This window comes from Nonomuraea sp. NPDC050404, from assembly GCF_040655495.1.
Classification (GTDB): domain Bacteria; phylum Actinomycetota; class Actinomycetes; order Streptosporangiales; family Streptosporangiaceae; genus Nonomuraea.
The window spans coordinates 115,343-171,666 of sequence record NZ_JBFAKB010000015.1 but is presented as its reverse complement, the minus strand read 5'-3'; the positions used below and the strand labels follow the sequence as shown (position 1 = coordinate 171,666).

52 protein-coding genes (2 of these 52 running past the window's edge) are annotated in these 56,324 nt (G+C 71.2%); 31 read left to right on the top strand and 21 right to left on the bottom strand.

Annotated elements, in window-relative coordinates:
- Positions 1-1,115, bottom strand: partial view of a histidine kinase gene (locus tag AB0I81_RS36520; RefSeq protein ID WP_360666484.1) — the 5' portion only. 232 nt of this gene lie to the left of the window's left edge; 1,115 of the gene's 1,347 nt are visible here — the first part of the coding sequence; the start codon lies at positions 1,113-1,115; the stop codon falls past the left edge of the window.
- Between the two features lie 43 nt (positions 1,116-1,158).
- On the bottom strand, positions 1,159-1,575 hold the full coding sequence (locus AB0I81_RS36515) for an SDR family oxidoreductase (RefSeq protein ID WP_360666481.1): 417 nt from the start codon (positions 1,573-1,575) through the stop codon (positions 1,159-1,161).
- 93 nt (positions 1,576-1,668) lie between these two features.
- On the opposite strand from AB0I81_RS36515, the gene AB0I81_RS36510 reads away from it, so the two are divergent.
- Positions 1,669-2,397, top strand: coding sequence for a 3-keto-5-aminohexanoate cleavage protein (locus AB0I81_RS36510; protein WP_360666478.1), 729 nt, complete (start codon positions 1,669-1,671; stop codon positions 2,395-2,397).
- Positions 2,398-2,501: 104 nt separating this feature from the next.
- Here AB0I81_RS36510 and AB0I81_RS36505 read toward each other — a convergent pair whose 3' ends face one another.
- A complete protein-coding gene (locus AB0I81_RS36505) occupies positions 2,502-3,137 on the bottom strand; it encodes a TetR/AcrR family transcriptional regulator (RefSeq protein ID WP_360666475.1) in 636 nt (211 codons plus the stop codon).
- A gap of 115 nt (positions 3,138-3,252) precedes the next feature.
- On the opposite strand from AB0I81_RS36505, the gene AB0I81_RS36500 reads away from it, so the two are divergent.
- The 8 genes from AB0I81_RS36500 to AB0I81_RS36465 all read left to right on the top strand — a co-directional run bounded on the left by AB0I81_RS36500 (position 3,253) and on the right by AB0I81_RS36465 (position 12,158).
- Positions 3,253-3,783 carry a cysteine hydrolase gene (locus AB0I81_RS36500; RefSeq protein ID WP_360666473.1) on the top strand — a complete coding sequence of 177 codons (531 nt, stop codon included), beginning with the start codon at positions 3,253-3,255 and terminating at the stop codon, positions 3,781-3,783.
- A 99-nt stretch (positions 3,784-3,882) separates the two neighbouring features.
- Complete coding sequence (locus AB0I81_RS36495) at positions 3,883-4,959, top strand: LacI family DNA-binding transcriptional regulator (RefSeq protein WP_360666470.1); 1,077 nt, start codon at positions 3,883-3,885, stop codon at positions 4,957-4,959.
- The gene (locus AB0I81_RS36490) at positions 4,956-5,939 is read left to right on the top strand and encodes a LacI family DNA-binding transcriptional regulator (protein ID WP_360666467.1); all 984 of its coding nucleotides are present in this window, start codon (positions 4,956-4,958) and stop codon (positions 5,937-5,939) included. Before AB0I81_RS36495 ends, AB0I81_RS36490 begins: the two co-directional genes overlap by 4 nt.
- Positions 5,940-6,214: 275 nt before the next feature.
- Positions 6,215-7,816, top strand: coding sequence for a hypothetical protein (locus tag AB0I81_RS36485; protein ID WP_360666464.1), 1,602 nt, complete (start codon positions 6,215-6,217; stop codon positions 7,814-7,816).
- 2 nt (positions 7,817-7,818) lie between these two features.
- Positions 7,819-8,706 carry an ABC transporter permease subunit gene (locus AB0I81_RS36480; RefSeq protein ID WP_360666461.1) on the top strand — a complete coding sequence of 296 codons (888 nt, stop codon included), beginning with the start codon at positions 7,819-7,821 and terminating at the stop codon, positions 8,704-8,706.
- On the top strand, positions 8,700-9,602 hold the full coding sequence (locus AB0I81_RS36475; RefSeq protein WP_360666458.1) for a carbohydrate ABC transporter permease: 903 nt from the start codon (positions 8,700-8,702) through the stop codon (positions 9,600-9,602). The genes AB0I81_RS36480 and AB0I81_RS36475 overlap by 7 nt, the downstream gene beginning before the upstream one ends.
- The gene (locus AB0I81_RS36470; protein WP_360666456.1) at positions 9,599-10,237 is read left to right on the top strand and encodes a DUF624 domain-containing protein; all 639 of its coding nucleotides are present in this window, start codon (positions 9,599-9,601) and stop codon (positions 10,235-10,237) included. The genes AB0I81_RS36475 and AB0I81_RS36470 overlap by 4 nt, the downstream gene beginning before the upstream one ends.
- Positions 10,212-12,158 carry a TIM-barrel domain-containing protein gene (locus AB0I81_RS36465; RefSeq protein ID WP_360666453.1) on the top strand — a complete coding sequence of 649 codons (1,947 nt, stop codon included), beginning with the start codon at positions 10,212-10,214 and terminating at the stop codon, positions 12,156-12,158. Before AB0I81_RS36470 ends, AB0I81_RS36465 begins: the two co-directional genes overlap by 26 nt.
- Here AB0I81_RS36465 and AB0I81_RS36460 read toward each other — a convergent pair.
- The 3 genes from AB0I81_RS36460 to AB0I81_RS36450 form a co-directional block, all read right to left on the bottom strand.
- Positions 12,155-14,128, bottom strand: a complete 1,974-nt coding sequence (locus tag AB0I81_RS36460; RefSeq protein WP_360666451.1) for an FHA domain-containing protein — start codon at positions 14,126-14,128, stop codon at positions 12,155-12,157. The genes AB0I81_RS36465 and AB0I81_RS36460 overlap by 4 nt on opposite strands.
- Positions 14,129-14,291: 163 nt before the next feature.
- On the bottom strand, positions 14,292-15,272 hold the full coding sequence (locus tag AB0I81_RS36455; protein ID WP_360666448.1) for a WYL domain-containing protein: 981 nt from the start codon (positions 15,270-15,272) through the stop codon (positions 14,292-14,294).
- 83 nt (positions 15,273-15,355) lie between these two features.
- Positions 15,356-16,492 carry an agmatinase family protein gene (locus AB0I81_RS36450; protein ID WP_360666445.1) on the bottom strand — a complete coding sequence of 379 codons (1,137 nt, stop codon included), beginning with the start codon at positions 16,490-16,492 and terminating at the stop codon, positions 15,356-15,358.
- A 39-nt stretch (positions 16,493-16,531) separates the two neighbouring features.
- Here AB0I81_RS36450 and AB0I81_RS36445 point away from each other — a divergent pair, with 39 nt between their 5' ends.
- From AB0I81_RS36445 to AB0I81_RS36425, 5 genes are all read left to right on the top strand, one after another.
- A complete protein-coding gene (locus AB0I81_RS36445) occupies positions 16,532-17,974 on the top strand; it encodes a hypothetical protein (protein ID WP_360666442.1) in 1,443 nt (480 codons plus the stop codon).
- Between the two features lie 152 nt (positions 17,975-18,126).
- A complete protein-coding gene (locus AB0I81_RS36440; RefSeq protein ID WP_360666439.1) occupies positions 18,127-19,170 on the top strand; it encodes an iron-siderophore ABC transporter substrate-binding protein in 1,044 nt (347 codons plus the stop codon).
- A 4-nt stretch (positions 19,171-19,174) separates the two neighbouring features.
- Positions 19,175-20,215 carry an iron ABC transporter permease gene (locus tag AB0I81_RS36435; protein ID WP_360666436.1) on the top strand — a complete coding sequence of 347 codons (1,041 nt, stop codon included), beginning with the start codon at positions 19,175-19,177 and terminating at the stop codon, positions 20,213-20,215.
- The gene (locus AB0I81_RS36430; protein WP_360666433.1) at positions 20,212-21,249 is read left to right on the top strand and encodes an iron chelate uptake ABC transporter family permease subunit; all 1,038 of its coding nucleotides are present in this window, start codon (positions 20,212-20,214) and stop codon (positions 21,247-21,249) included. The genes AB0I81_RS36435 and AB0I81_RS36430 overlap by 4 nt, the downstream gene beginning before the upstream one ends.
- Positions 21,228-22,040 carry an ABC transporter ATP-binding protein gene (locus AB0I81_RS36425; RefSeq protein ID WP_360666430.1) on the top strand — a complete coding sequence of 271 codons (813 nt, stop codon included), beginning with the start codon at positions 21,228-21,230 and terminating at the stop codon, positions 22,038-22,040. The genes AB0I81_RS36430 and AB0I81_RS36425 overlap by 22 nt, the downstream gene beginning before the upstream one ends.
- Here AB0I81_RS36425 and AB0I81_RS36420 read toward each other — a convergent pair.
- Genes AB0I81_RS36420 through AB0I81_RS36405 form a run of 4 tightly spaced genes read right to left on the bottom strand, consistent with a single transcriptional unit; the run spans position 22,021 to position 27,110 of the window.
- Positions 22,021-23,109: a DUF917 domain-containing protein gene (locus AB0I81_RS36420; protein WP_360666427.1), complete on the bottom strand. Its 1,089-nt coding sequence runs from the start codon at positions 23,107-23,109 to the stop codon at positions 22,021-22,023. The two genes, AB0I81_RS36425 and AB0I81_RS36420, sit on opposite strands and share 20 nt — an antisense overlap.
- A gap of 19 nt (positions 23,110-23,128) precedes the next feature.
- Entirely contained in the window at positions 23,129-24,199 is a 1,071-nt protein-coding gene (locus AB0I81_RS36415) for a DUF917 domain-containing protein (RefSeq protein WP_360666424.1), read from the bottom strand.
- A gap of 4 nt (positions 24,200-24,203) precedes the next feature.
- The gene (locus AB0I81_RS36410; RefSeq protein WP_360666421.1) at positions 24,204-25,754 is read right to left on the bottom strand and encodes a hydantoinase/oxoprolinase family protein; all 1,551 of its coding nucleotides are present in this window, start codon (positions 25,752-25,754) and stop codon (positions 24,204-24,206) included.
- A 30-nt stretch (positions 25,755-25,784) separates the two neighbouring features.
- On the bottom strand, positions 25,785-27,110 hold the full coding sequence (locus AB0I81_RS36405; RefSeq protein ID WP_360666419.1) for a cytosine permease: 1,326 nt from the start codon (positions 27,108-27,110) through the stop codon (positions 25,785-25,787).
- Between the two features lie 195 nt (positions 27,111-27,305).
- Here AB0I81_RS36405 and AB0I81_RS36400 point away from each other — a divergent pair, with 195 nt between their 5' ends.
- Positions 27,306-28,961 carry an acetolactate synthase large subunit gene (locus AB0I81_RS36400; protein ID WP_360666416.1) on the top strand — a complete coding sequence of 552 codons (1,656 nt, stop codon included), beginning with the start codon at positions 27,306-27,308 and terminating at the stop codon, positions 28,959-28,961.
- Positions 28,962-29,053: 92 nt separating this feature from the next.
- Here the strand turns inward: AB0I81_RS36400 and AB0I81_RS36395 are convergent, their stop codons facing one another.
- Together AB0I81_RS36395 and AB0I81_RS36390 are read right to left on the bottom strand one after the other, a co-directional pair.
- Positions 29,054-30,676: a SulP family inorganic anion transporter gene (locus tag AB0I81_RS36395; RefSeq protein ID WP_360666853.1), complete on the bottom strand. Its 1,623-nt coding sequence runs from the start codon at positions 30,674-30,676 to the stop codon at positions 29,054-29,056.
- Between the two features lie 326 nt (positions 30,677-31,002).
- Entirely contained in the window at positions 31,003-31,605 is a 603-nt protein-coding gene (locus AB0I81_RS36390; protein WP_360666414.1) for a TetR family transcriptional regulator, read from the bottom strand.
- A gap of 65 nt (positions 31,606-31,670) precedes the next feature.
- On the opposite strand from AB0I81_RS36390, the gene AB0I81_RS36385 reads away from it, so the two are divergent.
- From AB0I81_RS36385 to AB0I81_RS36365, 5 genes are all read left to right on the top strand, one after another.
- The gene (locus AB0I81_RS36385; protein ID WP_360666411.1) at positions 31,671-33,740 is read left to right on the top strand and encodes an ATP-binding domain-containing protein; all 2,070 of its coding nucleotides are present in this window, start codon (positions 31,671-31,673) and stop codon (positions 33,738-33,740) included.
- Positions 33,741-33,830: 90 nt separating this feature from the next.
- Positions 33,831-34,130 carry a hypothetical protein gene (locus AB0I81_RS36380; RefSeq protein ID WP_360666408.1) on the top strand — a complete coding sequence of 100 codons (300 nt, stop codon included), beginning with the start codon at positions 33,831-33,833 and terminating at the stop codon, positions 34,128-34,130.
- Between the two features lie 67 nt (positions 34,131-34,197).
- Positions 34,198-34,794: a CoA pyrophosphatase gene (locus tag AB0I81_RS36375; protein WP_360666405.1), complete on the top strand. Its 597-nt coding sequence runs from the start codon at positions 34,198-34,200 to the stop codon at positions 34,792-34,794.
- Between the two features lie 313 nt (positions 34,795-35,107).
- On the top strand, positions 35,108-35,767 hold the full coding sequence (locus AB0I81_RS36370) for a lysophospholipid acyltransferase family protein (RefSeq protein ID WP_360666402.1): 660 nt from the start codon (positions 35,108-35,110) through the stop codon (positions 35,765-35,767).
- 95 nt (positions 35,768-35,862) lie between these two features.
- Positions 35,863-37,422, top strand: a complete 1,560-nt coding sequence (locus AB0I81_RS36365) for a penicillin-binding transpeptidase domain-containing protein (RefSeq protein WP_360666400.1) — start codon at positions 35,863-35,865, stop codon at positions 37,420-37,422.
- Between the two features lie 48 nt (positions 37,423-37,470).
- Here the strand turns inward: AB0I81_RS36365 and AB0I81_RS36360 are convergent, their stop codons facing one another.
- Positions 37,471-38,262 (bottom strand): NAD(P)H-binding protein, encoded by a 792-nt coding sequence (locus AB0I81_RS36360; RefSeq protein WP_360666397.1) that lies wholly within the window; start codon positions 38,260-38,262, stop codon positions 37,471-37,473.
- Positions 38,255-38,701 carry a nuclear transport factor 2 family protein gene (locus AB0I81_RS36355; protein WP_360666394.1) on the bottom strand — a complete coding sequence of 149 codons (447 nt, stop codon included), beginning with the start codon at positions 38,699-38,701 and terminating at the stop codon, positions 38,255-38,257. Before AB0I81_RS36355 ends, AB0I81_RS36360 begins: the two co-directional genes overlap by 8 nt.
- 94 nt (positions 38,702-38,795) lie before the next feature.
- Here AB0I81_RS36355 and AB0I81_RS36350 point away from each other — a divergent pair, with 94 nt between their 5' ends.
- Positions 38,796-39,392, top strand: coding sequence for a TetR/AcrR family transcriptional regulator (locus AB0I81_RS36350; RefSeq protein WP_360666392.1), 597 nt, complete (start codon positions 38,796-38,798; stop codon positions 39,390-39,392).
- A 171-nt stretch (positions 39,393-39,563) separates the two neighbouring features.
- On the top strand, positions 39,564-40,034 hold the full coding sequence (locus AB0I81_RS36345) for an OsmC family protein (protein ID WP_360666389.1): 471 nt from the start codon (positions 39,564-39,566) through the stop codon (positions 40,032-40,034).
- Between the two features lie 145 nt (positions 40,035-40,179).
- On the opposite strand, the gene AB0I81_RS36340 is transcribed toward AB0I81_RS36345, so the two are convergent.
- Positions 40,180-40,917 carry a TetR/AcrR family transcriptional regulator gene (locus AB0I81_RS36340; RefSeq protein ID WP_360666386.1) on the bottom strand — a complete coding sequence of 246 codons (738 nt, stop codon included), beginning with the start codon at positions 40,915-40,917 and terminating at the stop codon, positions 40,180-40,182.
- 94 nt (positions 40,918-41,011) lie between these two features.
- Here AB0I81_RS36340 and AB0I81_RS36335 point away from each other — a divergent pair, with 94 nt between their 5' ends.
- Positions 41,012-41,758 (top strand): siderophore-interacting protein, encoded by a 747-nt coding sequence (locus AB0I81_RS36335; protein ID WP_360666383.1) that lies wholly within the window; start codon positions 41,012-41,014, stop codon positions 41,756-41,758.
- A gap of 238 nt (positions 41,759-41,996) precedes the next feature.
- Here AB0I81_RS36335 and AB0I81_RS36330 read toward each other — a convergent pair whose 3' ends face one another.
- Entirely contained in the window at positions 41,997-42,278 is a 282-nt protein-coding gene (locus tag AB0I81_RS36330) for a DUF3040 domain-containing protein (protein ID WP_360666381.1), read from the bottom strand.
- A 134-nt stretch (positions 42,279-42,412) separates the two neighbouring features.
- Here AB0I81_RS36330 and AB0I81_RS36325 point away from each other — a divergent pair, with 134 nt between their 5' ends.
- The 5 genes from AB0I81_RS36325 (at position 42,413) to AB0I81_RS36305 (ending at position 50,749) form a co-directional block, all read left to right on the top strand.
- Positions 42,413-43,456, top strand: a complete 1,044-nt coding sequence (locus AB0I81_RS36325; RefSeq protein WP_360666378.1) for an Rv2578c family radical SAM protein — start codon at positions 42,413-42,415, stop codon at positions 43,454-43,456.
- A gap of 309 nt (positions 43,457-43,765) precedes the next feature.
- Positions 43,766-45,673 (top strand): translation factor GTPase family protein, encoded by a 1,908-nt coding sequence (locus tag AB0I81_RS36320; RefSeq protein WP_360666375.1) that lies wholly within the window; start codon positions 43,766-43,768, stop codon positions 45,671-45,673.
- A gap of 201 nt (positions 45,674-45,874) precedes the next feature.
- A complete protein-coding gene (locus AB0I81_RS36315; protein ID WP_360666373.1) occupies positions 45,875-45,997 on the top strand; it encodes a hypothetical protein in 123 nt (40 codons plus the stop codon).
- Between the two features lie 177 nt (positions 45,998-46,174).
- Positions 46,175-49,297 carry a S41 family peptidase gene (locus AB0I81_RS36310; RefSeq protein ID WP_360666370.1) on the top strand — a complete coding sequence of 1,041 codons (3,123 nt, stop codon included), beginning with the start codon at positions 46,175-46,177 and terminating at the stop codon, positions 49,295-49,297.
- Positions 49,298-49,456: 159 nt separating this feature from the next.
- A complete protein-coding gene (locus tag AB0I81_RS36305; protein WP_360666368.1) occupies positions 49,457-50,749 on the top strand; it encodes a glycosyltransferase family 4 protein in 1,293 nt (430 codons plus the stop codon).
- A 10-nt stretch (positions 50,750-50,759) separates the two neighbouring features.
- On the opposite strand, the gene AB0I81_RS36300 is transcribed toward AB0I81_RS36305, so the two are convergent.
- Entirely contained in the window at positions 50,760-51,680 is a 921-nt protein-coding gene (locus tag AB0I81_RS36300; protein WP_360666365.1) for a trypsin-like peptidase domain-containing protein, read from the bottom strand.
- A gap of 151 nt (positions 51,681-51,831) precedes the next feature.
- Here AB0I81_RS36300 and AB0I81_RS36295 point away from each other — a divergent pair, with 151 nt between their 5' ends.
- Entirely contained in the window at positions 51,832-51,972 is a 141-nt protein-coding gene (locus AB0I81_RS36295) for a hypothetical protein (protein WP_360666362.1), read from the top strand.
- 87 nt (positions 51,973-52,059) lie between these two features.
- On the opposite strand, the gene crcB is transcribed toward AB0I81_RS36295, so the two are convergent.
- Both crcB and AB0I81_RS36285 read right to left on the bottom strand, forming a co-directional pair.
- Positions 52,060-52,419 (bottom strand): fluoride efflux transporter CrcB, encoded by a 360-nt coding sequence (crcB, locus tag AB0I81_RS36290; protein ID WP_360666359.1) that lies wholly within the window; start codon positions 52,417-52,419, stop codon positions 52,060-52,062.
- Positions 52,416-52,853 (bottom strand): CrcB family protein, encoded by a 438-nt coding sequence (locus tag AB0I81_RS36285; RefSeq protein WP_360666355.1) that lies wholly within the window; start codon positions 52,851-52,853, stop codon positions 52,416-52,418. Before AB0I81_RS36285 ends, crcB begins: the two co-directional genes overlap by 4 nt.
- Positions 52,854-52,927: 74 nt before the next feature.
- Here AB0I81_RS36285 and AB0I81_RS36280 point away from each other — a divergent pair, with 74 nt between their 5' ends.
- Positions 52,928-53,641, top strand: coding sequence for an HNH endonuclease family protein (locus AB0I81_RS36280; protein WP_360666352.1), 714 nt, complete (start codon positions 52,928-52,930; stop codon positions 53,639-53,641).
- A 6-nt stretch (positions 53,642-53,647) separates the two neighbouring features.
- Here the strand turns inward: AB0I81_RS36280 and AB0I81_RS36275 are convergent, their stop codons facing one another.
- Positions 53,648-54,478 (bottom strand): GDSL-type esterase/lipase family protein, encoded by an 831-nt coding sequence (locus AB0I81_RS36275; RefSeq protein WP_360666349.1) that lies wholly within the window; start codon positions 54,476-54,478, stop codon positions 53,648-53,650.
- A gap of 218 nt (positions 54,479-54,696) precedes the next feature.
- On the opposite strand from AB0I81_RS36275, the gene AB0I81_RS36270 reads away from it, so the two are divergent.
- The gene (locus AB0I81_RS36270) at positions 54,697-55,926 is read left to right on the top strand and encodes an isochorismate synthase (RefSeq protein ID WP_360666346.1); all 1,230 of its coding nucleotides are present in this window, start codon (positions 54,697-54,699) and stop codon (positions 55,924-55,926) included.
- A gap of 104 nt (positions 55,927-56,030) precedes the next feature.
- Here AB0I81_RS36270 and AB0I81_RS36265 read toward each other — a convergent pair whose 3' ends face one another.
- Positions 56,031-56,324 carry the 3' portion of a YigZ family protein gene (locus tag AB0I81_RS36265; RefSeq protein ID WP_360666343.1) on the bottom strand. Its footprint extends 327 nt past the window's final position, so 294 of the gene's 621 nt are visible here — the last part of the coding sequence; its start codon lies beyond the right edge, outside the window; its stop codon occupies positions 56,031-56,033.

Genomic DNA, 56,324 nt, shown 5'->3' with positions numbered 1-56,324 from the left:
ATCCCCACGGTCGCCGGGCGGGCGTGCCTGCTCGCGTTGGCAAGCGCCTCGGCGGCCACGAAGTACGCGGTCCGCTCGACCTGCCGCCCCGGCCGTACGGGCAGATCCGTCCTCACCCGGACGGGCAGGGCGGCCCGCTCGGCCAGCGAGCCGAGCGCGGCGCCCAGCCCTGCCTCGGCCAGCACCGCCGGGAACGCGCCCCGCGCCAGCTCCCGCAACTCCTCCAGCGCCCGGCCCAGCTCGGCGACGGCCTGACCGAGGCGAGCCGGCTCGTCCCGCGCCAGCCCCAGCAGCAGCCGCACGTTGACCAGGCGCTGCTGGGCTCCGTCATGCAGGTCCCGCTCGATCCGGCGGCGCGCCTCGTCGCCCGCGTCGAGCAGCTCGGCCGTCCGGCGGGCCGCCTCCCTGCGGCCGAGCACGACCCGATAGGCCAGCGGCCAGCCGATGAACCCCAGTACGACCAGGCTGTCCACCAGCCCGCCGGTGAAGTAGACCGTCAGCCCGCCGGCCCGCGCCAGGCTCTCCGCCTCCAGCACCAGAATCAGCACCATGAGCACCAGCCCGCAGAACGCCACGGCGGTGTCGCGGTCCTGGCGCGGCAGCCGGGCCCAGCGCAGAACCACCACGGCCGACAGCGCGACCGCATATCCGGTGACGATCACTAACCCCGCGAGAGCCGGCCACAGCACCCTGCCGGGCGACTCCCCGTACACCATCCACATCAGGCCGGACAGCAGCGGCACCACGTAGCCGAGCGCGACCACCCCCCGGTGCACCGGCGTGTCCACCCGGCCGTGCGGGAACACGACCATCACATGCCCGAGCAGCCCGTGTTGCAGGGCCGCCGCCAGCGCGCCGAGCACGACGGCCACGGTCGTGCCCACGTAGCCGACCCCGGTGGCCAGCCACATCACCCCGCTCCAGGCCAGCAGCGATCCCGCCGGGCTGTCCGGCCACCGCACCCTCGCCCACAGCCCCGCCGCCACCGCGCCGGCTCCCGCCGCGTACCCCATGAACAGCAGCGGCACCTTCGTCACCACGAACTCCGCACCGATCATGGCCACCGTTCCCAGCGCGGCGAACCCGACCGCGAGCAAGGTGATCAGCCTGGGCACCCGACCATTGTGGGGCATGACTCGTCGGCCTTGAGCGGTCTTCTCAGAGAGCGGTGCGGAAGCCGCCGTTGCTGAAGAGGTGCTGGCCGTTGATCCACTGGCCCTGCGGGGAGCAGAGGAAGGCGACGAGGTTGGCCGGCTCCTCGGGTCCGGCGAGCCGTCCCGCGGGGGTCTGCCCGGTCCCGGCGGCGCGGACCTCGTCCGTCATCCAGCCCGTGTCGATGGGGCCGGGGTTGATGACGTTGGCGCGCACGCCGAGATGGGCGAACTCGTGGGCGGCGGCGAGGGTGATGCGATCCAGGGCGGCCTTGCTGGCGCCATAGGGGAGGTTGCCAACGACGTGGTCGCCGGTGAAGGCGATGATGCGGCCGGGGCCGGCGTCGCCGATGTTGGCGGTACGCCCGCCCGCACCGGTGACGAGGGCGACAGGTCGGGGGCTGGAAGGCGTCGTTTCCGGCATGAGACGGCATCATGGTCCACGCCGACTGCCGCCTCAACCGGATTTCGGGACGGGGGTCGGACGAGCCGCGATACCGGCTGGCATCATGCCTCTATGTTGCAAGTGTGTCCCAACGGGGCCCGCGACCCGGGTGCGTGCCGGGGCTTGCCGATCTTGCCGGTCTTGCCGGGCGAACTGGCCGCGGCGGTCAGGCAGGCCGTCGCCGCGGGTGCGTCGGACGTTCACCTGCACCCGAAGACCCCACAGGGCGCCGACACCCTGGACCCGGAGCACGTGGCCGCCGCCGTCACCGCGGTACGCGAGGCCGTCCCCGGCGTGCCGGTCGGGGTCACGACGGGCGCGTGGGCGATGCCGGATCCGCGCCGGCGCGCCGAGCTCATCCGTTCCTGGCCCGTGCTGCCCGACCACGCCTCGGTGAACTGGCACGAGGAGGGCGCGGAGGCGGTGGCCGAGGCTCTGCTTGAACGTGGTGTCGGGATCGAGGCCGGGATCTTCTCGGGAACGCCTGCGGCGGGCCGCTTCCTGGCCTCGCCGCTCGCGGACCGGGTGCTGCGGGTGCTGGCGGAGGTGACCGATCCCGACCCGCGTACGGCGCCGGCCACCGCGCGTGCGCTGCTGGCCGAACTCGGCGACGCGCTGCGGGCGCCGGTTCTGCTGCATGGCGAGGAGGCGGCGGCGTGGCCCGTGCTCGGCCTGGCCGCCGAGCTCGGTCTTGACGCGCGCATCGGCCTGGAGGACGTACTGGAACTGCCCGACGGAACACCGGCCACAACCAACGCCGAGCTGGTACGCGCAGCCTGGACCATGCTCAACGCGCCGTGACTGAGCCAGGCTCAACGCCCCGTGACACGCGCCCCCCATACCCGCCGCGCCCCCTGGCGCACAGTGCCCTGACGTGCCGCCTGTGGTCGGGCGTCGGCCGTGCGCTACCCCGCCTCCTGACCGGGCGAGGGCTGGTGGACACCGGGCTCGAAGGTGGCGGGGGCGGAGGCTGGGGAGCGCAAACCGTCTCGGAGCACGGACAGGGCGCGCTCGGGGTTCATGCCCGGGAGGGCCGGGCGGCCGCGTAGGGCGAGGATCACGCCGCCGAGCAGGGCCATCACCTCGGCGATGCCGACATCGCGACGGACCGTGCCGTGCTCCTGCGCCCGAGTGAGCAGCCGGGCCATCTCCTGGCGGAATTCGGCGGTCATCGCGGCGACCGTACTCTGCACGTCGATGCCCGCGCCGGTGAGGGCGTCGATGAGTTCCGCCTTGGCCTGGGCGTCGGCGACGGTGGCGTCGATGGTGGTGAACAGCGCCTCGGCCGGGTCGGCTGCGGTGCGGGCCGCGCGGGCCTGCTCGATCAGGGATCGCAGCCGTTCCTGGATGATCGCCTCGAAAAGCGCCTCCTTCGTGGGGAAGTGGCGGTAGAGGGTGCCCGGACCGACGTGGGCGCGGCGGGCGATCTCGTCCAGAGAGACCGCGCGGCCCTCGGCGGCGAACGCCTGCCTGGCCGCTTCCAAAATCCGCTGCCGGTTGCGGCGCGCGTCGGCCCGCAGGGGCCGGTTGTCTGCCTGCATGTGGTTCAGCTCCTCGATCCCACAACCGGGGCGATGTCTCCACTTATGCTAGCGTCCCGACATACGGGGCGATGTCTCCGTTTAGCGCTCGACTTTCCGCCACAAAGGGGACGTGATGACCACAACAGAGGCAACAGACCGGACGCGAACCGCGTTCTTGGCGCTGGATTTCGTGACCTACATCGTCGAGAACTACAGCCACGACCCCGCCGTCGTGCAGCATGCCGCGCGGGCGCTGGAGTCGGCGCGCACCGCCGGGCTGCCGGTGTTCCACGTGGTGCCGGGCCCCATGCGCGAACAGATCCATCCAGCCCTGGCGCCAAGGGACGACGAGCCCGTACTCGCCAAGTCCTCATTCGCCGCGTTCGCCACCACCGACCTGCACGAACGACTCCGGGCCGCCGGCGTCGGCCGCCTCGTGATCGCCGGCGTGGCGACCTCGGGCACGGTGTTGTCGACCACCCGCTGGGCCCACGACCTCGGCTACCAGGTGGCCGTCTGCGCCAACGCGTGCGCCGACCCCGACCCCCAGGCCCACGCCGCACTCGTCGACACCACGATCTTCCCGGACAGCTGGCTCGGTCTGTGGCGCATCGCCCGCATGGTGCACCCGGCCGAGGTCGGCGACGCCATCTGGGAGGCGTGAGGCGGGGGGCGGCCGTCACTGGTGTGGCGGGTCGTTCGCAAGGGGTACGGGCCGGCCCTCGGCCGCTGTTGTGTCGTCGCCTCACCGTAGACTGACCGCATGCGCGTGACCATGCGAGACGTGGCCCAACACGCCGGCGTTTCAGTGAAGACCGTCTCGCGCGTGGTCAACCGCGAGCCGCACACCCGGCCTGAGGTGATCAGGCGGGTGCGGGCCTCGATCGACGAGCTGGGGTGGGTGCCGAACGGCAGTGCGCGCGCCCTGCGAACCGGGCGGACCGGGATCGTGGGCATCGGGGTGGCCGAGTTGCGCAGGCCCTATCTCGCGGGCCTGGTGGAAGCCCTGGTGACGGAGGCCGACCGGCGGGGGATGCAGGCCGCCGTCGAGCCGACCCACCGCCAGGCCGAGAGCGTTCACAGGCTGCTCGACGCGCGTGGGCGGGTGTTCGACGGCGTGGTGCTCATCGGCCATGACCTGCCGGACTCCGTCTCGGGCGCCCTCGGTGCGTGGCCGATCGTGGTCGTGCAAGGCGCGCCATCGCAGAGCACGTCGTCGTCAGAGAGCGCGCCGTCGTCGCAAAGCACGCCATCACATGGCCAGGCGTCACAAAGCGCGGCGTCACAAGGTGGGTCGGATCGGGTGGATGAGGATGTGGTGGAGGCTGCCATGCTCATCGCCCGCCACCTGGCCGTCATGGGCAGGACCCGCCCCGCCCTGATCGGCTCGGACAGGGCCGGGGTCAGCGGGTTCACGTTGGGGGCGCTTGCCAAAGCCGGGATCGATCCGGAGTCGGTGCCGGTGGTGCGGCTGGAATCGCCGGCGGACCGCCGGGCGGGGGCGCGGGCCGTGGGCGAGGTGCTGGCCGGGTGCCCGGAGGTGGATGCGCTGGTCTGCGTCAATGACGAGGTGGCTCTCGGCGCGCTCGCGGCGCTGGCGGCCCACGGGATCGCCGTGCCCGACCAGGTGGCGGTCATCGGGTATGACAACCTGGAGGACGGCTGGTTCTCCACGCCGTCCCTCACCACGATCGACCCGGGCAGGGAACGCATCGCCCGTACGGCGTTCGACCTGCTCGGGAGCCGCCTCGACGGGACGGCGCCCGAGCATGCCCGCGAGGTGGTGCTGCCCGCGCGGCTGATCCGCAGGGAGTCGACGCTCGGAAGCGGGGCCGGGTGAGGCAACCGACGCTGGCCGACGTCGCGGCGCGCGCCGGAGTGTCGGCCAAGACCGTCTCCAACGTGCTGCTCGGCCGCCCCAACGTCTCGGCCGCGACCCGGGAGCGGGTACGCGCGACCGTGGCGGAGGTCGGTTACGTGGTCAACCAGGCGGGCAGGGGGCTGGCCTCCGGCAGGACCGGGCGGATCGCGGTGGTCGTGCCGATCCTCTTCCAGCCGTACTTCGCCGAGATCGCCGAACGCCTGATCCTCGCCCTCGCCGACCGCGGCCTGTCCACGACGTTGCGCATCGCCCACGGCCGCGACGCCGAACGGGACGCCGCGCTCGGCGTGACGACCCGCGACGTGGACGGCGTGATCATCTGCCCCCACCACTTCGACGGCCGCATGATCGAGGAGCGGGCGCCGCGGCGGCCCGTGGTGCAACTGGGCGGCCGTCCCACCCCGCTGCTGGACTGCGTCGTCATGGGTGAGCGTGAGGGGTTCGAGGCGATCGTCGGGCATCTGCTCTCCTCGGGGCGGCGCCGGATCGCCCTGGTCATGACCGAGCCGGCCGGAGACCGCTATGCCGGATATGTCGCCGCTCTGGAACAGTACGGCGTGCCGTACGACGAGACGCTGCTGGCCTTCGGCTCCGACGGCGACCGCCGGATGTCCGCGTACGAGGCCATGGTGGGCCTGATCCGCTCCGGCGCGAGGTTCGACGCGGTCGCCTGCTTCAACGACGCCACCGCGAGCGGGGTACTGCGGGCGCTGCAACGTCACGGGGTCCGCGTGCCGCGGGAGGTCGCGGTGACCGGGTTCGACAACACCGACGAGGGCGAGTTCACCATCCCCTCGCTCTCCTCGGTCAGCCCCGAGCAGGAGGAGATGGTCACGGCGGCGATCCGCATGCTCCTGGAGCGGATCGAGGGGTATGGCGGGCCCGGCCGCGAGGTTCGTACGGGCGCCCGATTGGTGCTGCGCGACTCTTCGCGCTGACGAAAACGCTGAAAAAACGCCGAGAACCACCGAGAAGCGCCGAGATGCGCTGAGCGAGCTGACACCTGCCGGCAACAGATCCGAAAATTTCGTGACATGTCTCGTTATTGACAACGCTGAACTAACGCCTTTAACGTCGTGTGCACTCTGAACGGCCGAGACGTCAACGTCGCTCGCTTCACCCCCCACTTTCCTTCACCCCACCTGGGCTCCCCATGCCCGGAAGCCATGCGGGTCCGCCTCACCCGCCCCCTCGCCTCTCGAAGGAGTACGCCATGGCCAGCAGGACACGTTCGTGGTGCGGAGTCGTACTCGCCTCCGCCCTGGCTCTCACCGCATGTTCGAGCGGAGGTGACGGCGAGGGCGGCGGCGGCAACACGCTGCGGGTGCTGGTGCTCAAACACGCGCTCACCGGGCCGATGAAGGACATGGCCTGGGTCGCCGAGCTGGAGAAGAAGGCCAACGTCAAGATCACCTGGGAGGAGGTCTCGGCGGACTGGGACCAGAAGAAGTCGGCCATGCTCGCGGCGGGCGACGTACCGGACCTCGTGGTGGGCACGAACGCGATCACCAACTCCGACCTGGCGACCTTCGGCACCGCCTTCGAGGACCTCAAGGACGACCTCGGCAAGCTCCCGAACGTCAAGGCGCTGTTCGACGCCAAGCCGGAGCTGCGCGCGATGGCGACGCGGACGGGCGGGGAGATCTACACGGTCCCCGGCTACAAACGGTTCTGGCCGCAGACGGTGACGCACCAGTACATCAACAAGAAGTGGCTGGACGAGCTCGGCCTGAAGACGCCGACCACCTGGGACGAGCTCTACGACGTGCTGGTGGCGTTCAAGGAGAAGGACGCCAACGGCAACGGTGACCCGGACGACGAGATCCCGATGGACTGGTCGCCCGTGGACACCGGCGGGTTCGGCTACTTCCAGCCGTCGGTGCTGCTGGGCAGCCTGGGCCTGCCCATCTCCGCGGGCGGCGGCCAGGGGTACTTCGTCGAGGACGGCAAGGTGCGCAACTTCTTCGTCGACGACCGCTACAAGCGGGTCATCGAGTTCCTGCACAAGTGCTTCGCGGCCGGGCTGATCAGCAAGGACGTCATGACGCAGGACTACACCGGCTACCAGTCGGTCGGCCGGGGCCAGGGCGACGTCGCGAAGGTGGGCTTCAGCTGGGGCTGGACGGCGAGCGACCGGTTCGGCGCCCAGCTGGCCGGGCAGTACCGGGCGACCGCGCCGCTGCTCGCCGAGGCGGGTCAGAGCACCCCGACGACCTGGACGTACGACAGCTACGGGGAGAACTTCCCGGCCAACCAGATCGCGATGTCGGCGAGCACGGGCAACAAGGACGCGGCGCTGCGGGTGATCAACGCCTTCTACGACCAGGACATCTCCATCCAGGTCCTCTTCGGGCAGTTCGGGCGCAACATCACCAAGGCCGGCGACAAGGAGTACAAGGTGCTGCCGCCCGCGGACGGCAAGAGCGACCCCTCCTCCTGGAAGTGGACCACCACGCTCGCCGACAACGGGCCCACCTGGATCAGGGACGACATCGAGGTCACCCTCCCGACGGACCTGCAGGAGGCCGTGGACCAGTCCGAGCCGCTGCTGCCGTCCATCAAGAACATGGACCTGAAGCGGGACGTCTTCCCCGCGCAGTTCATCCAGATGAGCGCCGAGGACCTCACCACGCTCTCCACGAGCAACCAGACGATGCTGAGCATCACCCAGCCGAAGTTCGCGCAGTGGATCACCAAGGGCGGCGTGGCCGGGGAGTGGGACGCCTACGTGCGGCAGGTCAACGGCTCGGGCATGCCGGCGAACGTCGCGACGCTGCAGCGCTACTACGACAAGTACGCGGCCCAGCGCTCATGACGGTGACCACGCATCTGCGGCGCCACTGGCAGCTGTGGGCCATGCTGGCCCCGGCGATCGCCTTCGTCGGCGTCTTCGCCTACATCCCGATGTACGGCATCCAGCTCGCCTTCCGGAAGTTCTCCTTCCAGCACGGCCTGACCGGCGGCGAGTGGGTCGGCTTCAAGTACTTCATCCAGTTCTTCGAGAGCCCGCTCTTCTGGACGCTCATGCGCAACACCGTCACGATCAGCCTGGTCACGCTCATCGTGGGGTTCATCGCGCCCATCCTGCTCGCGCTGGTCGTCAACCAGGTCGTGCACTCCGGGCGCAAGCGGTTCATGCAGACCGCGACCTACCTGCCGCACTTCATCTCCACCGTGGTGATCGTGGGCATGCTGCAGGTCTTCCTGTCGCCGTCCTCCGGGCTGGTGACCACGCTGTTCGGGATCACCGACGTCAACCTGCTGGGCGACACCTCGGCGTTCGTCCCGGTCTACGTCATCTCCGACGTCTGGCAACACTGCGGCTGGAACAGCATCATCTACCTGGCCGCGCTGTCCCGGGTGGATCCGCAGTTGTACGAGGCCGCCAGGATCGACGGCGCGAGCCGCTTCAGGCTCATCCGGCACGTGGACATCCCCGGGCTGATCCCCACCATGGTCGTGCTGCTGATCCTCAGCATGGGCGGGGTGCTGAGCACCGGCTTCGAAAAGGTGTTCCTGATGCAGAACACGCTCAACCTGCCGGTCTCGGAGGTCATCTCGACCTACGTCTACAAGATCGGCATCCTGAGCAGCCAGTTCAGCTACTCCACGGCGATCGGGCTGTTCAACACGCTGATCAACTTCATCTTCCTCATGGTCACCAACCAGATCGCCAAGCGAGTGTCGGGAACGAGCCTGTGGTAGCCGCGTACTTCCGGAGCAGGACCCCTGGCGACATCGCCTTCTCCGTCGTCCTGGCGGCGCTGTGCGTGCTCATCCTGACCGCCGTGATCTACCCCGTCTACTTCGTCGTCATCGCCTCCGTCAGCGACCCGACCCTGGTCGCGACGGGCCAGGTTTGGGCCTTCCCCAGGGGCGTCAACCTGTTCGGGTACGAGCAGATCTTCAAGGACGAACGCATCTGGAACGGCTACCTCAACACCCTGCTGTACAGCGGTGTGGGCACGGCGCTGAACCTCTGCGTCACCCTGCCCGCGGCCTTCGCCCTGTCCAGGCGGGAGTTCCGGCCCCGCAAGGCGATCATGTTGTTCTTCGCCGTCACCATGTTCTTCCAGGGCGGGCTGATCCCCACGTACATGCTCTACCGGGATGTCGGCCTGCTGGACAACTGGCTGGTCTTCGTGCTGCCCGCGGCGGTGAACGTCTACAACCTGATCATCGCCCGCGCCTTCTTCGAGAGCTCGGTGCCGGAGGAGTTGTACGAGGCGGCGGCCATCGACGGCATCTCCTACTTCGGCTACTTCCTGAAGATCGCGGTGCCGCTGTCGAAGGCCATCATCTCGGTGATCGGCCTGTACTACCTCGTACAACACTGGAACGACTTCTTCACCGGCCTGGTCTTCATCCGCGACTACGACAAACAACCGCTGCAGATCGTGCTGCGCGACATCCTGCTGTCCAACCAGGCGTTCGCCGGCGGCGCGGGCTCGGCGGGCGGCGCGGGCAACTACGCGCAACAGTACGCCGACCAGATCAAGTACGGCGTGATCATCGTCTCGACGCTGCCCGTGATCGTGCTCTACCCGTTCCTGCAGCGCTACTTCGAGAAGGGCGTCATGATCGGGGCGGTGAAGGGATGAACACGCTGCTCGGCTGGCACACCCGCGCCGGCGAGATCGGGCTGCGCCTGCTCCGCCTCCACCTGCTCTGGCTCGGCTGGACCCTCGCGGGCGGGATCGTGCTGGGCGTCTTCCCCGCCACCGCGGCCGTCTACGCCGTCATCCGCCGCGACCTGCGCGGAGGCGACGAAGCCGCTCCCCTGCGCCAGGAGTTCCGCACGGCCTGGCGCAGGGAGTTCCGCGCCGCCAACCTCCTCGGCCACACCTTCCTCATCCTCTGGGCGCTGCTGCTCCTCGACCGCCACCTGGTGGCCACGGTGGACCTCGGCCAGGCGGGCCCGGCGCTGGCCGGGCTGCTGTGGCTGCTGGCCTTCCTGCTGTTCTGCATGTCCGCGGCCGTCGGCCCGCTGGCCGCGCACTTCGCCGAGAGCGTGCCGAAGCTGGTGGTACGCAGCGCGCTGCTCGTCCTGGCGCGGCCGGCCGTCGCCGCCTTCAACGCCCTGACCGTGGCGGTCGTGCTCTGCGCCTACTACGTCCTGCCCGGCCTGGTCCCGGTGTTCGGCGTCGTGGCGCCCGCCTACCTGTCCTCCGTCTACCTCTGGTCCACCCGTCTGCTTCCGAAGGAACAAGATGCTCATCCAATCGCGCCCCAATGAAGTCCTGCGGGTCGAACCGTGGGGGCCGCACGCCTTCCGGGTGCGTTCCGCCCCCCTCTCGATCCGGGACGACCTGCCGGGAGCGCTCCTGGAACCCCCCGCGGCCGACGTGGCGCAGGACGGGAACACGCTGACCAACGGCCGGATCACCGCCGAACTGTCGGACGGGCGGCTGCGCTTCACCCGCACCGGGACCGGCCGGGAGTTGCTGGCGGACAAGGCGCCCTACGTCTGGCATCAGGGGCCCCGCGTGCACGCCCCGCTCGGCGACGGCACGTACCGCCTCGAACAGGTCTTCCAGGGCTACGACGGCGAGCGCATCTACGGCCTCGGCCAGCACCAGCACGGCCGCCTGGACCAGAAGGGCCTGGTGCTGGACCTGATCCAGCGCAACACCACCACGAGCATCCCCTTCCTGCTCTCCTCGCGCGGCTACGGCCTGCTGTGGAACAACCCCGCGATGGGCCGCGTGGAGCTGGCCGCCGACGCCACCCGCTGGGTCGCCGACACCGCCCACCAGATCGACTACTGGATCACCGCGGGGGACACCCCCGCCGAGATCATGGCCTCCTACGCTGACGCCACCGGCCACGCCCCGATGTTGCCCGCATGGGCGACCGGCTTCTTCCAGAGCAAGCTGCGCTACCGGACGCAGGAGGAGCTGCTGACCGTCGCCCGCCGTTACAAGGAGCTGGGCCTGCCGCTCTCGGTGATCGTGTCGGACTACTTCCACTGGGAGCGCTTCGGCGACTGGCGCTTCGACCCCGAGTTCTGGCCCGATCCGGAAGCCATGGTCAAGGAGCTCGACGAGCTCGGCGTCAAGCTGATGGTCTCGATCTGGCCCACCCTGGAGGCCGGCAGCGACAACTACGAGGCGATGCGCGCCGCCGGCCAGCTCGTCGGCAGCGTGGAGGGCGGCCCGCTCCTGCAGCCCTGGCCCGCCAAGGGGCAGGGCGAGCACTTCCAGCCCAACGCCTACGTCGACTCCTTCTCCCCCGGCGCCCGCCGCGCCCTGTGGAACGAGCTGCGCGAACACTACTTCGACCAGGGCATCGAGGTGTTCTGGCTGGACGCGTGCGAACCCGACCTCACCCCCCGCAGGGCCGAACAGGCCCTCTACGCGGCGGGCCCCGGCAGGCAGGTCGGCAACCTGTACGGCCACGTCCACGCCCAGGGCCTGCACGACGGCCTGACCGAGGCGGGCGTCGACCGGCCGCTGTCACTCGTCCGCTCCTGCTGGGCGGGCAGCCAGCGGCACGGCATAGCCCTGTGGTCCGGCGACATCCACGCCACCTGGGAGGCGCTGGCCACCCAGGTCAGGACCGGGCTCAACGTGGCCCTCAGCGGCATCCCCTGGTGGAACAGCGACATCGGCGGTTTCCACGGCGGCGACCCCGCCAGTGAGGAGTACCGCGAGCTGCTCATCCGCTGGTTCCAGTTCGGCGCGTTCTGCCCGATCATGCGCCTGCACGGCGTCCGCCACCCCGCCGGGCCGTTCGTGGCCGAGCAGACCGGGGCGTCCAACGAGGTCTGGTCGTACGGCGAACGGGCCCTGGAGATCATGCGCGAGCATCTTCTGCTGCGCGAGCGGCTGAAGCCGTACCTGATGGAGCTCGCGAAGGCCGCGCACGAGCGGGGCGAGCCGGTGCTGCGGCCGCTGCTGTTCGACTTCCCCGGGGACGTGCCCGCCCAGGAGGTGGACGACCAGTTCATGCTGGGGCCCGACCTCCTGGTCGCCCCGGTCCTGGCGCCGGGCGCCGCCCGCCGGACGGTCTACCTGCCGGCGGGCGTGCGATGGGTGGAGCTCGCGACCGGGCACCTCCACGACGGAGGCACCGTGGAGGTGGACACGCCGCTGGAGCGCATCCCGGTCTTCGTGCGCGCGGGCTCCCCCGTCGCCGGCCTGGCGGTGAAGCCCTAGACCGGCCCGCGGCGGATGACCCTGGTGAGCTGCTGCCCCTCCCCCTCTCCCGCCGGCGCCGCCGGGGTGGACGGGTTCTTGGACACCAGCACGTCGGGCGGATCCTGGCGGTAGAAGATGTCGATGTCGACCTCCTCACCTCCCATGATCAGCGTGTCCCACGCCCCGCTGATCAGCAGCGTGCGCAGGGTCTCCGCCTTGAGCCCGCGCAGGTGCCCGCGGAGCGTGGCGTCATCCGGCATGCCGGGGATGCGCGGGGCCAGGCGGTCGCGGATCTGCCGCACCCGGTCCATGAGCGTGTCCAGGTCGGCGTCCCTGCTCACGTCACTGATCGCGTCGGGCGCGGCGGCCTCCTCGATGCCCTGCGCGATCTGGTCCTTGATCGCCCGCGTGACGCCCTGCCCGTCGGTGGTGACCATCGCCTTCCAGGCCCGGCTCTTGTGCCGGTACTGCAGCATGGACATGGCCGCCTCGTGCCGGATGAAGTCCGCGTCCCTGAACGGCAGGGCCCGCCAGCTCTGGCTGAGCGTCCTGGCCAGCGAGATGGCCGAGCCCAGCCCGCTGTTGAGCCCGCGGCCCGGCCAGAAGTGGATGGCGTTGGCGGCGTCACCGAGCAGGAACCCGTACGTGCCGGGCGTGGTGGAGGTCGGCGGGAGGAGCTGGGCGGTGAAGCGGGGCCGCTGCACCATGTCCAGCCGGAACGCGGTGACCGCGCTCAGGTTCTCCTGCGCCACCCCGAAGAAGCGCAGCCCCTCCATCGCCCGCGCCCACAGCGGCGAGCCCCTGACCAGCGCGGGCAGGAACAGGGTGCTGTGCGTCGAGCAGCGGAAGTCGCCCATGTCGGTGCGGTCCATGAGGCACGGGCTGGAGGCCACGCACTGCTCGAACACGCGCCGGACCGGATCGATGCCGATGACCTCCTCGGCCTCCGCGTCGGTCAGCCGCATGTTGAGGAAGCCCTCGCCCCGCAGGGCGTTGAGCAGGAAGCGGTTCTGCGCCACGGTGAGCAGCACCGTCGTGGGGTCCGGCAGGTCGGACTTGACCCGCAGGCCCAGCACGACGTCCTGGAGGTGGTGCCCGTCCAGCGAGTAGATGGAGGTGTCGGCCTGGCCGAACTTGTCGGCGAAGTGCTCGCGGGTACGTGACCGGCCGCCCTCGCAGATGGCCAGGACGTGGTCGCGCGCCGCGGCCTCCTGGTGCTCATTGAGGTCGAACCGCTCCGGGATGAGCCGGATCCGGTCGGGCCGCTCGCCGGCCAACTCCAGCAGCGTGTCCTCGATGTAGGCGATGCGCAGGTTGCGCGGGCTCCGGCCGCGGATCGAGTCGGGGCCGGGCGGCCACATCTCGGTGAACGCGCCGGGGGCGAACAGGCGCGCCTGCACCCGCTCCGGCAGGTTCGCGTACTGGCGGCTCTGGACCGTCACCACCTGCTGCCGGCGGACGTTGCCGTGCTCCTTGCCCTTCCACACGACCCGGTCGCCGTCCCGCATCCAGCGGCCGTCGTACACGGTGACCGCCACCCGCTCGCCCATGAGGTGGTCGAGGAGCAGGGCGAGGCCGAGCCCGACCGGGCCGCCGCCGCTGATCGTGACGCGCAGGACCGCGGCGGGGTCCAGCACGCGGGCCGCCCGCCGGCTGATCTCCCGCATGAGCTCGGGATCCATGATCGTCTCGTCCTCGTCGGAGGACTCGAAGCGGAACACCTCGTCGCCGATCGCGATCAGGTCGCCGGTCTGGAGCACATGGCTGGTCACCCGGTTCCCGTTCACCAGGGTGCCGTTGCGGCTGTCCAGGTCGCGCAGGACGTACCGGCCTTCCTCATACCGCACTTCGGCGTGCGCGCGCGAGGCCCGGTTGCCGGCGAGCACGATGCGGCTGTCGTTCCTGCGGCCGAGTGTCATCGGCCGGTCGTCGAGCAGATAACGTCGTCCCGACAGCGGGCCCTCACGCCCCACGATCACCGGTGGCATAGGTCACTCCCATTTCCCTATCCATTGGGCTGTAGACGCGACCTTCATTGTGAACCGGCGCGCGGAAAATAACCGCTGAAAAATACGCGCATAAGACCCCGGCGTCTCAGAATCCGGCCGTCTTGGCCACGGCCGCGATCTCCTCCGCCGCGCCGCTTCGCGCTCAGTCCGCGGGCGCGCCCTCGTAGCGGGCGGCGATCGCGGTGGCGCGTTGGCGCAGGGAGTCGCGCAACCACTGCGGGGCCAGGGCCTCCGCGCCCGTGCCGAGCTGCCACAACGCCCATCCGGCGTGCCTGGCGTCCTGGAAGGTCACCTCCAGCCGCAGCCGGCCGTCCCGGTCGGCGTCCTCGGCGAGCACGGCCAGCGCGGTGCCCACCAGTTCCTCCCGCCGCGCCGGGTGTATCCGCACCCGTACGACGACCTGGTCGCCGCCGGTACGGAAGCGGGTGCTGCGTTCCTGCCAGGCCCGGTCCAGATCGACCCGGTCCGGCCGCTGCGCGGGCTCGTCGAGCTCTTTGGCGGCCAGGATCCGGGACAACCGGTAGGTGCGGTCCTCGCCGGACCGCGTGGCCAGCAGGTATCCCCGGTCGCGCACGGTGACCAGCCCGATCGGATCCACCGTGCGCCACTGCGGCGTCCGGTCCACGGCCGCGTAGTGGATGTCCAGCTTGTGCCCGGCGAACACCGCGCGCAGGACCTCGGCCACGACGGCGTCGGGCACCTCCTCGGCGGCCAGCCGGCGCGACAACAGGTCACTCTCCGGGTCGATGAGCAGCCGCCCGGCCGCGCCGGCCGCGGTGTCCCGATAGCTCTCCGGCAGCGCGTCCACCACCTTGAGCATCGCCGAGGCCAGCGCCGAGCCGAGGCCGAACGCCTGCGCGCCGCGCCGCGACCCGGCGACCAGCAGGGCGAGGGCCTCGTCGTGGTTCAGCCCGGTGAGCTCGGTACGGAAACCGGGCAGCAGCGCGAACCCGCCGTGCCGTCCGCGTTCGGCGTAGACCGGAACGCCGGCCGCGGACAGCGCCTCGATGTCGCGCAGCACCGTACGGGTGGAGACCTCCAGCTCGCGGGCCAGCTCGGTCGCGGTCAGCCGGCCGTGCTGCCGCAGCAGCAGGACCAGCGAGACCAGGCGATCGGCGCGCATGCGTGAACTCTACCGAGATACACGACACACAATGTCGTGATTTGTCGGTCACCTCCGGCAGGGCCGCCCGCCGGAGGCGGCGTCTATGGCATGGGCCCCCAGGCTGGGCGGGACCCGGAGGCCGCCTTGCGGCCCAGCTTTCCCGCCCTGACCTGGACGGCCAGGCTGTCGAGGATGACCCGGGAGCTGAGCAGGGCGGTCTGCTCCGCCCAGTCGTACGGCGGCGAGCACTCCACCACCTCGATCCCGGCCAGCCCCGGCTCCGACACCAGCCGCACCAGGTTGAGCGCCTCCCGGGGAAGCAGCCCGCCGGGCTCCGGCCAGCCGGTGCCGGGCACGAACCCGGCGTCGATGACGTCGATGTCGAAGGAGAGATAGACGGCTTCGGCGTTCTGCCAGGCGATCTCCAGAGCGGTCTCGGCGATGCGCTCCACGCCGACCCGCTCCACGTCACCCACCGTGATCACGGTGGTGCCGCGCTCGCGCCCGACCTTGACCCCGGCCCTGGGCGCCTGCCAGCCGCCGATGCCGACCTGTACGAGGTTGGTGGCCGGGGCGTTCTTGATGTTGGTGGCGTGAAACCAGGGCGTGGTGTGCATGCGCTCGTCCAGGTCGGTCTCCTGCGTGTCCACGTGCCGGTCGAAATGGATGATGCCGACGTTCCCCTCCAGGTGCGGAGCGAGCCCGCGTATCGTCGGAAACCCAATCGAATGATCACCGCCCAGCACGACCGGCATCGTCCCCTGCCGGACGACATGGCTCATCGCCTGGCTGATCTGGTCGAAGGACTTCTCCAGGTTGCCGGGGATGGTGAACACGTCCCCGATGTCCACCAGGTTGAGCTGTTCACGCAGGTCCACGCCGAGCTCGTAGCTGTAGGTGCCGAACAGGTTCGTGGAGCGCCGGATGCCCTGCGGCCCGAACCGCGTGCCCGGCCGGTACGTCGCCCCCGCGTCCAGCGGCACCCCGAAGATCGCCACCTCGGCGTCCCCCACGTCGTTCACGTCCTCGACGTACGGGCATTTCAGGAACGTGCCGCGCTCACCCGCGAAATGGGGCCGCTCCCCCCGGGCGAACGTGGGGATCGTCCGGTCGGTGAGGGTGGGCGCGCCGGGCAGCCCGTACGCCAGCGCCCGCTCGACCTCCTCCTCGTGACGAACCGTCGGAATTTCCGCCTCCGCCCGCTGGGCCCAGGCGCCTTCTTGATTTACGTTGGCCATGATTCGGAGTGTTCGCTCGCGACGATCGGCTGTCCAGCAATGATCATTCTGGGTGTCACGCTCGCCATCATCTCCATGATCGCCGTCGGTCTCCTGGTGGCGCGCCGGGTGGCGGGCGACAGCAGGAACTTTCTGGTCGCCGGCCGCAGTCTGGCCCTGCCCGTGGTCGCCGCCACGCTCATGGGCCAGGCCGTGGACACCAACGCCACGCTCGGCGCCACCGACCTGGCGGCCGCGCTCGGCTTCTGGGCGGGCGCGGGGCTGCCGCTCGGCCTGGCCCTGTGCCTGCTGCTGACCGGGTTGTTCTTCGCCCGGCCGATGAACCGCATGGGCCTGACCACCCTGCCCGACTTCTTCAGGCTCAGGTTCGGCAGGGCCGTCGAGGTCGCGGCCGCGCTCCTGATGATCGCCGCGTTCGCGATCCTGGTCGCGGGCAACCTGGTGGCGGGCGGCTTCCTGTTCGAGCGGTTTCTCGGCACGTCCTACACCGGGGGCATCCTGATCATCGTCGCCGTGGTGCTGGTCTACACGCTGGCGGGCGGGATGCTCAGCGACGCCTACACCTCGATCGTGCAGATGGCCATCGCGGCGGCCGCCGCGTTCGCCCTGCTGTTCTGGGTCGCCACCACCTTCGGGCTGAGTCCCGCGCCCGGCACCGGCCCGTTCGATCTGGGGCAGTTGTCCGATCCGGGCCAGGGCGCGGTCGTCAACTGGGCCACGCTGGTCGCGCTCGGGATCGGCGACATCGTCGCCATCGACTTCATGCAGCGCATCTTCTCCGCCCGCTCCCCCGACGTCGCCCGCCGCGCCTGCTTCGTCGCCGCCGCGGGGACCGCGGTGATCGGCGTGCCGTTCGCGCTGGTCGCCGTCGCCACCGGCAAGGGCCTGCTGCCGCTGCTCGACGAGGCCGCTCCGGCCGGGCTGAGCGTGCTGGTGCTGGCCGGCATCGTCAGCGCGTCGTTGTCCACGGCCGACGGCGCCATCCTCGGCACCGCCGCGGTGGCCGTGCGCAACGTGGGCTCGGCCCGCCGCGTGCGACAGCCGGGCATGGCCGACCCGCTGCTGCGCGCCACCCGCTGGGCGATGTTGCCGGTGGTCGGCGGCGCGGTGCTGCTGGCCCTGCGGGTCCCGCAGACGGGCGTGCTGCTCACGCTGGCCTTCGACCTCATGCTGGCCTGCCTCGCCGTGCCGTTCATCCTCGGTCTGTGCTGGCGGCGCGGCTCCCCGTCCGCCGCGCTGGCCGCGCTGGCGGTGGGTCTGGTGGTACGGCTGTCGTTGTTCGCGCTCACGCCCACCATGTACGGCGCGCCCAACACCCTGCTCTACATTCCGAACACGCTGGCCGGCGCGTCCTTCGACGGCTGGCCCACGTTCATCGCGCTGGGCGCGTCGCTGCTCACCTATGTGGGGGTGGCGCTCGGCACCGGAGCGGCCGGGACCCGAGGCTTGGACCTGCGCATGGACGAAACCCGGACAGGCTGAGCCTTTCATGCCCATTAGGCCGGTTTTGATCCGCAGATACCGGTAGGTTAGGCTTACCTAAGTGGTTGAAGTTCAGGTTGTGGCCTGTGCGGTGCCCGCAACCTGCAGACGGTGTGCGCCCGCGCGGCCCTGACAACGTACAAGGAAACTCCATGCCGTTCAGGTTCACCCGCGTGCGCGCCTTCTCGGCCGTCGCCGCCACCGCCTTGCTGGTCCTCACCGGCTGCGGCACGTCCGACCCCAAGCCCGCCGAGCCCGCCGCCGCCACCTCGGCGGCGAGCGGGGGCGCGTTCCCGGTGACGATCGACAGCGCACTCGGCCAGGCGACGATCCCCGCGCAGCCCGAGCGGATCGTCACCCTGGGCCAGGGGTCCACGGAGACCGCGATCGCGCTCGGCCACACCCCCGTCGGCATCGAGAGCTACGAGTGGGGCAGCGACAAGACCGGCTACCTGCCGTGGGTCCACGAGGCGATCACCAAGGCCGGTGGCACGCTGCCCAAGCAGTTCACCGGCGGCGAGAACATCGACGTCGAGACCATCGTCGAACTTGAGCCCGACGTGATCCTGGCGCCGTGGTCGGGCATCACGCAGGACCAGTTCAAGATCCTCTCGGACATCGCGCCCACCGTCGCCTACCCGGACCTGGCCTGGAGCACGAACTGGGACCAGCAGATCGAGATCATCGCCAAGGCGCTGGGCAAGCCTGACCAGGCCGCGACGCTGATCGCGAACATCAGGAAGCAACTCGCCGACGCGGCCGCGACCCGGCCGAAGTACAAGGACGTGAGCTTCTCCTACATCTACACCAGCGGCCCCGGCACCCTCGGCGTGTTCATGCCCGAGGAGCAGCGGGTCGAGATGGTCACCTCGCTCGGGCTGAAGGTGGACCCGGTCGTCGGCACCTTCGAGGAGACCAAGGGCACCGACTCGGCCGTGATCGGCCTGGAGAGCGCCCAGAAGCTGGCCAAGAGCGACCTGATCTTCACGTTCTACAGCGACGCGAAGACCCGCAAGGAGATCGAGGCCCAGAAGTTGTACGCGGACATCCCCGCGATCAAGCGCGGCTCGGTGGTGGCGAGCAATGACAACCCGTTCGTCACCGCGTCCTCGATCATCAACCCGCTGACCGTGCCGTGGGTGATCGAACGCTACCTGCCGCTCATCGACGAGGCGGTCGGCAAGCTCGATCGCTGACCCTGTGACCGTCAACGTCGTACGCACCGCGCCGGGAGGCGCGGGCGCCCCTCGCGCCCGCGCCTCCCGGCTCGTGTGGTTCCTGATCGCCGCGCTGGCAGTGCTGGCGCTGTCGATGCTGGCCAGCATCACCTTCGGCAGCCTGCCGACCTCCGTCGGCGACGCCGTGGACGTGCTGCGCGGCACCGCGGACGCCAATACCGCCTCGGTCGTGCAGAGCCGCTACCCGCGCACCGCGCTCGGCCTGCTGGCCGGGCTGGCGCTGGCCGTCGCCGGCACCATCATGCAGGGCGTCACCCGCAATCCGCTGGCCGATCCCGGCCTGCTCGGCATCACCGCCGGGGCGTCGGCGGGAGTGGTCAGCGCCACGGCCTTCCTGGGCGTCTCCGGCCAGTGGAACACCGTGTGGTGGGCGCTGCCGGGCGCGCTGCTGGCCGGGGTCCTCGTGCACGTCATCGGCTCGGCCGGGTCAGGCGCGGGCCTGGTGCGGCTGGTGCTGGCGGGCGCGGTCGTGTCCGCGGTGCTGACGGCGTACGTGCAGGCCGTGACCCTGGGCCTGCCGAAGGTCTTCGACAGCTACCGCTACTGGGTGGTCGGCGCGCTCGGCGGGCGGGACTTCGACGTCCTGCTGTCGGTGCTGCCCACGGCCGGGCTCGGGCTGGTCATGGCGCTGCTGCTGGCCCCCTCGCTCAACACGCTCGCGCTCGGCGACGAGTCCGCCTCCGCGCTCGGCGCGCGCCCCGGCGTGACGCGGGCGCTCGGGCTGGTCGCGGCGACGCTGCTCAGCGCGGCGGCGACCGCGGCCGTCGGGCCCATCGCCTTCGTCGGGCTGGCCGTGCCGCACATCGTCAGGGCCGTCGCGGGCGCCGACATGCGCGCCCAGATCGTCTTCTCCGCCGTACTGGGGCCCGCGCTGCTGCTGCTCGCCGACGTGGTCGGCCGGGTGGTGCTGCGCCCGCAGGAGTTGATGGTCGGCGTCGTGACGGCGTTCATCGGCGCGCCCGCGCTGCTGGTCGCCGTGCGCAGGATGAAGGGCGGGACATGAGCAGGCCCCGGGGTTTTCTGGTGCTCGGGAGGGCGGTGGCCGTGCCCGTCTCACGCGTCCCCGTCACCGTCGGTCTCGTCCTGATCGTGCTCGTGCTCGCCGCCTGCGTGGCCACGCTCTCGCTCGGCCGCCTCGGCATCCCGCTCGCCGACCTGCCCGGCGCGCTGAGCGGCGGCGCGTCGGGCAAGGCGGCGTTCGTGCTGGAACGCCTGCGCGGCCCCCGCCTGGTCGTGGGCCTCGGGGCCGGCGCGGCGCTGGGCCTGTCGGGCGCGCTGTTCCAGACCGTCACCCGCAACCCGCTGGGCAGCCCCGACGTGATCGGCCTGGCCGGCGGCGCGGGCGCGGGCGCGGCGGCCGTCGCGCTGCTGCTGCCCGGCGTGGTGCCGGTCCCGCTCGGCGCGCTGGCCGGCGCGCTGCTGGCCATCGCGCTGGTCTACGTCTCCACCGGCACCGGTTTCCGCAACCCCGGCCGGCTCATCGTCGCGGGCATCGGCGTCTCGGCGATCGCTGTGGCCTTCATCCAGTACGTCGTGTACGCCGTCGAGCGCGACAAGGCGACCGTGCTGACCGCGTACGTCAACGGCAGCCTGTCGGCCCGCTCCTGGGAGCACGCCGCGACCATCGGGATCGTCCTGCTGGTGGTGGCACCGCTCGCGGCGGCGATCGCGGGCCGGCTGGGGCTGGCCGAGATGGGCGACGAGACGGCCGCCATGCTCGGCGCCGAGCCCGGCCGCACCAGGACGGCGGCCGTGGGGCTGTCGATCGTGTTGTCGGCGGGGGCCGTCGCCGTGGCCGGGCCGATCGCGTTCATCGCCCTGACCGCGCCGCAGATCGCCCGCCGCCTGACCCGCGGCACCGGCCCGCATCTGACGCTCGCCGCGCTGGCGGGCGCGCTGCTGCTGGTGCTGGCCGACCTGGCCGCGCAGCAACTCCCGCTGCCCGGCAGCCTGCCGGTCGGCATCTACACCCTGGCCCTCGGCGGCCTCTACCTCGGCTACCTGCTGGTCCGCGAATGGAAGAAGGGCACCCTGTGAGCAGCTTGGGCGCGCGGAACGTGACCGTCTCCTACGGCGGCGACCCGGTCGTACGCGACGTCAGCCTGGACATTCCGCAGGGCGAGCTGACCATGATCATCGGCCCGAACGGCTGCGGCAAGTCCACGCTGGTCAAGACGCTGGCCCGGATCATGAAGCCCGACCACGGCCAGGTGCTGCTGCACGAGCGCGACATCTGGTCCTACCGGGGCAGGCAGGCCGCCCGGCACCTCGCCCTGCTCCCGCAGAACCCGGTCGCGCCGGACGGCATCACCGTACGCGGCCTGGTCCGCCGCGGCCGCTACCCGCACCACACGCTGCTGCGCCAGTGGTCGCCGGACGACGACGCCGCGATCGGCTTCGCCCTGGAGCGCACCGGGCTGGGCGACCTGGCGGAGGCGCAGGCGGGCGAGTTGTCCGGCGGGCAGCGCCAGCGCGCCTGGATCGCGATGGTGCTGGCCCAGCAGACCGACCTGCTGCTGCTGGACGAGCCGACGACCTTCCTCGACATCGCCCACCAGTACGACCTGCTGGAGCTCTGCCGCGAGCTGCACCGCGAGGGCAAGACGATCGTGGCCGTGCTGCATGACCTCAACCAGGCCGCCCGCTTCGCCTCACACCTGATCGTGATGAAGGACGGCCGGGTCGTCACCGAGGGGCCGCCGCCGCAGGTGCTGACGCCCGAGCTGATCGCGGAGGTGTTCGGCCTGGCCTGCGACATCGTGCCGGACCCGCGCACGGCCACACCCATGGTCATCCCGCACGCCGCGCTCAGCCCTCCACGGGCCTGAACGGGTACGGCAGGCCGAACGCGGACGGTCCGAACACCGCGAGCGCCTCGGGGGTACGCATGAGCGCGGGCGTGGAGATGCCCACGACCGTGATCCGCTGACCGTAACGCAGGTTCTCGGTGGTGATCGGCTCGGCCTGCTCCGACTCCAGCACGCACACCAGGTCGGGCACGACGCAGCGCACCTCGCCGTCCACCAGCGCCACCAGGTTCTCGTTCTGGAACACCAGCTCCAGCTCGTGCCGCCCGTCGAACGACACCGCCGCCGCCCTGCCCCGGGCGAAGCCGGCCTCGGTGCGGCGTTCCACGTCGGCCACCTTGCCGCGGAACAACACGCGCAGGTGCCCGTACAGGGTGTCGCGCAGGGCCTCGGCCAGCGCCTCGATCGGGTCGGCCGAGCGTTGCCTGGCCTGCCTGAGCGTGCGGCCCACGGTGCGGGCCAGGGACAGCGTGCGGGGCACGGCCGTGCGTTTGACCTGGGCGCCGGTCATCGGGTACTCGGCGATGTGGGCGACGCCACCGAGGCGGATGGTGATGCCGCGGGCCAGCCATTCCATGTGCGCGTTGTCGGGGCCGGTGTCGATGAGCACGGTCTCACCGCGTTCGCCGGCCACGGCCATCGGCGAGCCCGGCACCCCGTACACGGCGAAGGTCTCCATCTGCAGTTCGGGGAAGGCGCGGCCCATGCCGTCGGCGTCCACGACGGGCAGGCCGGTCCTGGCGCCGACGACGAGCGGGATCATCGAGTTGATGCCGCCGCACTCGATCGGCATGGTCGCGCCGGCCTTCCTGCCCAGGTGGGACTCCAGCGCGCGCAGGGCGGCGACCGGCTCGGTGCCGCGCGGCAGCTTCTCGTGCACCACCGTCGGCGCGCCCATCTGGGCGGTGGGGATGACCAGCGTGTCGTCGTCCAGGTCGGACGGGTCGAGCACGGTGACGGGGCCGTGCTCGCGGATGGCCTGGCGCACCAGCAGGTGCCCGACGTAGGGGTCACCGCCGCCGCCCGTGCCCAGGAGGGCGGCGCCGCGGGCCAGGTCGGGCAGATCCTCCTCGGTCAGCTCCCAGCTCATCGAACTCCTCCGTACCGGCTCATCGAACCGTCCTGACCGGGTCGAGGTCGTAGCCGAAGTAGCGGGGCCCGGCCAGGGCCAGGCCCTCGGGGGTGTGCCAGCGCGGGTCGGCGGGGGCCGCGATGACCGTCACCCGCTGGCCGAAGCGCAGCGCCTCGGTGGTGACGGCCTCGCCGCTCTCCCGGTCCAGGGTGCAGATCAGGTCAGGCACGGTCGCCAGCACCCGCCCGCCGGCCTCGGCGACCAGGTACTCGTTCTGGAAGCGCACCACCATCTCGCCGCCGGCGTCGCCGTCCAGGCCCGAAAGGGTCGCGGTGCCGCGGGCGAAGCCGGTCACGGTGCGGCGTTCGACGTCGGTCACCTTGCCGGTGAACAGCGTGCGTCCGCCGAGCCGTGCGGCGACGGCGGCCACGGGGTCGGTGTGCGCGGCGCGGGACTCGCGGACCAGCCCGCCGAGCTCGGCGCACAGGGACAGGGTGCCGGGCACGAGCGAGTCGCGGGCCTGGGCGCCGTTCATCGCGTACGAGCTGATCATGGCCGAGCAGCCCATGTCGATGGTCGCGGAGCGGGCCAGCCGTTCGGCCCAGTGGTTGTCCACGGTGTCCAGGACGGCGCGGTTGCCCTTCTCGTCGGCGATGGCCATCGGGGTGGCCCGCACGCCGTACAGGGTGGGCAGCACCATCTGAATCTCCGGGAAGGCCCGCCCCATGCCGTCGGCGTCCACCAGCGGCAGCCCGAGCTGCGCCGCCGCGACCACCGGGATGAGCGAGTTGACGCCGCCGGCCTCGGCGCAGGCGATGTGGGTCAGGCCGCTGCCGAGGTAGCCGACCAGGGCGCCGGCCGCGGCGCCGACCTGCTCGACCGAGGGCAGCTTCTCCACCATCACGGTGGGCGCGCCCATCATGGCCACCTGCACCAGGGCGGCGTCGGCGGGCAGTTCCTCCAGCGCGCACAGCTTGACCGGGCCGTACTCGCGCACGGCGGAGGCGGCCAGCAGGCGGCCGATGTGCGGGTCGCCGCCGCCGCCGGTGCCCAGGATGGCCGCGCCGGTCGCGATGTCGTCCAGGTCGGCCAGGGTGATCTCGCGCATGTCCTCAGGCTCCCTTCACGTCGGTGAGCTGGAGTTCGCCCACGGCCTTGGCCCTGATGCGGGTGGCGTTGCCGGGCAGGTACGGGATGGGCACCTCGTCGAAGTCCACGATCTGCACGGTCGAGGGGGACGCGCCGGCCGCCACGGCCCGGTCCACGGCCTCCTGCTTGGCGGCGTCCACCACGGCGTCGCGGCGGCCCGGCTCCACGGCGTACACGCGGTCCACCTCGCCGCCGATCTGGGCGATGGCCGCGCCGATCGCGTTGGCCACGGCGTAGTGGTCGGGCCGCCGCACCTCGCCGGAGCCGGCCAGCTCGTCGGGCAGCAACATCGAGCCGCCGCCGACGGCCACGACGGGCAGCGGCTCGGCGGAGGTGCGCATGCGCTCCACGGCGTCGGCGACGTCGCCGGCGATGCGCCGCAGCGCCGCCTGGACCAGGCCCTTGTCCAGGTGCGCGACGAGGCCGGGGTCGCCGATCTCGGCCCGGCCCGCCGCCACGGCGATGTCGGTGGCGGTCAGCGTGCCGCCGCCGAAGACCAGGGCCTTGGAGGTCAGCTCGTAGCCGACGGAGTCGGGGCCGACCGCGCCGTCACGTACGAGGCTGCCGCCGCCGATGCCGATGGACAACACGTCGGGCATGCGGAAGTTGGTGCGGATCCCGGCCACGGTCACGTCGGTGGTGGCCTCGCGCGGGAAGCCGTGCCGCAGCACGCCGACGTCGCTGGTGGTGCCGCCGACGTCGACGACCGCGCAGGTGTCCAGGCCGGACAGGACCGCGGCGCCGCGCATGGAGTTGGTCGGCCCGGAGGCGAACGTGGCCACCGGGTAGCGGCGGGCGAAGTCGACGTCCATGAGCGTGCCGTCGTTCTGGCTCAGGTACAGCGGCGCGGTGATGCCGGCCCCGGTGACCGAGGTGGCCAGGCCGTCCACGATGTGCGCGGCCAGTTCGCGCAGCGCGGCGTTGATGATGGTGGCGTTCTCCCGCTCCAGCAGCCCGATCCGGCCGATCTCGGAGGACAGCGAGATCGCCGCGTCCGGCAGCTCGGCGGCGATGATCTCCGCGGCGCGCGCCTCGAACTCGGTGTTGACCGGCGAGAACACCGAGGTGATGGCGACGCTGCGCACCCCGGCCGCACCCATGTCGGCGGCGGCCTTGCGGATCTCGGACTCGTCCAGCTCGGCGATGTGCCTGCCGTCGAACTCGTGCCCGCCGTGCACGAGGTAGCTGCGCCCGGACACGGCGTCGATCAGCCGTCCCGGCCAGTCCACCATCGGCGGCAGCGACGCCCCTGCGGGCAGGCTCAGCCGCAGCGCCGCGGTGGGGGCCAGCCTGCGGGCCTCGACCAGGGCGTTGATGAAGTGCGTCGTGCCGATCATGACCGCCCGCACGTCCGCCGGGTCGAACGCCCGCTGCTCCTGCAACCCCGCGATGGCGGCCACGATGCCGGAGGTGACGTCGGCGGTGGTGCCGGTCTTGACGGCGGCCAGCACCTGCCGTCCGTCCAGGAGGACGGCGTCGGTGTTGGTGCCGCCCACGTCGATGCCGATGCGCACGAAGATCTTCCCCTATCTCTACAGCTTGTCTCAGACGGTCGGCGAAACCCGCGCGTCCTCGCCACGACTGGCCCCCACGCCCCGTACCAGGCCCAGCTTCCCGGCCACCACGTAGAGCACGAACGCGAGGACCAGGGAGTTGATGCTGCCGAGCCCGACCTCGACGAACCTGCCCACCAGGGCCGCGACCAGCCAGATCACCAGCGTGGCCGGCACCCAGTCCGGGGCACGCTCCGGCACGCCGCCGCTCGCCCTGGCGGCCTCCAGGTCGCCCCGCCAGCGCCGGACGACGAAGTACTCGGCCACCATGATCCCGGCGATCGGCGGGAAGGCCACGCCGAGCACGGTCAGGAACTCGGTGAAGGCGTCCAGGATGCCGGCCGCGGCCAGCACGCTGCCCACCAGGCCGATGAGCGCGGTGGCCAGGCCACGGTGCACGCGCCTGCCGAAGACGGTGCCGACGAAGTTCACCAGGCCGAGGCCGGCGGAGTACAGGTTCCAGTCGTTGATCTTCACGGTGCCCGCGACGATCACCAGGATGCCGACCCAGCCCACCGACGAGGTGACGATGGTGGTGATCTCGCTGGTGCCGACGGCGTGCGCGAGCAGCACGCCGCCCATGCCGATGACGTACTCGCCGAGGGTGACGCCGACGACCGTCTGCTTGACCACGTCGGCGACGCTGCGGTTGAACCTGGTCATGTCCGGCGTGATGATCGAGCCCACGATGAACCCGCCCGCGACCAGCGTGGTGCCCTCCAGGAGGGTGAGCTGCGGCCCCGGCGGCGCGGAGGCGATCAGCGCGCCCACGTCGTGCCGGGACAACTCGCTCACGATCGACCAGCCGACCAGGATGAGGAACGCGGGCACGGTGACGTACGCGGTCCACGCCATCGAGCCGAAGCCCCACAACACGATCGAGGTGACCAGCACCCCGAACACCAGCGCCCAGCCCCACTCGGGCAGCCCGCCCACCAGCGCGGCCAGCCCCTGCGCGGAGACCGCCGACTGGATGCCGAACCAGCCGACCAGGCTGATGCCGATCGCCAGGCCGATCAGCGCGGACCCGGACCGGCCGAACCCCGTCCAGCGGGCCAGCATGGAGGTGGACAGCCCCTCCCGCATGCCGATCACGCCGACGAAGACGGCCACCACCTCCAGGATGACGGCGCCGAGGGTGAGGGCGAGGAACGCCTCCCAGAACCCCATCCCGAAGCCGAGCGTGGCGCCGAGCAGGAACTGGCTCAGCGCGGAGACCTGGCCGAACCGCTGCACGGCGACCGACCACCAGGAGTAGCGGGCGCTCTGGGGAACCCTGGTGAGGGCGTAATCGTCGACACCGACGGCCGAGGCCATGAAGAGCTCCTTCGCGCGGGGGTGTGATGTCTAGCCGCCCACCATATGCGCTGGTCAAGCGGTAGTCAGTGGTCATGTTCCACAGTGCTCACCACCCGGCCGTGCACTATGCACAATCCAGGCCCGCGCTTGGAATGAACGCGGGGCTCCGCGTGCTTGCAGGGGTGCAGTCGGATCAGAAAGAAGGCGTTTGGCATGTCAGCGCAGGCCACGGCGGCCCGGCTCATCGTGCAGGCCCTGGAGGCGGAAGGCGTCGAGTACGTCTTCGGCATCCCGGGCGAGGAGAACATCCATTTCGTGGACGCGCTCAGAGACTCCCCCATCCGTTACGTCCTGGTGCGTCACGAGCAGGGCGCGGCGTTCATGGCCGAGATCTACGGCAGGCTGACCGGCAAGGCGGGCGTGGCCTCGGCCACCCTCGGCCCCGGCGCGATCAACCTGCAACTCGGCGTGGCCGACGCCACCACCAACAGCACGCCCGTGGTGGCGATCACCGCCCAGGTCGGCCTCGATCGCATCTACAAGGAGTCCCACCAGGTGGTGGACCTGGTGTCGTTGTTCCGGCCGATCACCAAGTGGTCGGAGCTGGCGCCCGCGGCGCAGGCGCTGCCCGAGATGATCCGCAAGGCGTTCAAGACCGCCCAGACCGAGCGGCCGGGCGCGGTCTACCTGGCCATCCCCGAGGACGTCGAGTCCGCGCCGCTCCCCGACGGCCTGCGCCCGCTGCCGGTCAACGTGGTACGCCCCCAGGACCCCTCCCCCGCCCAGATCGCCCGCGCCGCCGACGTGCTGGCCACCGCCCGCAGGCCGATCGTGCTGGCCGGGCACGGCGCGACCCGCGCGGGGGCCTCGCAGGCGCTGGTGCGCTTCTCCGAGCGACTCGGGCTGCCGGTGGCGACCACGTTCAACGGCAAGGGCGTCTTCCCCGACGACCACCGGCACGCGCTGGGCGCGGTGGGGTTCATGCGGCACGACTACGTCAACTTCGGTTTCGACGAGGCCGACGTGCTGATCAGCGTCGGGTACGAGCTGCAGGAGTTCGACCCGGCCAAGGTCAACCCGCTGCGCGACAAGAAGATCATCCACATTCACCAGTTCCCCGCCGAGGTGGACGACCACTACCCGGTGGCGGTGGGGGTGCAGGGCGACATCTCGCGCTCGCTGCACGCACTGGCCGACAGCGTGCACCGGCGCTTCGAGATCAACGGCACCGGCGAGCGGATCCGCCGCATGGTGGCCGAGGAGCTGGCGCAGGGGCGTTCCGAGGACGGGTTCCCGCTGTCGCCGCGCCGGGTGGTGGCCGACATCCGCGAGGCCATGGGGCGCGAGGACATCGTGCTGGCCGACACGGGCGCGGTGAAGATGTGGATGGCGCGCATGTATCCGACGTACGAGCCGAACACGATGCTGGTCTCCAACGGGCTGTCGTCCATGGGGTTCTCGGTGCCGGGCGCGCTGGCCGCCAAGCTGGCGCGGCCCGGGCGGCGGGTGCTGGCGGCCACGGGCGACGGGGCGTTCCTGATGAACTCGCAGGAGCTGGAGACGGCCGTGCGCGAGCGCGTCCCGTTCGTGGTGCTGGTGTGGGTGGACGGCGCGTACGGGCTGATCGAGTGGAAGATGGACCTGGAGCTGGGCCGCGACTCCCATGTGGCCTTCGGCAACCCCGACTTCGTCAAGTACGCCGAGAGCTTCGGGGCGCGCGGATACCAGATCACCAGCGCCGAGGAGCTGCTGCCGACGTTGCGCAAGGCGCTGGCCGACGACGTGGTGTCGGTGATCGCGGTGCCCGTCGACTACGCGGCGAACCTGGAGCTGACCGACAAGCTGGGCGAACTGACCGGCCCCTTCTGACCCGGCCGGCCCCATCTGAGCCGACCGGCCCCATCTGAGCCGACCGCCCCTGACCTGCCAGGTCAGGGGCGGTACGTCGGCGAGCGGGCCGGTCAGCCTGCCAGGCGGGGCACGATGCCGGAGTTGTGGAGTCGTTCGCGGGCCGCCGCGATGGCCTTGTCCGTCGTGGCGAACACCTGCCCCGCCTCGTTGAGCCGGGCGACCACGCCGAGCGCCTCCAGCGGCTGATGGTGACCGTCGGGGATGCCCGACACGTACACCATGATTCCCCGCCCTTCGAGCCGTTCGATCGTGTCGCCCAGCACCTTCGCCCCGCTGGCGTCGATGGTGCTGACCCGGCTCATCCGCAGCACCACCACCGACACGTCGGTGAGCTGCGACAATTCCAGCAGGAACCGGTGCGCCGCCGCGAAGAACAGCGGCCCGTCCAGCCGGTAGGTGACGATGTGCTCGGCGAGCAGCGCGTGCTCGTCCTCGGTGTGCTCCGGCTGCAGGTCGTGGCGGAGCGGCTCCTGGTGGAAGCGTACGTTGCGGGCGATCGCCCGCAGGGCCAGCGCCCCGGCGACCACCAGTCCGACGATGACGGCCAGCACGGTGTCGAGCGTCAGCGTGGCCACGGCGGTCAGCACGAGCACCGCGGCGTCGCTCCTGGTGGAGCGGAACATGGCCAGCACCGAGCCGCGCTCCACCATCCGCACTGAGGTGGCCAGCAGCACCCCGGCCAGCGCGGCGAGCGGGATCTTGGAGACGAGCCCCGAGGCGCCGTAGACGATGCCGCCCAGGATCACGGCGTGGGCCAGCGCGGCCAGCCGGGACTGGGCGCCGGAGCGCACGTTGACGGCGGTGCGGACGGTGGCGCCGGTGCCGGGCATGCCGCCGAACAGCGGCGTGACGAGGTTGGCGATGCCCTGGCCGAACAGTTCCCTGTCGGGGTCGTGCCGGTGCCTGCCGGTCATGTTGTCGGCCACGGCGGCCGAGAGCAGCGACTCCAGCGACGCCAGCGCGGCCACCGCGATGGCCGGGGCGAGCAGGGACGGCAGCACGTCAGGATCCAGGAACGCCAGCGACGGCGTTGGCAACCCGGAGGGCACGTGGCCGATCCTGGCCAGCGGCAGCGCGGCCAGGTCGGCGACGATCGTGACGGCGGCCACGGCGACCAGCGCGAACGGCACGGTCGGCCACAGGCTCGCGGCCACCAGCAGCGCCGCGGCCACGGCGAGGGTGACGGACATGGCCCACCAGTGTGGCCTGGCCATGAAGTCGAGTACGGCGTGCCAGGCCACGACGGCGACCTTGTCGCTGGCGTGCGGCGGGACGCCGAGGGCGTGCGGGAACTGCTGCAGCCCGATCACGCAGGCCATGCCGACGGTGAACCCGGCCACCACGGGAGCGGGCACCAGGGCCATGTAGCGGCCGGCGCCCGCCAGGCCGAGCGCGACGAGCAGCACGCCGGCCAGCAGGCCGACGGTCAGCACGCCGCCCGCGCCGTGCGCGCTCATGATCGGCATGAGCATGACGGTCATGGCGCCGCTGGTGCCCGAGACCTGCAGCGCCGACCCGCCGAACAGCGCGGCGAGCGATCCGGCGACCACGGCCGTGGCCAGTCCGGACGCGGCTCCCAGGCCGGAGGAGATGCCGAACGCGAGCGCCAGCGGCAGCGCGACGATGGCCACCGTGAGCCCGGCCAGCAGGTCGGTGCGGGGTTGACGGCCCATGGCCGCCAGTGCGGCGCGTTCCGGCAGCACGGCCCGTAGGCGGCCCCAGCCCGCGCCGATCAGCGCGATCACGTTGTGTCGCCGATTGTGTTGATCCTGTGATCGCACATGCACATCAAAGGTCCGCCCACCATCACTCCCTCAACGTAAAGACAACCCCGCAATGTCCCAAATTGCATAAATTTGCAATTGGTGAAGAGGTTGTCAGGATATCAATTTCACCCCCTCTCACCTGGTTAAACTTCTCTCACAATGCGATGTTCGACCGGGCTTGAAACCCGGCCATTGTGTGAATGCGGGGTGGAATCCAACCGTCGAGTGACAACTCACGTTCCGGACAACATCGCGAATCCGAGCTCCGCCGCCCGTACCGCCTCGGGTTCGACCTGCGCCAGTGACCGCCCGTCGGCGAGCAGCCGCCAGTTGCGCCGGGCCAGCACCCGCTGCGTGGCCACCACCTGCGCCGCCAGCAGCCGGGCCGTCAGATCGTCCGCCCCCTCCGCCAGCGCCTCCGCCAGGGCCGCCTCGTCCTGGGCCATGTGCCGGTGCAGCCGCGTCAGGAGGCCGGGCGTGGCGAACACCATCCGGTGGTAGGCCACCACCTCGGGATCGTCATTGAGCCCGGTGACCGGGTCGCGCCGAGCCAGCCCGTCGAGGAAGTGCCGGCGCAGCGCCCCCACCGGCCCCTCCCCCGACTCCCGGCCGCGCACCACCCGCGCCGACTCGCCCAGGTGGTCGGCGATCCGGTGCAGGACGAGGTCCTCCTTGGTCGGGAAGTACTTGAACAACGTCGGCTTGGACACCCCGGCCGCCGCCGCGACCTCCGTCACCGGCACCTCATCGAAGCCCCGCGCCAGGAAGAGCGTGATGGCGGCCGTGGAGATGGCCTCGTGCACCCGCTGCCGCTGCAGCTCCCGGAGTCCTGTCATGAGCACACACTACCAAAGTGTTAACCTGGTCAATATCTTAACCGAGTTAACGCTTTGGAGGTGTGATGGGAACGCTCGACGAGGAGCGGGAGCACGTCGAACGCTGCCTGGCCGGCCTGCGCAGGATGCTGGACGGCGCGCGGAACAACGTCATCGTCGGCGAGACGGTGGCCGGCGACCGTTACAGCGCGGAACGGCTGGGCCGCCACCTCAAGAGCCTGGCCAAGGAGCTGAGCGAGGAGCCGGAGGGGCCACCGTTCTTCGGCCGGCTCGACTTCGGCCCGGACTCGGCCGAGCACCCCGGCCGCGCGTACCACATCGGCCGGCGGCGCATCACCGGCGAGCACGGCGCGCCGCCCGTGGTGATCGACTGGCGCGCGCCGGTCTCGCGGGCGTTCTACCGGGCCAGCGCCCGCGACCCGCAGGGCGTGGCCGTACGCCGCCGCTTCGGCTGGTCGGGCGGCACGCTCACCGGCTTCGAGGACGAGCGGCTCAGCCGGGGCGAGGAGGGCGAGAGCAAGATCCTGGCCGCCGAGATCGAACGTCCCCGCGTCGGCCCCATGCGCGACATCGTCGCCACCATCCAGCCCGAGCAGGACGACCTCGTACGCGCCGGCGTCGACACCTCGCTCTGCGTCCAGGGCGCGCCCGGCACCGGCAAGACGGCGGTCGGCCTGCACCGGGCCGCGTACCTGCTCTACGCCCACCGGCGGCGCTTCGAGCGCGCCGGCGTGCTGGTGCTCGGGCCCAACCGGGCCTTCCTCGGCTACATCTCCGCCGTGCTGCCCGCGCTCGGGGAGATGGACGTGGAGCAGACGACGCTGCGAAGACTGCTGGCCACCGTCCCCGTGACCGGGGCCGACGACGAGGCGACGGCCCTGGTCAAGCACGACGCGCGGATGGCTGAGGTGCTGCGCAGGGCCCTGTACGGGCGGATCGCCAAGCCGGTCGAGCCGGTCGCGGTGCCGGACGGCTCCTTCCGGTGGCGGGTGCACGAGGACGAGCTGCGCCGCTTCGTGGACGACGCCCGGCGCGAGTGCCTCCCCTACGCCACCGGCCGCGAACGCGTCAGGGCACGGGTCGTCGAAGCCGTCCGCCGCCAGGCCGAGGCCCGCGGGCAGACGGCGACCACGCCCTGGCTGCGCCGGATCGGCCGCGCCGTCACCGGGTGGCTCGACACGATCTGGCCGCCCGTCAAACCCCAGGAGGTCCTGTACGAACTGCTACGCGGGCCGTCGGACGGCCCGACTGCCGATGCGCTGCCGGACACCGGGCGCGCAGCTCCGACCGGCGGCAGGCTCCCGGGCGCCGGGCGCGACCCTGCTGCCGGTCTGCTGTCGGAGGCCGAGCGTGCGGCTCTTACCTGGGCCAGGCCGCCGCGCAGCGTCAAGAGCGCCAAGTGGTCGGCTGCCGACCTGGTGCTGCTCGACGAGCTCGCCGCCCTGATCGAGCGCCCGCGCGGCTACGGCCACGTGATCGTGGACGAGGCCCAGGACCTGTCGCCCATGGAGTGCCGGGCGGTGGCCAGGCGCAGCGAGCACGGGTCGCTGACCGTACTGGGCGACCTGGCGCAGGGCACCACGCCGTGGGCGGCCACGTCCTGGCCGGAGCGCATGGAACTGCTCGGCAAGCCGGACGGCGAGGTCATCGCGCTCACGACCGGCTTCCGGGTACCGGCGGCCGTGGTGCGGCTGGCCAACACGCTGCTGCCGGCGCTGGACGTGCGGGTGCCGGAGACCCGCTCGTACCGGTCGGACGGGCGGCTGCGCATGACGCCGGTGAGCGAGTTGCGCGCGGGCGTGGTGGCGGCGGCGCGCGAGGCGCTCGCGTTCGAGGGCTCGATCGGGGTGATCGCCGCCGACGCCGACGTGGAGGCGATCACCGCCGCGCTGTGGGACGCGGGCATGGACGTCGGCGGCCGGCTCGGCGTGGTGCCCGCCACGATGTGCAAGGGCCTGGAGTACGACCACGTCGTCGTGGCCGAGCCGGCCGCCATCGCCGGGGCGGAGCGGCGCGGGCTCAACCGCCTGTACGTCGCCCTGACCCGCGCCGTCTCCCGCCTCGACGTCGTGCACGCCCGCCCCCTCCCGCCCCAGCTCTCCCGCGCGGCGGACGCGGCCCGAGCCGCGCGGTGACGCCTGGCGCGGGAGGACGGGGGCGCGCGCTCGACAGGGCGCGGGACGGAGGTGTGTGATGGGGGTGCCCGGCCCGACAGGAGCCCTGCCGTGAACTCTTCACAGGACCCGCTCCCCGACGACGGCGACCGGCCGCCGCCCTCCTCCCTGCCGCCCTTCACCCCGCCCCACCGGCGGCCCCGGGCGACCGACCAGGTCCTGTCGATCACCGGGTTCGCCTGCGCCGCCGTGGCCGTGTTGTTCCTTCCGGTCCTGTTCGGCCTGGCGGGCGTCGCGCTGGGCGTCGCGGGCCACACCCGCGGCGAGCCCCTGGGCCGGTGGGCCGCGATCTGCGCGGGCGCGGCGACGCTCCTGGGCACGGTGTCCAGCATCCTGCTGAGCCCGAGGTGAGGCCGCCGCCCCCGTGACGGCGTGTACGCGGTCGTCCACGGGAATCGCTCCGTGAGATCCTTGGAGTGTGCTTTCGCCGATCGACATGCTGCGCGAGCAGATCACCACCCGGCTGTCCGCTTTCAAGCGCCGGCAGGTCCCGCCCGCCGGCGGGGTGCGCAGGGCCGGGGTCACCGTGTGCGTGCTGGAGGACGCGGGCCGCAACCCGTACGTGATCGTGATCAGACGGGCCGCCAGGGGCCGCAATCCCGGGCAGTGGGCGCTGCCCGGCGGGCGGGCCGACGACGGGGAGCAGCCCGCGCAGGCGGCGCTGCGGGAGCTGGCCGAGGAGACCGGCGTCACCGGGGTCGAGGTGGCCGGGCTGCTCGACGACTTCGTCACCGACTCGGGGTTCGTGATCACGCCGGTGGTGGCGTTCGGCGGCCGTCAGGAGCCGGTGCCGGATCCGCGTGAGGTGGCCTCGGTGCACGCGGTGCCGCTGGACCGCTTCCTGGCGCCCGGGGTGCCGCGCTGGCAGGGGGACCTGCTGCAGATGCCGCTGGGGCCGTCCATCGTGATCCACGCGCCGACGGGCGCGATTTTGTGGCAGTTCGCGGAGGTCGCGCTGCGGGGGCGCGAACAGCGGGTCTTCGACGTGGCGCAGCCGCACTGGACCAGGACCTGAGCACGTTCGCGGACGTTACGCGGGCTTGCCGGGGATCGCGTTCCCTTTCCCGGATGTTGGGGTGGTGGCGACGCCGCGAGTACCTGTCGGCCGCGTACGTGTGGTTAACTCAAGATTGCCGATGTGGTCTGTGTCCCCCGGGCCGCAAATTACCGCCTTCACGGAATACCGTTCGGCTGGAGCCGTGTTGTGCACCTCGCCGAGGAGGCGACCGCCACATCGGCCTAACAAGCTTTCCCAGGCGTCCTGCGACACCCGCGGGGCGCCTGCCTTATTGTTGGGTGGCTGCCCGCCCGATGATCAGGAGTGCTCGTTGTTGTACCAAGTGGTCAAGTTCGCCGCCGCGCCGCTCGCCCACGCGATGTGCCGGCCGCACATCTCCGGCGCGGTCCACGTTCCGCGCAGCGGTCCGGCGATCCTGGCCGCGAACCACTTGTCGATCCTCGACTCGTTCCTGCTGCCCGCGCTGCTGCCCAGGCATGTGACGTTCACCGCCAAGAACGAGTATTTCGACGGCAACCCGGTCTCCGGTTTCTTCATGCGGCTGGGCGGCAGCCTGCCGATCGACCGTGAGAGCGCGCACGCCGCGCAGGCCATGCTCGACGAGGCGGCGGCGCTGCTGGAGCGGGGCGAGTTGTTCGGCATCCACCCCGAGGGCACCCGCTCCCCCGACGGGCGGCTCTACCGCGGCAAGATCGGCGTGGCGTGGCTGGCGCTCAAGACCGGCGCGCCGGTTCTGCCCGTGGCGCTCAGCGGCACCGAGAAGGTGCTGCCGCCGGGGGCCAAGGTGCCGAGGCCGGCGCGGATCGGCATCGCGATCGGGGAGCCGATGCGGTTCACCGGCGACCACGCCAACGCGCGTGACCGGCGGCGGGTGACCGATGAGGTCATGGCGGCGATCCAGAAGCTGTCCGGGCAGGAGTACGTGCCCGCTTACGCCGCCAGCTACAAGGCGTCAAATGGTATGTCATGATTCGACGCCGCTAAGCTCGGACACTCGTCGTCGAGAAGCAGGGGGCTGACTCAGTGGCGCGTGGCCGTACCATTGCGATCGTTTCCGGTGTCACCGTGCTCGTGGTGGGGGCCGCGGCCGGTGGCGCGTACTACGTCCTGCACACGCGGGGCACCCCGGCCGAGACCGCGCGGCTCTTCGCCGCGGCCTGGCAGGCCGGCGACAAGGGCGGCATGACCGCCCAGCTCGCCGCGCCCAACCAGCTCGCCGCCTACGACCAGCAGCGCACCGCGCTCGCGGTCGAGTCGTCGGCGATCAAGCTGGGCCAGGTCACCGAGGGTGACGGCAAGGCCAGCGTGCCCTACACGGCCACGCTCAACCTGAAGAACATCGGCGAGTGGTCCTACGAGGGCAAGATCGACCTGATGGTGGCCGACCGCGCGTGGAAGGTGGACTGGAAGCCGTCCACGCTGCACCCGTCGCTGACGCAGGGGGCCGCCTTCTCGCTCAAGACCCGCTGGCCGCAGCGCGCCGAGATCACCGACGCCGACGGCGACCGCATCGACGACGGCTCGGGCGGCGGGTCCGTGCAGCAGCTCGTGGGATACCTGGACAAGGCGACCAAGAAGGACGTGGCCAAGCTGGGCACCTCCTACAAGGTCGGGCAGGCGGTCGGGCGCGGCGGGCTGCAGGAGACCTTCCAGGAGCGGCTGGCAGGCACGCCCGCGACCGAGATCCAGCTCGGCGGCAAGAAGCTGGAGACGATCGAGGGCACCGAGGGCAAGCCCGTGCAGACCACGATCGACCAGCAGGTGCAGGCCGCCGCGGTGACTGGGGTCAAGAACACGAAGAAGCCCACCTCCCTGGTGGCGATCAAGGCTTCCACGGGCGAGATCCTGTCCGTGGTCAACAACGTGGGCGGCTTCAACCGGGCGCTGGACGGCCGCTACCCGCCCGGCTCCACCTTCAAGGCGGTCACCGCGATCGGGCTGCTGGCGTCCGGGCTGTCGCCGCAGGACAAGGTGACCTGCCCGAAGAACGTCAACGTCGGCGGGCTGCCGATCCGCAACTCCGATGAGGAGTCGTTCGGGTCGATCTCGTTCCTGGACTCCTTCGCCCACTCGTGCAACACGACGTTCGCGCCGCTGGCCCACTCCAAGCTGGGCGCGGACAAGCTGCTCGACGCGGCCGAGGACGTCGGGTTCAACCAGCCGCTGAACATCGGGGTGCCGGCCACGAAGGCCAGCTTCCCCAAGGCCACCTCCGACGCCGAGCTGGCCGCGGAGTCGTTCGGGCAGGCCAAGATCACCGCCAGCCCGCTGTCGATGGCCTCGGTCGCCGCCGCCATCGCCGACGGCACGTGGCGTCCGCCGACGCTGGTGCCCTCGATCAAGCAGAAGGCCGCCGAGCGGGAGCTGCCCGAAGGTGTGAAGTCCGAGTTGCACTCGATGATGTCGGCCGTGGTGACCAAGGGCACCGCCAAGTCGGCGGGGCTGCCGGCGGGCACGCACGGCAAGACCGGGACGGCCGAGTTCGGCACGGGTGAGAAGCTCGAGTCGCATGCCTGGTTCATGGGGTTCAAGGATGATGTCGCCTTCGCCGTGGTCGTCGAGGGTGGCGGCGGCGGTGGCGCGGTCGCCGCTCCGGTCGCGGCCACGTTCCTCAAGAACCTCTGAGGCTTCCTGCTGATATCCCTCCCCGGCGGGGGTGCACCCACGAGCGGTTCATCGGTCGAAGCGGCGGGGCGGGCGGCCCGTGACGCGTTCGACGGTGTCGGTGACGCGGTTCTCCGCGCCGCCTCGGATGTCGTCGTCGAGCGCGGCCAGCATCTCGGCGTACTCCCTGGGCAGGCCACGCTCGGCGAAGTGCGCGGCGAGCTCACCGGCCTCGACGGCCCGGTGGCGCACGGGGCGGCCGGTCCGGCGGGTGAGGATCGCGGCGACGTCGTCGTAGGTCAGCGCTTCCGGCCCGGTCAGTACGTGGTCGGTGTTGTGGGCGGGCTCGTCGGTCAGCGCGTGCGCGGCGACGGCGGCGATGTCCAGCGCGTCGATGAAGGCCACGCGGCCGTTCCCGGTCGCGGACAGGAGCTCCCCCTCCCGCACGCGCACGGCCAGGGAGTGGCCGGTGAAGTTCTGCGTGAACCATGACGGCCGCAGCACCGCCCACTCGGGCATCGCCGTACGGACGAGCCGGTGCACCTCCCCGAACCCGGGCGCGCCCTCCGGCACGGCGGACGAGCTGAGCTGTACGACGCGCCGCACCCCCTGGCGGACGGCCTCTTCGAGGAACGGCTCGACCAGCGGGGCGGGATCCAGCTCCCCGACGGGGCCGACGAGGTAGACGGCCGACACCCCGCGTAACGCGGGCGCGTGGGTGGCCCGGTCCGCCCAGTCGAAGCGCACGTGCGGGTCCGGGGTGCGGCTGGCCGTTCTGACGGGCACGCCGCGCTCACGCAGGAACGTGGCCACGCGCGACCCGGTGGTGCCGGTCGCGCCGAGGACGAGCACCTCACTCATGACCACCACCGGACTCATGGGCGAAGGCCGCGTTCAGTTCCTGCGCGCCGCCCATCATCTCGGCCGCCGCCAGCGGGTTCCAGTAGTCGCGGTAGTGATGGATCTCGCCGTCGCGCACGGTCAGCACGGCGATGTAGCGCATCCGGTACGGCCGCCCCGTGGCCACCACCCGGCCCGCGGCCTCGAACTCGGCGACCACCACCTCGGGATCGACGGTCCTGTGCACGGTCTGCTCGGTGAACTCCCGGATGTCCAGCAGGTCGGGGTAGCCGCGCATGTACGCGGTGATCGCGGTCCGCCCTTCCACCCGCGGCGGATAGCCGGGCGGCGCGAAAGGGAACTCGATCACCCCGTCCTCGGCAAACAGCCCGGCGAAGGCGGCCATGTCCTTGGCGAGCAGGAGTTCCAGGGCGCGATCGATCAGCTCAGGAGGGTTCATCAGGGGCTCTCCTCACGTTTGGACGGTACGGTGCCGTCCCATCCACAATCTAGCACGGGACGGGACCGTACCGTCCAATCGCTACACTCTTCGCATGACTCCTCGCACCCCGACCGGCGCAGCCGTACTGAAACCGTCCGTCACTCGGGCCATCACGCAGGCCGTGCTCGACGAGTGGTCAGAGCAGGGTTACGGGCGGCTGTCCATGGAGGCGGTGGCCAAGCGGGCCGGGGTGGGCAAGAGCGCGTTGTACCGCCGCTGGCCGTCCAAGCAGGAGATGGCGATGTCGGTGATCTCCGAGCTGATGGTGGCCGCGGCCGCCGCCCCGGACACCGGCTCACTGCGAGGCGACCTGCGAGCGACCCTCGGCACGTTGATGGAATGGCTGACCCATCCCCATTTCTCCAGGATCCTGCCCGATCTGGTGGCCGAGTCGGCGCGCAACTCCGAGCTGGCCCGGGTCAGTGAGGCCATGATCGGGGCGCCGCGGCGTGAGCGCGGCAGGGTGGTGTTCGAGCGGGCGATCGAGCGGGGCGAGATGCCGGCGGACATCGATCTGGAGCTGGTGCTCGATCTGGTGGCGGCGCCGATCTACTGGCGACTCACCGTGCGGGGGGTGGAGTCGGGGCCGGGCTACCTCGACGGCCTCACCGACCTGCTGATGCGGACGCTTTCCGGGTCGCGGGGCTGAGCCCCGAGCGAAGTCGGGCCAGGGAACCGGCCGCCGGCTCGCGGGTGCCCGGCGGGGGCGGTCCGACTTGCGGCGGGCCGGGTTGTTCGTGGCGGTGGCCGGTTCGGTACGTTCGCTGGTAGGAACCGGCGCCCGCGCGGCGCATGTCACACACTGCGAGGACCATCACCGATGAGCCGTCAGCACACCTACGAGACGGTCGTGACCTGGACAGGGAACCGCGGCACCGGCACCAGCAGCTACCGCGACTACGGCCGCGAGCACGACCTGTCCGCCGAGGGCCCGCCGGTCATTCCGGGCACCGCCGACCCCGCCTTCCGCGGCGACCCCGCCCGGTGGAACCCCGAGCAGCTGCTGGTCGGCTCGCTCTCCCAGTGCCACATGCTGTGGTTCCTGCACAAGTGCGCCATGGCCAAGGTCGTCGTCACCGCGTACTCGGACACCGCGACCGGCACCATGGCCGAGACCGCGGACGGCGGGCACTTCACCGAGGTGGTGCTGCGACCCGCGGTCACCGTGGCCGAGCCGGAGATGATGGAGACCGCCATGGAGCTGCACGAAGCCGCCCACAAGTCGTGCTTCATCGCCGCCTCGGTCAACTTCCCGGTCCGCCACGAACCGACCGTCCGCACCGCCGACTGACCGACGCACCACCTGACCGACCCACCACCTGACCGACCACGCTCGGGGGGCCGACCACGCTCGGGGGGTCGACCACGCTCAGGGGGTCGACCGAGCGACCGCGACGCCGACTGACCGGTCACGCTTCGACCGGCCGTCCGCGCGGCTACGTTCCCTCGCTTGGCCCGGCGGGCGTGGCGACGTAGTCGAGGCCGAGCTTGGGGGCGATCTCCCGCAGGCAGTCCTCGAACACCGGCTCCAGGTCGGAGTAGAAGAAGTCGAGCTGGTTCAGCATCTCCATGCAGAGCAGCCCGTCCAGCCTGATCCAGCACGACAGGAAGACGTGGATCGCCTCCACCGGCAGACCCACTCCGGCGGAGGCCGCGTACGCCGCCAGTTGTTCCCTGATGGACGGATCCAGCTCCTCCGGCGCGGGCACCGGGAACGGGCGGCTCTCCCACAGCTCGGTGACCTCCTCCAGGAAGACCTGCTCGAAGTCGCTTCCCGCCAGCTCGCGCGCCGACCCGGGCTGCCGGTCCGCGGTGATCGGGCTGGCGAAGACCCACCTGTACTCCGCCGGATTCGCGATGGCCCAGCGCCGCATCGCCCGGCACGCCGCCATCAGGCGCGGGCCGTGCTCTCCCCTCGGGTACGCATCGCGCGCCGACTCCAGCACCTGGATCAGCTCGCGGAAGAAGTCGGCGGTCACCGCCCCGACCAGTTCCTCGTGGCCGCTGAAGTAGTGGTAGAGGGCCGGCCCGCTCATCCCCATCTCCCTGGCCACCGCGTTGATCGTGACAGCCTGCGGCCCCTGCTCGATCAGCAGCCTGCGTGCCGCCGCGCGGATCTCCGCCAGCGTCGTCTGCCGTACTCGCTCACGTCTGCTGACGCCCTGCGCGGCCATGCCTCACCTTCCTTCGTGAACCTCCATTGACATCCTAGGGCATCTATGTTTCCTTAATGACTCTAAGCAAATCTACTGCTCTTAAGGAGTAGCGATGGCTCGCAATCCCCTGGCGGGAGCGTTCGCCAAATACACGATGGAGGCGCGGGTCTCGGACGCCGAGCTGGTCACGCCCACCATGCGGCGCATCCGGCTGGCGACCGAGACCCCGATCGGCTTTCCGTACCGGCCCGGCCAGCACATCAGGGTCCAGATCAACGATCCGCTGTCGATCTCCGGGATCCTGCGCCCGGCGGACACGCTGCGGACGTACACGATCTGGGACCTCGCCCCGGACCGGCGGGCGCTGGAACTGCGGGCTCACCTGTACGACGGGGACGGCATCGGGCTGCGCTGGGCGCGGGAGGCGGCTCGCGGGGACGCGGTGACGTTCTGGTGGCCCCAGGGCGACTTCTTCACCAGGGACGACACTCCTTTCCACCTGTTCGCTGGGGACGAGACGGCCAGCGCGGCATTCGGGCCGATGCTGCGCGCGCTCGGCGCGGACACGCGGGTGCACGGGGTGCTGGAGAGCGAGTCGGCCGAGCACGACCTGCCCATGCCCGGCCCGCACGAACTGCGCCGCGTCCACCGCCGCGGCGAACCGGCCACCTCGTCCAAGATCCTCCTCGCCGCGGTGGCCGGGCTGGATCTGCCGAGCAACGGCGGCACCGCCTACCTGGCCGGGGAGGCGCGAACGTGCCAAATGATCCGCGACTACCTCGTACGGGAGCGCAACTGGCCCCGCAAGTCGATCAAAGTCAAGCCATTCTGGGCACCCGGCAAACGCGGCCTGCACTGAAACCCAGCGGGCCACGGCTTGACGGCTGACCGCACAAGGGGACGCACGAGACAGGCCACGACGGGGCGCACCACGCTCTCTTGGGGTGGGCCGGCACACACACGCAAGGCGCGCCCGAAAGGACGGAACGCGAGACGGCGCCACCCAACACGGCACCACGCGTGACGGGCGCGACACGGAGGGTCGATGGGCGCCGGAAATGGCCGACGTCGGTGGCGGAAGAGGAGCGGGGCGGGGCTTAGAAGGCGGTGGAGAGGGCCAGGGCTGCGGCGGCCTCGTTGCGGAGGACCATGATCAGCAGCGTGGCCACCAGCGTGGCGATGAGCAGCCAGCTGATCAGAATGATGACCGTCGAACGGCGTGGCCGGCGTCTGGGACCTGGCTGCCCCGTCGACCTCTCCTCGCTGCGACGAACCCGCTCGTTGAACGACTCGAGCCGTGCGACGAGTCGCGGATCGTCGTCGACGAGGTGCTGTTCGATCTGTGCCAGCATCCGCTCCTCGTCCTGCGACCAGGCCATAGGTGCACCTCCCGAACGCAAGCTCTGTGGCAGCTATCTGCCCAACCCTGAAGATCATTAGCCCCTTGCTTACCAGCTAATTGCAACCTCTTTTCGGTTTGCGATCAAGACCGAACTCTTGTTCTAATCATGGGATGCGCTGGGACAACCTCCGCCTGGCCGGGGCCGGCCGGGACGATCCGGCCGTGCCGCTCTTCGCTCGCGGCGCGGTGACCCGAACCTTCGACACGCCCGAATTCAAGGGGATGACCTTCTACGAAATTCGCGCCAAATCCATCATCAACCGGGTTCCCGGAGCGAGCCGGGTCCCGTTTGAATACACGATCAACCCCTACCGGGGCTGCGGCCATCGGTGTATTTACTGTTTTGCCCGAAAAACGCACGAATATCTAGATTTGGATGCCGGTGCGGACTTCGACTCGAAGATCGTCGTCAAGATCAACGCCGCCGAACTGGCCCGCAAGGAGCTCGCCGGGGCCCGCTGGGGCGGCCACCACGTGGCCATGGGCACCAACGTCGACTGCTACCAGCGCGCGGAGGGCCGCTACAAGCTGATGCGCGGCATCCTTTCCGCGCTGCGCGACGCCGCCAACCCGTTCTCGATCCTCACCAAGGGCACCCTGATCCTTCGCGACCTCGACCTGCTGACCGAGGCCGCCGACGTGACGGAGGTGAGCGCCAACGTCTCGGTCGGCTTCGTCGATCCGGACATCTGGCGCGGCGTCGAACCCGGCACCCCCAATCCCGCCCGCCGCCTCGAAACGTGCGCGACCCTCAACGACAACGGCATCGCCTGCGGCGTCCTGATGGCACCCGTCCTGCCCTACCTCACCGACTCCCCCGCCCAGCTCGCCCGTACGGTCAAGGAGATCGCCGACTCCGGCGCCACGCACATCGCCCCGATAGTGCTGCACCTGAGACCCGGCGCCCGCGAGTGGTGGCTCAACTGGCTCTCCCGCGAGCATCCCCGCCTGGTGCCGCGCTATCTGGAGCTGTACGGCCGGGGCGCCTACGCGCCGAAGTCGTACCAGCAACGGGTGACCGGCCTGGTCAAGGAGCTCGCAGAGCGGCACGGAGTCGGCCGCGCCACCCCCGCCATGGCCCGCCGCCTCCCACCCCGCCCCGCCGACCCCTCCCCCGCCCCGGACCCCGACCCCGAACAACTCCGCCTCCTCTGAGCCGCCCACCCGGCAGGAGCCGCCCCCGCAAATCAGCCCCCTCGGAAGGGGTCGCCCTCACAAACGGCCACCCCCGGAGGGGCCGCCCTCGAAGAGGAGTCACCTCCGGAAGGGGTCACCCTCAGAAAAGACGCAGCCCCGAAAGGGTCACCCTCGGAAGGAGGCAGCCCCGGAAAACCGTTGGCCCTCGCGTGGTGCTCGGTGGCATCATGACCGGGCACTGTCAGAACACGATCAAGGAGCATGGGATGCGGCGCCGCCTCGGAATCTCCCAGCGCAGCATTGGCACCCGAGTTTCCCGAGGGCTCCTTGATCAAGCACATCCTGAACATCGGCATCCTCGCGCACGTGGACGCCGGCAAGACCAGCCTCACTGAGCGGCTGCTGTTCGAGACCGGCGTCATCGACCGGCTGGGCAGCGTCGATGAAGGCAGCACCCAGACCGACAGCGGCGAGATCGAACGCCGCCGCGGCATCACCATCCGCTCGGCCGTCGCCTCCTTCACCCTGGGCGACCTGCGCGTGAACCTGGTGGACACGCCGGGCCACGCCGACTTCGTGGCCGAGGTCGAGCGGGCACTCGCCGTACTCGACGGCGCCGTGCTGGTGTTGTCGGCGGTCGAGGGCGTGCAGCCGCACACCAGAGTCCTGATGAAGACCCTGCGCAGGCTGCGCATACCGACCCTGATCTTCGTCAACAAGATCGATCGTGCGGGCGCGCGTGAGCATGACCTGCTCGGCGACATCCGGCGCCGGTTGTCGCCGGACTGCATCCCCCTGAACACCGTGCGCGGCATCGGCGGCCCCGCGGCCGTCACCCGCCCGGTCGCCACCCCGTACGAGACGGCCGCGGCGCTGGCCGAGCACGACGACGAGCTGCTGGAGCTGCTGGTCGAGGACAGGGCGCCCGATCCGGCGACGGTACGTGCGGCGCTGGCGCGGCAGTGCGGTGACGCGGTGGCGTATCCGGTGTTGTTCGGCTCGGCGGTGACCGGCCAGGGAGTGGCCGAACTGCTCGACGCCGTCAGCACGCTGCTGCCCGCCGTCCCCCGGACCGCCCCCCGTGATAGCGGGGACGGGGACGCTGCGCGGGGGTTCGTGTTCGCGATCGAACGTGCCCCCTCAGGCGAGAAGGTGGCGTACGTGCGGATTCGTGCCGGTGTGTTGCGGGCACGGGAGCCCGTCACCTTCCATCGCGGCGGCGGTGGCGGTGGCGGCGGTGGCGGCGGTGGATGGCACGCCTATGACGGTCGCCTGACCGCGCTGTCCGTCGTCGGCGATCGCGGGCAGCGGGAGGCCGTTGCCGGGGACATCGTCAAGGTGTGGGGTGTGCCGGAGATCCGGGTCGGCGATCACGTGGGCGAGCCGGCGCAGTCCGTGGGACAGACCCATTTCACCCCGCCCGGCCTCGAGACCGTCGTGACCCCTCGCGTACCGGGTCAGGAGCCCCGCCTGCACGCCGCCCTGCTCGCCCTCGCCGAGCAGGACCCGCTGATCGGCACCCGTACGCTGGCCGGCGGCGACACCTCCGTCCTGCTGTACGGCGAGGTGCAGAAGGAGGTCATCGGCGAGACCCTGGCCAGGGACTTCGGCGTGGAGGCGGACTTCGAGCCGAGCCGCCCCGTCTACTTCGAGCGTCCGGCGGGCACCGGGGAGGCGGTCGAGGAGATCCAGCGCCAGGGTCGCAACGAGTTCATGGCCACCGTCGGCCTGCGCGTGGAGCCCGCTCCCCGGGGGTCGGGCGTCGGTTACCGGCTGGAGGTGGACCTGGGGTCGTTGCCGCTGGCCTTCCACCGGGCGATCGAGGACAGCGTCCACCTGGCCCTGGGCGAGGGGCCGCACGGCTGGCCGGTGACCGACGTCCTGGTGACACTGACCAAAACGGGTTACTCCGCGCCCGCCTCGGTCGCGGCCGACTTCCGTGGGCGTACGCCGATCGTGCTGGCCCAGGCGCTGCGCCGGGCGGGGACGATCGTGCACGAGCCGTGCCATCGCTTCGAGGCGGAGGTGCCGCTGGAGACGTTCGGGCCGGTCACGGCGCAGTTGGCGGGGCTCGGCGGCGAACTGCGGGACACGCTCAGGCGAGACGATGTGTGGGTGTTGTCGGGCGAGATCCCGGCGGCGGCGGTGCACGAGGTCGAGCGGCGGCTGCCCGGCCTGTCGCACGGCGAAGGAGTGTGGTGGTCCGAACCCGCGGGCGACCGGGCGCGCAGGTGACCGGACCCGCGGATGGCAGACGGGAAAAGGTCTGCCGTACGACCTCCGACGCCCCGGCCAAGGATGCTCTGGAGCCGACCGGTCGCCCATAAGAGCCCGAACACCCACCGTAAGGTGATATGTCGGTTTTCGCCGTTTGATGGGTAGTAACTGCCTTGGTGCACCAATACGGGGCATCTCGTCCGTACGGGGGGAAATCCAATGGCAGACGCGAAGAAGAAATCTGCGTCCAAGTCCGGCAAGTCCAAGAAGACGGCCATCAAGAACAACAGGCAGGCCAAGACGACGAAGAGGGAAAGCCGGAAGACGCCCGACGAGAGCTGACCGCAGGCCGGCCGCGATCGCGGCCGGCCCGCCGGTGACGTGATCGGACGGCCACGGCCCCCCGCAGCGCGCCCGAGCCGTCCGATCATCGACCGTGAAGACACTGAAGACACTGAAGACCGAGAAGACACTGAAGACCGAGAAGACCGTGAAATCAGTGAAGACAGTGGAGCTGGCATGTCGGCTTACCTGCGCTTCCCCGCCGTCTTCCAGGACGTGGTGGTCTTCGCCGCCGAGGACGACCTGTGGATGGTCTCCGCCCGGGGCGGACGCGCCTTCCGCCTGACCGCGGGGCTGGCCGAGGCCGGATACCCGCGCATCTCACCGCGCGGCGACCGGCTCGCCTTCGTGGGACGCGAGGAAGGCCAGGAAGAGGTGTACGTCATGCCGTCCGGCGGCGGCGCGGCCCGCCGCGTGACCTACCACGGCGCCCGCTGCACGGTGACCGGCTGGGACCCCGAAGGCCGCATCCTGTACGCCAGCGACCAGTCCCAGCCCTTCGAGGCCCGCAAATGGCTGCACCGGGTGGAACCGGGCGGGGTGCCGGAGCGGCTGCCGTACGGACCGGCGAACTCGATCGCCTACGGCCCCGAAGGCATGATCGTGCTGGGCCGCAACACCGCGGACCCGGCGCGGTGGAAGCGCTACCGCGGCGGCACGGTCGGCGACCTGTGGATCGACCCGGGCGGCGACGGCGAGTTCAGGCGGCTGATCAGGCTGCCGGGCAACCTGGCCTCGCCCTGCTGGAGCGGCGGGCGGGTGTGCTTCATCTCCGACCACGAGGGCGTCGGCAACGTCTACTCGTGCACCCCCGACGGCCAGGACCTGCGCCGGCACAGCCATCACGACGACTACTACGCCCGCAACCTGTCCAGCGACGGCCGGCGCCTGGTCTACCACGCGGGCGCGGAGCTGTACCTGCTGGAGCCGGGCGGGCGGCCACACCGGCTGGAAGTGCGCCTGGCCAGCTCAAGGACGCAGCGCAACCGCAGGTTCGTCGAGGCCGCCGACTACCTCGACAGCGCCACCCTCAGCCCGGACGGCAGCGCGGTGGCGATCACGGCGCGCGGCAAGGCGTACGCGATGGCGGACTGGGAGGGCCCCGTACGCCAGCACGGCTCCTCCGACGGCGTCCGCTACCGCTTCCTGACCTGGCTCAACGACGGTGTACGGCTGATCGCGGCGGCCAGCGACGACGGCGACGAGGAGAAGCTGGTCGTCCTGGAGGGCGAGGAGGGCGGCCCCGGCACGGAGGTGGCCAGGCTTGGCCGGGTCAACGACCTGGTGCCCGACCCCGCGCACGACCGGGTGGCGATCGTCAACCACCGCGACGAACTGCACCTGCTCGACCTGGCCACGGGCGAGGCGGAGCTGGTGGAGGCCAACCCGCACGGCCCGCCGGAGGACCCGGCCTGGTCGCACGACGGGGAGTGGCTGGCCTACGCCAGCCCGCTCAACGCCCAGACGACGGCGATCAAACTGCACCACCCCGGCACGGGCCGTACGTTCCCGGCCAGCGAACCGGTGCTCAAGGACACGATGCCGGCCTTCGACCCGCAGGGCCGCTACCTGTACTTCATCGGCCAGCGCGTCTTCTCCCCCGTCTACGACCAGCTCCGCTTCGACCTGGGTTTCCCGCTGGGCACCCGGCCGTACGCGGTGGCGCTGCGCGCGGACGTGCCGGACCCGTTCGTGCCCCGCCCCCGCCCCCTGGAGGACAAGGACGACGACGAGGAGGACGAGGACGAAGAGGAACCCGAGCCGCTGGACGTGGACGTGGACGGGCTGGCCCGCCGGGTGACCGCGTTCCCGCTGCCGGAGGGCCGCTACGAACGGGTGGCGGGGCTGAAGGGCAAGGCGCTGATCCTGACCAGCCCGCTCGAAGGCGACGGCATGCTGCACCTGTTCGACTTCGCCAAGAGCGAGAACGAGCTGTTCGCCGAGGGCGTCACCGGCTTCGAGCTGGGACGGGACCACAAGACGCTGCTGTACCGGGCGGGCGACCGGCTGCGGGTGGTCAAGACGGGCGAAACGCCGGGCGATGAGGACGCGCCGGGACGCGGGAGCGGCTGGATCGACCTGTCGCGCATCAAGGTGTCGGTCTGCCCCGAGGCGGAGTGGCGGCAGATGTTCCGCGAGGCGTGGCGGCTGCAGCGGGAGAACTTCTGGACCGAGGACATGGCGGGAGTGGACTGGCCGGCCGTCTACGAGCGCTACCGTCCGCTGGTGGAGCGGGTGACGACCCGGGGCGAGTTCTCCGACCTGCTGTGGGAGTTGCACGGCGAGCTGGCCACCAGCCACGCGTACGAGAGCGGCGGCGAGTACCGCCCAGGCCCCGACTACAGCCAGGGCAAGCTGGGCGTGGACTGGCACCTGCGCGACGGGGTCTACCACATCGCCGCCATCGTGACCGGCGACCCGTGGGACCCGGAGGCCACCTCGCCGCTGAACCGGGTCGGCCTCGACGTCCGTACGGGCGACGCCGTGCTGGCCATCGACGGCGCGCCGATCGGGGCGGCGACGGCCACCCCGAACGAGCGCCTGGTCAACCAGGCCGGCGAGGAGGTCGAGCTGACGTTGCGGCGCGGCGAGCGGGTCTTCACCGTCACCGTGCGCGCGCTGGCCGACGAGCAGCCTGCCCGCTACCGCGACTGGGTGAACCTCAACCGCGCCCAGTGCCACCAGCGTTCCGGCGGCCGGATCGGTTACCTGCACGTGCCGGACATGGGGCCGGAGGGGTTCGGGGAGTTCCACCGGGGGTTCCTGGCGGAGTACGACCGGCACGCGCTCATCGTGGACGTGCGCTTCAACGGCGGCGGGCACGTGTCGGCGCTGCTGCTGGAGAAGCTGGCCCGGCGGCGGCTCGGCTATGACTATCCGCGGTGGGGGGATCCGGAGCCGTACCCGCCGGAGTCGCCGCGCGGCCCGCTGGTGGCCATCACCAACGAATGGGCGGGCTCGGACGGCGACATCTTCAGCCACACCTTCAAGCTGCGGGGACTGGGCCCGCTGGTCGGCAGGCGCACGTGGGGCGGCGTGATCGGGATCTGGCCGCGGCACCGGCTGGCCGACGGGACGGTGACGACGCAGCCGGAGTTCTCCTTCGCCTTCGACGACGTCGGCTGGCAGATCGAAAATTATGGAACCGATCCCGACATCGAGGTGGATATCACCCCGCAGGATTACGCGCGCGGCGTGGACACCCAGCTCGAACGGGCCATCGATGTCGCGCTGGACCTGCTAGCCGAACGCCCGCCGCACACTCCCGACCCCCGGCACCGGCCGCGCATGCAACCTTAGTGACCTTTCCGGCGTCTAAAGATCATAGGTGGGGATAGTGCATCGGGGATGAACAAAGTGCATCCCACCGACGGAAAGACATTAGGCCGGTGGTGAGGGACCCATCTCACCACCGGCCATGTGTGTTCATACTCATCCGCGACAAAGGGGATTCGTCAGGTGCGCGCACTGGCACGCAAGGGCAGGTCGGCGATGGTCCGGCTCTATCGGGGGTACAACCGGCGCAAGGTACGCAAGGCGCCGCCGCCCTCGACGGAGAAGGTGCGCATCCTGCTGCTGCACGCCCATGGCATGGGCGGGACGATCAGGACCGTGTTCAACGTGGCCAGTTATCTGGCCGAGAACCACGATGTCGAGATCGTCAGCATCCTGAAGGAGGCGGAGGAGCCGTTCTTCCCGATTGACCCGCGGGTGAAGTTCCGATTCCTGGACGACCGGGTCAACCCGGGGCACGACCCGATGCGCGCGATGTTGTCGAAGATGCCGAGCAAGCTGATCCCGAAAGAGGAGAACGCCTACCACCGCTTCAACCTCTTCACCGACTACAAGCTGGCCCGCTTCATCCGCTCGATGGACACCGGCGTGCTGATGGCCACCCGCCCGGGGCTCAACCTCGCGGTGGCCCAGTTAGCCCTGCCCGGCGTCATCACGATCGGGCAGGAGCACGTGGCCCTGGCCACCCAGCCGGAGCCGGTGCAGGCATTGATCAAGTGGCGCTACCGCCGCCTCGACGCCCTGGTCACCCTGACCAAGGCCGACATGCGCGACTACCGCGAGACGCTGCCGAAGAAACCGCGCAAGCTGGCGCGCATCCCCAACGCCGTGCCGCCGATGACGGGCGACATCGCCAAGCTGGACGCCAAGGTGGCCGTGGCGGTCGGCAGGATGACCCGCATCAAGGGCTTCCACCGGCTGATCACCGCCTGGGAGACGGTCGCCGCGACGCACCCCGACTGGAAGCTGCGCATCTACGGCGCCGGGCCGCAGGCGGACAACCTCGCCGCCCAGGTCGTGGAGGCGGGCCTGGAGGGCAAGGTCGAGCTGCCGGGGCCGACCACCGACGTGGGCGCCGAGCTGGAGAAGGCGTCGATCTTCGTGCTCAGCTCGCGGCACGAGGGCTTTCCCATGACGATCCTGGAGGCCATGGCGAAGGGGCTGGCCATCGTCAGCTTCAACAGCCCGCACGGGCCCAAGGAGATGCTCACGAACGAGGTGGACGGGCTGCTGGTCAAGCCGCGTACCAACGCCAACCTCGCCGCCTCGATCATCCGCGTCATCGAGGACGAGCAGTTGCGCCGCGACCTGGCCTCGCGGGCGCTGGAGACCGCACGTACCTATGACGTGGACGTGATCGGGGAGAAGTGGGACGAGCTCCTGAGCGACCTGCTGGCCCGCCGCGAGGCCAGGACCCGCCCGTCCGGCCAGGGAGAGCTCGCGCCCCCGTGCCCCTGAACCGCGCCGCTCACACACCGGTGCCGGTGAGTTCCACCGGCTCGGCGATGACGTCCACGAGGGCGCCGTTGCGGTAGACGGTGATCTGCAGCGGCCGGCCGATGGCCTCGGCGAACATCAGCCGCTGCAGGCTCTGCGCGTCGCCGACCGGGGTGCGTCCCGCGCTCAGCACCAGGTCACCGGCGCGCAGCCCGGCCCGGTGCGCGGGCGACCCCGGCACCACCTCGACCACGCGCAACGCCCCGCTCTGCCCGGTACGCCGCCGCAGGTGCTCGGGCAGCGGGGCGGGCGAGGTGACCAGCCCGAGAAACGCCCGCCTGACCCGGCCGTCCCTGATGAGCGCCGCGATGATGGAGCGGGTCGTGCCGTTGACGGGCACGGCCAGCCCCACCCCGATCCCGGCCACCGCCGTGTTGATGCCGACCACCCGCGCCCGCGAGTCGGCCAGCGCCCCGCCGGAGTTGCCCGGGTTGAGCGCGGCGTCGGTCTGGATGACGTCCTCGATCAGCCGCATGCCGGCGCCGCTGTGCGCGGGCAGCGACCGCCCCAGCCCGGAGACCACCCCGGCCGTCACCGACCCGGTCAGCCCGAGCGGGTTGCCCACGGCCACCACGAGCTGCCCGACCACCAGGTCGTCGCTGTCGCCGAGTTCGGCGGGCGGCGGCGTGGCCGTCTGCGCCCTGATCACCGCCAGGTCCGACAGCGGGTCGCGGCCGACCACCTGGAAGTCGCCGCTCACGCCGTCGGCGAAGGCCACCGTCCCGGAGCGCGAGGAGCCGAGCACGTGCGCGTTGGTCAGCAGGAACCCGTCGGCGGTGAACACCACCGCGGACCCGCTGCCCCGGCCGGCCCGCACGCTTGCCACCTTCGGCAGCAACTCGGCCGCCACTGACGACACCACCTGGGAGTAGGCGTCGAGGGGATCCGCCATCTGGTCCTCCAGAATGATTACGTGCTTACACGCTAACTCCTCCATCGGGTTGTCATGAGCAGCACACCGGGCCTGTCACCGCAGGCACAGCTCCCGGCCGTCTCGTTCGGCACACTGGGCACCACCAGCACCCCACGCCGAGGGAGACCTCATGCGAAACGCCAGCCGCCTGCGCCGCGCGGCCGCGACCGCCCTGCTCCTGACCGCCGCCGCCATGACGTCCGCCGCGCGACCCGCCGCCGCGGCGGAGCCGTGGGGCTTAGCCGGCCTGAGCGACTCGCCCTGGGAGTGAAGACCTCCGACGTGGAGCGCCCGTCTCGTGTTGTCGAGGCGGGCGCTCTCTCGTGCAAATGGGGTGGAACCCGCTGCCGGCGAAATCTCAGGCCAGTGCCCGCGCGACCGCCAGACCGCAGTACGCCGCGCCCAGCCCCGCCGCCACGCTGACCACCACGTTGGCGACCGCGTGGAAGCGCGCCCCCTCCTCCACCAGCCGCACGGTCTCGTACCCCATCGTCGAGTACGTCGTCAGCGCCCCGCAGAAACCCGTCCCCGCCACCGCCATCACCCCGTCCGGCACCGGCAGCCCGGCCAGGAACCCCAGCAGCGCCGAACCCGCGACGTTGACCGTCAGCGTCCCCCACGGGAAGGGGGTGTCGTGCCGCGCCTGCACCGCCCGGTCCGCCAGGTACCGCAGCGGCGCCCCCACCGCCGCCCCCAGCACGATCAACGCCACCGTCATGGCGCCACGACCTTCGCGGCGACGCGGCGGGTCAGCCACATGCCCGCCGCGACGGCCGCCAGCGCCGCCGCCATCGTCCCTGCCACATAGGCCAGCCCCGTCAGGGGCGCGCCCGCCCCGGCCACCCGCTGGAACTCCACCGCGTACGTCGAGAACGTCGTGTACCCGCCCAGCACCCCCACTCCGAAGAACGGCCGGACCAGCCGGTGGGTCCGCCGTGTGATCAGGGCCATGAGCACCCCGATGAGCAGGCAGCCCGACACGTTGACCAGGAACGTCGCCCACGGGAAGTCCGCCGGCCCGGCGGGCAGCGCCACCTGCAGGCCGTGCCGGGCCAGCGCCCCGAGCGCACCACCCGCGGCGATCACCGCGATCACCGGCCACTGGGATCCGGGAGGCCGCGCGGGGCGATCATCATCCGTACGATCAGTCACACAACACTTCCCGTGTCAAAACGGCGGATGCCGGGAATTTCTCTAGACAACCTGGAGCTCTTTCGGAGGCCTGCTTGAGCACCAAGGACACGGTCGCGGTCCTCGCCGGAGCCATCATCGTCGTCTCCCTGGTCAGCAACGCCAAGAGCCCGCCCGCCACCGCGGCCAAGCCGCTCGGCAACATCAGCGGGGTCCTGCCCGGCCTGGCCCCCATCATCTCCGACCCCGACAGGTCGGAGGCACGCGGCCTCATCAAACGCCTGAAGGTGAAGGCTTTCGGCCCGAACACCGGCTACGAGCGCACCCGGTACGGCGGCAACTGGGCCGACGAGGCCACCGGCGTGCCGTACGCGCGCAACGGCTGCCGCACCCGCGACGACCTGCTGGCCCGCGACGGCCGGAACGTCAAGCTCCGCGAGGGCTCCACCTGTGAGGTCGTCTCGATGGAGCTGACCGACCCCTACACCGGCCGGCTCATCGAGTGGCACAAGGACAACGCCGACGAGGTCCAGGTCGATCACGTGGTGCCGCTCAACTACGGCTGGCGCATGGGGGCGCCGCGCTGGGCGATGTCCAAACGGCTCGACTTCGCCAACGACCCGCTCAACCTGCTGCCCGTGTACGGCGACGCCAACGAGGAGAAGGACGCCTCAGGACCGGCGAACTGGCTGCCGCCGCGACGGGAGATCCGCTGCGCCTACGTCACCCGCTTCGCGCAGGTCGCCCTCAAGTACGACCTCCCGGTCACCTCCGCCGACAAGAAGACGATGCTCGCCCAGTGCCGCTGACACCGGTCAGCGCGGGTCGAGCCAGGTGAACCCGTTGTCGTAGGTCCGTTCTGCCAGCACCCGCTGCCCGGCGGTGTTGGGGTGGAAGTAGTCCCACTTGCTGACGTGGTCGAGCGTGAACGGATAGGAGAACACCGCGCCCTGGTCGGTACGGCAGCGCGGCCCGTACGCGGCGCACGCCGCCGCCGCGGCCCGGTTGTAGGCCACCACCCGCGCCCGCACCCTGGCCCGCCGCTGCACGTCGGCGTTCCTGGTCGAGGTGGGCTCGGCCAGCAGGGACTGGCAGATGCGGCCGGCCGACCAGAACGTGCGGGCCAGCGCGTTGCCCTTGCCCACCTGCCACAACCGCCGCACGTCGGGGATGCTGGCGAAGAACACCCTGGCCCCGGGCACTCCGCCGCGCAATTCGGCCAGCGCCGCGTCAAGCCGCCGCCGGTAGGTCGCGACGGGGGTCATCGCCTCCTCGGTACGGGTGCAGGCGTCCAGCGCGCCTATGAGAATCGTCACGTAGTCGGCCCTGCCCGCGACCGCCTTCCTCATCTGGCCGAGCAGGTCGGCGCTGGTCGCGCCGGGGACGGCGAAGTTGAGGTTGTGCTTCTGGAGCGTTCCAGAAAGCTCGGTCAGGCGCGCGTAGTGGCTGCTCACCTGGCCGCTGTCGCCGGTGGACCAGGAGCGGGCGGTGCAGGAGACGTACCAGCCGCAGGCGTTGAAGCCGGTGGAGATCGAGTCGCCGAGCGCGGCCATGACCTCGGGCACCGGCTGGGCGGCGGCGTGGGCGGCGCCGGGAGCGGCGATGACGGTGACGGCCCCGAGTACGGCGCCCAGGCGAGCGAGCATGGGCACCAAAGTAGGGATCCCGGCACCGGCTCACTATGGCTTAGCAGCGAGGCCGCCCAGTTCAGGACCGACTTCATATGACTGCTTGACAGACCGAACCCAATCTGGATGGGCTCTATACCTCATAGCATCCGGTTTTTTCCGGGTTCATTGCCCGTAACTTCGCATTCACGGGGGTCCGAGTCGAACATGTTCAGTTCCCGCATAGAGTGTCTTGGGTGAGTGTCGCGCTCGGAACCACCCGCCCGCTGCCGGTTCGCACCACCCCTGTTGGCGACCCCGGTGATCTGCTGGCGTCCCTCCCCCGCACCGCCCCGTACGCGTGGATCAGGAACGGAGAGGGGCTCGTCGGCTGGGGAGAGGCCGCCCGTGTGACCGTGCCCCCGGGGCCGGACAGGTTCGCCTGGGCCCGCCGGTGGCTGGCCACCGTGCTCGGGGACGCGCACGTCGATGACGCCGTGCGGACCCCGGGCTCCGGCGCGGTCGCCTTCGGCAGCTTCACCTTCGACGAGGACGCCCACGGCTCGGTCCTGGTGGTCCCGCAGGCCGTGCTCGCCCGTCGCGACGGCAGGGCCTGGCTGACCACGATCGGCGAGACGCCGCTGGAGACGTTCACGCCGGTCCGCGCGCCCGGCCGGATCAGCTACGGCGACGGCAGCCTGACCGCCCCCGAGTGGGAGCACGTCGTGGCCCGCGCCGCGCGGCGCATCCGCGACGGCGAGCTGGAGAAGGTGGTGCTGGCCCGCGACCTGGTGGCCACCGCCGAGCGGCCGATCGACGTGCGGCTGCTGCTGTCCAGGCTGGCCGCCCGCTACCCCGAGTGTTACACCTTCTCCGTCGCGGGCCTGGTCGGGGCCACCCCCGAGCTGCTGATCCGGCGTACGGGGCAGGAGATCGAGTCGCTGGTGCTGGCCGGCACCACGCCGCGCGGCACCGGCCCCGCGGACGATCTCGCGCGCGGGGCCGCGCTGTTCGCCTCGCAGAAGGACCGGCACGAGCACGAGTGCGCGATCGCCTCCGTACGCCAGACGCTGGCCCCGCTGTGCTCCTCCCTCACCACGCCCGAGCGGCCGGAACTGCTGGTGCTGCCCAACGTGCAACATCTGGCCAGCCACGTCACCGGACGGCTGGCCGACGGGGCGTCGGTGCTGGACGTGGTGGCGGCCATGCACCCGACGGCCGCCGTCGGCGGCACCCCGACGCCGACGGCGATCGAGGTGATCAGGGAGCTGGAGGGCATGGACAGGGCGGGGTACGCCGGTCCCGTCGGCTGGATCGACGCCCACGGCGACGGCGAGTGGGCGATCGCGCTGCGCTCGGGCTACGTGCGGGGGCGCCGGGCCCGGCTGTTCGCGGGCTGCGGCATCATGGGCGACTCCGACCCGGCCGCCGAACTGGCCGAGGCCCAGGCGAAGTTCCGCGTCATGCAGTACGCCCTGGAAGGCTGAACGCCCCCAGCAGGTCCCCACGCTGGAAGACGAAACGCCCCCAGCAGGTCCCACGCTGGAAGACGAACGTCCCCAGCAGGTCCCCACGCTGGAAGACGAACGCTTCAGGCCGGGACGTGCAGGTTCTCGCCGGTCGTCACGCGGGCCCGGCCCGCCGTCAGCGTGGCCACCCAGTCGGTGAAGTCGGCCACCTCGTCGGCGCCCACCGCGACGTCGAAGGTGACCTCGCCCGCGTACGTCACCTCGCGCACCGCGTGCCGCGAGGCCCGCAGGTCGTTCTCCACCCGCCCGGCCTGGTCGTGCGCGACCGCGACCCGCATGAGCCTGGCCGGGACCATCCGTACCGCGTCGGCCCGGTCGAGCGTCTCGGTCACCGCCGAGCCGTAGGCGCGCACCAG

Bases quoted from the DNA above. Each gene is read 5' to 3' on its own strand.
- AB0I81_RS36515 (WP_360666481.1), bottom strand. From the start codon at position 1,575: ATGCCGGAAACGACGCCTTCCAGCCCCCGACCTGTCGCCCTCGTCACC.
- AB0I81_RS36510 (WP_360666478.1), top strand. From the start codon at position 1,669: ATGTTGCAAGTGTGTCCCAACGGGGCCCGCGACCCGGGTGCGTGCCGG.
- AB0I81_RS36505 (WP_360666475.1), bottom strand. From the start codon at position 3,137: ATGCAGGCAGACAACCGGCCCCTGCGGGCCGACGCGCGCCGCAACCGG.
- AB0I81_RS36500 (WP_360666473.1), top strand. From the start codon at position 3,253: ATGACCACAACAGAGGCAACAGACCGGACGCGAACCGCGTTCTTGGCG.
- AB0I81_RS36495 (WP_360666470.1), top strand. From the start codon at position 3,883: ATGCGCGTGACCATGCGAGACGTGGCCCAACACGCCGGCGTTTCAGTG.
- AB0I81_RS36485 (WP_360666464.1), top strand. From the start codon at position 6,215: ATGGCCAGCAGGACACGTTCGTGGTGCGGAGTCGTACTCGCCTCCGCC.
- AB0I81_RS36470 (WP_360666456.1), top strand. From the start codon at position 9,599: ATGAACACGCTGCTCGGCTGGCACACCCGCGCCGGCGAGATCGGGCTG.
- AB0I81_RS36465 (WP_360666453.1), top strand. From the start codon at position 10,212: ATGCTCATCCAATCGCGCCCCAATGAAGTCCTGCGGGTCGAACCGTGG.
- AB0I81_RS36460 (WP_360666451.1), bottom strand. From the start codon at position 14,128: ATGCCACCGGTGATCGTGGGGCGTGAGGGCCCGCTGTCGGGACGACGT.
- AB0I81_RS36455 (WP_360666448.1), bottom strand. From the start codon at position 15,272: ATGCGCGCCGATCGCCTGGTCTCGCTGGTCCTGCTGCTGCGGCAGCAC.
- AB0I81_RS36450 (WP_360666445.1), bottom strand. From the start codon at position 16,492: ATGGCCAACGTAAATCAAGAAGGCGCCTGGGCCCAGCGGGCGGAGGCG.
- AB0I81_RS36445 (WP_360666442.1), top strand. From the start codon at position 16,532: ATGATCATTCTGGGTGTCACGCTCGCCATCATCTCCATGATCGCCGTC.
- AB0I81_RS36440 (WP_360666439.1), top strand. From the start codon at position 18,127: ATGCCGTTCAGGTTCACCCGCGTGCGCGCCTTCTCGGCCGTCGCCGCC.
- AB0I81_RS36430 (WP_360666433.1), top strand. From the start codon at position 20,212: ATGAGCAGGCCCCGGGGTTTTCTGGTGCTCGGGAGGGCGGTGGCCGTG.
- AB0I81_RS36425 (WP_360666430.1), top strand. From the start codon at position 21,228: ATGGAAGAAGGGCACCCTGTGAGCAGCTTGGGCGCGCGGAACGTGACC.
- AB0I81_RS36420 (WP_360666427.1), bottom strand. From the start codon at position 23,109: ATGAGCTGGGAGCTGACCGAGGAGGATCTGCCCGACCTGGCCCGCGGC.
- AB0I81_RS36415 (WP_360666424.1), bottom strand. From the start codon at position 24,199: ATGCGCGAGATCACCCTGGCCGACCTGGACGACATCGCGACCGGCGCG.
- AB0I81_RS36405 (WP_360666419.1), bottom strand. From the start codon at position 27,110: ATGGCCTCGGCCGTCGGTGTCGACGATTACGCCCTCACCAGGGTTCCC.
- AB0I81_RS36400 (WP_360666416.1), top strand. From the start codon at position 27,306: ATGTCAGCGCAGGCCACGGCGGCCCGGCTCATCGTGCAGGCCCTGGAG.
- AB0I81_RS36395 (WP_360666853.1), bottom strand. From the start codon at position 30,676: ATGGGCCGTCAACCCCGCACCGACCTGCTGGCCGGGCTCACGGTGGCC.
- AB0I81_RS36390 (WP_360666414.1), bottom strand. From the start codon at position 31,605: ATGACAGGACTCCGGGAGCTGCAGCGGCAGCGGGTGCACGAGGCCATC.
- AB0I81_RS36385 (WP_360666411.1), top strand. From the start codon at position 31,671: ATGGGAACGCTCGACGAGGAGCGGGAGCACGTCGAACGCTGCCTGGCC.
- AB0I81_RS36360 (WP_360666397.1), bottom strand. From the start codon at position 38,262: ATGAGTGAGGTGCTCGTCCTCGGCGCGACCGGCACCACCGGGTCGCGC.
- AB0I81_RS36355 (WP_360666394.1), bottom strand. From the start codon at position 38,701: ATGAACCCTCCTGAGCTGATCGATCGCGCCCTGGAACTCCTGCTCGCC.
- AB0I81_RS36350 (WP_360666392.1), top strand. From the start codon at position 38,796: ATGACTCCTCGCACCCCGACCGGCGCAGCCGTACTGAAACCGTCCGTC.
- AB0I81_RS36345 (WP_360666389.1), top strand. From the start codon at position 39,564: ATGAGCCGTCAGCACACCTACGAGACGGTCGTGACCTGGACAGGGAAC.
- AB0I81_RS36340 (WP_360666386.1), bottom strand. From the start codon at position 40,917: ATGGCCGCGCAGGGCGTCAGCAGACGTGAGCGAGTACGGCAGACGACG.
- AB0I81_RS36335 (WP_360666383.1), top strand. From the start codon at position 41,012: ATGGCTCGCAATCCCCTGGCGGGAGCGTTCGCCAAATACACGATGGAG.
- AB0I81_RS36330 (WP_360666381.1), bottom strand. From the start codon at position 42,278: ATGGCCTGGTCGCAGGACGAGGAGCGGATGCTGGCACAGATCGAACAG.
- AB0I81_RS36325 (WP_360666378.1), top strand. From the start codon at position 42,413: ATGCGCTGGGACAACCTCCGCCTGGCCGGGGCCGGCCGGGACGATCCG.
- AB0I81_RS36315 (WP_360666373.1), top strand. From the start codon at position 45,875: ATGGCAGACGCGAAGAAGAAATCTGCGTCCAAGTCCGGCAAGTCCAAG.
- AB0I81_RS36310 (WP_360666370.1), top strand. From the start codon at position 46,175: ATGTCGGCTTACCTGCGCTTCCCCGCCGTCTTCCAGGACGTGGTGGTC.
- AB0I81_RS36300 (WP_360666365.1), bottom strand. From the start codon at position 51,680: ATGGCGGATCCCCTCGACGCCTACTCCCAGGTGGTGTCGTCAGTGGCG.
- AB0I81_RS36295 (WP_360666362.1), top strand. From the start codon at position 51,832: ATGCGAAACGCCAGCCGCCTGCGCCGCGCGGCCGCGACCGCCCTGCTC.
- crcB (WP_360666359.1), bottom strand. From the start codon at position 52,419: ATGACGGTGGCGTTGATCGTGCTGGGGGCGGCGGTGGGGGCGCCGCTG.
- AB0I81_RS36275 (WP_360666349.1), bottom strand. From the start codon at position 54,478: ATGCTCGCTCGCCTGGGCGCCGTACTCGGGGCCGTCACCGTCATCGCC.